Genomic DNA, 56023 nt, shown 5'->3' on the forward strand with positions numbered 1-56023 from the left:
GCCCTCGATCCGGAAATGGTCAAGGAGGTGCTGGACACCATGATCGGCCTGGCCGAAGACGGCATGACCATGCTCTGCGTGACCCACGAAATGGGCTTCGCCCGCACCGTGGCCAACCGGGTGATCTTCATGGACAAGGGCGAGATCGTCGAACAGGCGGCGCCGAACGATTTCTTCGACAACCCGCAGAACGACCGCACCAAGCTGTTCCTGAGCCAGATCCTGCACTGATCCGGGTACAGCCCTGAAAATGAACCCGGCCTGGCGCCGGGTTTATTTTTGCCCGGCGTTCAGGATGCCGCGACACGGGCCTCATGGGGTTCGCTCTCGGTCGCGGGCACCTGCTGCTCGCTGAGCGCCTGGACCTCGGCCAGCAGATGCGGGTGCCGATCCAGCAGGCGCAGCAGCACGAACAGCGGCTGGGGCGGGGCGACCTCGCCGCGCTCGTAGCGGGAGAAGGCGTTGTGCCCGCCGCCGGACAGGAGTTTCACCGCATCCTTTTGCGACAGGTGCAGCTTGCGGCGGATGCGTTTCACTTCGGCGGCCATGAACTGCCGGCAGTCTTCCAGCAACTGGTCGCCGGCGCTGGCGTAGCGTGCGGCGCTGGCCGCGTCGAACTCGATTTCCCCGCAGGCCTGGCACTCCCAGCCGGCCAGACCATGGACCGGGCGCCGCAGGTGCTTGTAGTCGATCGACTCGCTGCGATCGTTGAACGGCTGCATGCCGGTCGGGGCACCGCAGCTGACGCATTGCTTGTGTTTCATGGGTGTTTCTCCTTGAAGGAGATCACTGGGGGACCGCCACCAGGGCGGTAAGTGACTTTGATGTACAGCTCCGCGGCATCGATGTGGGTGCAATACACGTCCTGCCAGATGCGGTGATCGAGGTAGGTGGTCATCGACTTGTAGAGCATTTTGCACTGCAGCCCGGCAATCACCTGCTGCATCTCCCTGAGGCTCAGCCCCAGGTGCCGGCCGCTGACCAGGGCGGTCCGGGTGAAGGCCGCTGCTCCCAGTCGCGCGACATCCGCCTGGATCACCGACAGGTCGTAATGAGGTGTTTTCTTTTCCATAAGACACCTTGGAGTTCGAGAAAAATTACCCTTAAAGGGTTTTTTGAGCAAGCGGATTTTCCTTTCCGCTGGCTGGCCTTCGTGCATCGGGTTTGTTGTTCACCCGCGCGAAGCTGACTAATATGCCGAAAAAATTCATCCGATGATTGGATGAAAAGGCGACTGCATATGACAGAAATTTTCCCCCTGATCAAACGCTCCCTGGTCGACCAGGCCCTGGACCAACTGCGCCAGCGCATCAACGACGGGACCTGGCGCGTCGGCCAGCGCCTGCCCACCGAACCGGAGCTGGCGGCGGAACTGGGCATCAGCCGCAATACCATGCGCGAGGCGATGCGGGTCCTGGCGTTTTCCGGGCTGATCGAGATTCGCCAGGGCGACGGCAGCTACCTGCGCGCCGTGGTCGATCCGCTGGATACCCTCAAGGCCCTGTCCCGGTGTTCCCAGGACCAGGCACGGGAGACCCGGCAGATCATCGAAACCGAGGCCATCGGCCTGGCCGCCCTGCGGCGTACCGATGAGGACCTGCTGGCGTTGCGCCAGGCCCTGGCGCTCAGCGGCAGCCATTATCACGGCGACCTGGAGAGCTACATCGCCTGCGACCTGGCGTTTCACGGTCGCCTGGTGGATGCCGCGCACAACCCGACCCTCAGCGAGCTGTATCGCTATTTCTCCAGTGTGATCGGCGCGCAACTGCGCCAGAGCCTGAATATCCATCCCCGGCGCCAGGCGGTGTTCGATCTGCACATCGACCTGCTCGATGCCGTCGAGCAGCGCGACCCGGAACGGGCCAAGGCCCTTTCGCGGCAACTGATCAATGAACCCTGAGACCGAGAGCATCATGTCCAGCCATCCGGCCGATAACCCTTCACCCGCTGCCGCCCCTCGTCGCGAGGCCGAGCTCGAAGAGCTGCTGATCGACGCCGAAGCCGACGATGCCGAGGTCCAGCAGAGCCACCCGGCGCCGCGTCGCCCCTGGCTGTTGCTGCTGGGGCTGATCCTGGTGGCGCTGAACCTGCGTCCGGCGCTGTCGAGCATGGCGCCGCTGCTCAGCGAGGTGTCCGCAAGCCTCGGGCTGTCGGCATCCCAGGCCGGGTTGCTGACGACCTTGCCGGTGCTGTGCCTGGGGTTGTTCGCGCCGCTGGCCCCGGTGCTGGCGCGGCGTTTCGGCGCCGAGCGGGTGGTGCTCGGCATCCTGCTGACCCTGGCGGGCGGGATCATCCTGCGCAGCTCGCTGGGGGAAGCCGGGCTGTTCGCCGGCAGCATCCTGGCCGGCGCCAGCATTGGCGTGATCGGAGTCCTGCTGCCCGGCATCGTCAAGCGTGACTTCGCCCGGCATGCGGGCACCATGACCGGCGTCTACACCATGGCCCTGTGCCTGGGCGCGGCGATGGCCGCCGGGGCGACCGTGCCCCTGAGCCAGCACTTCGATCACCGCTGGGCGCTGGGCCTCGGCTTCTGGGTGGTGCCGGCGCTGGTGGCGGCCCTGTTCTGGCTGCCCCAGGTGGGCCCGCGCCAGGGCGCGCATCATGCGGCCTATCGTGTACGTGGCTTGCTGCGCGACCGGCTGGCCTGGCAAGTGACGCTGTACATGGGCCTGCAATCCTCGCTGGCCTACATCGTGTTCGGCTGGTTGCCGTCGATCCTCATCGGCCGTGGCCTGACCCCGACCCAGGCCGGGCTGGTGCTGTCCGGCTCGGTGATCGTCCAGCTCGCCAGTTCCCTGGCCGCGCCCTGGCTGGCGACGCGGGGCAAGGACCAGCGGCTGGCGATAGTCGTGGTCATGCTGCTCACCCTGGGCGGCCTGTTCGGCTGCCTGTACGCGCCGCTCGACGGCCTGTGGGGCTGGGCGATCCTGCTGGGCCTGGGGCAGGGCGGTACGTTCAGCCTGGCGCTGACTCTGATCGTCCTGCGCTCGAAGGACGCGCATGTGGCGGCCAACCTGTCGAGCATGGCCCAGGGCATCGGGTATACCCTGGCGTCCATGGGGCCGTTCGCGGTCGGCCTGGTGCACGACTGGACCGGCGGCTGGAACGCCCTGGGCTGGATTTTCGCGGTGATCGGCCTGGGCGCCATGATCGCCGGCCTGGGCGCCGGGCGTTCGCGCTACGTGCAGGTGGAAAGCGAACGGATCTGATCCGCGTCACTATCGGTATTTGCCTGGCGAATGCCGATAGTGTTTCGCGCTTTTGCAGACTATCGTGCAGGCATTCTTTCCCCCGAGTCGGAGCCTGTTCATGAGTGATGCCCACCGCGCCTTGATCACTGAGTTCTATAGCGCCTTCCAGCGCCTGGACGCCGAGGCCATGGCCGCCTGCTACACCGAGGATGTGCTGTTCAGTGACCCGGCGTTCGGCGAATTGCGCGGTCGCGATGCGGGTGACATGTGGCGCATGCTCACCACCCGGGCCAAGGACTTTTCCCTGACGTTCGACAGCGTGCGCGCCGATGAGCGCAACGGCGAGGCCCACTGGATCGCCACCTACCTGTTCAGCCAGACCGGCAACACCGTGGTCAATGATATCCAGGCGCGTTTCGTGTTCCGCGACGGCAAGATCTGCGAGCATCACGACCACTTCGACCTGTGGCGCTGGGCCCGTCAGGCGCTGGGCGCCAAGGGCCTGCTCCTGGGCTGGACCCCGCTGGTGAAGAACGCCGTGCGCGCCCAGGCCCGCAAGGGCCTGAAAGCTTTCCAGGCCGGCCGCTGAAGCCTCGCCTCTGATAAGATCGCGGCTTGTTTTCCACAGGCCGCGATCACCGTGACCCGCTCCAGCCCATCCTCCATCGACGACGCCGAGCCTGTTCCCGCAGCGAGCAAACCCTGGTTCGTCTACCTGGTGCGCGCCGCCAACGGCTCTTTGTACTGCGGCATCAGCGACGACCCGGTCAAGCGTTTCGCCAAGCACCAGAGCGGCAAGGGCGCACGCTTCTTCCTCTCCAGCCCGGCCGTCGCGCTGGTCTACACCGAAGCCTGCCGCGACAAGAGCGAAGCCCTGCGCCAGGAACGGCTGATCAAGAAACTCAGGAAAAGCGCCAAGGAATGCCTGGTGGCGTCGGGCCTGGCAGCTGAGTTCGTCGGAGTCACTTCTCAGCCTTGAAGCCAGCGCAGCAGGGCTTTCAGATTGTTCAGGACCGGATTGTTGCTTTGCAGCGCCTGGCTCCAGTCGATGACTATGGCCGCCAGAACAACCTGAAGCAGGGCCAGGCCGCCGACGATCCAGGAGTAGAAACGGTTGAACTTCAGGTTCTCGAATTGCACTTGATCGTTGCTAAGGGATTTGCGTTGGGCGACGCGTTTTTTCAGCAGTTCGACTTTTTCGATCAGGGTTTGCAGTCCGGCTTCCGCTTCAGCGCAAAACACTTGGCAGTAGTGCTGCTTGGTGAACGCTATCAAGGCCTCTATTTTTTCCTCGATGCGTTCAATCTGTATGTGTGCTTCCAAAAGTGTTTGCAGGGTCTCGGAAGTGTTCTGGTTTATGCGCGAAAGAATAGGGTTCACGCTGTCCCTGCATTGGTTGTAGCAGCACCAAGCCTCTTTTATCAGCGATAGATTAAGGTAGTCGGCCAGGTAGTTTTTTATCCCGTCCGGGTCAACAAAGGTATCAATGAAGAACGCATCCAGGTTCAAGACGCTCGAAAAGTCATAGACGTAATCGGCATTACTCGCTTCGGCGCTGTAATGATTGTACTGGGCGCCAGGGTAGCGACTGATCAGGGAGTAATGGTCGTAATCACTGATACCTGCATCAATGTATTGCCCACTCTGTGCGCTTTTGAGCCGAGCAGTGGTAATGCGCGTGCGGGGCTCGGTGCTGATCCCCCATATTCTGAAAAGTTTTTTCGAGGCCAGATGCGCGTCTCCGACAATCCTGTTGACCCCTTGAGCCAGTTGCTTATCTACATAGTGAGTGGAGTGAATGATGCGGAAGTTTTTCGAGAAGGGATTTATTGTCTGGAAGGCCTGATAGTCGTAGATGTGCGAAGTATCGATGTTGAACAGTTTTTTCTGATGGCTGGCGTTAAGGGAAAATTCGAGCGCGAGGTAAGTAACACTGTTGGGCAACTCAACCGTAGTGATGGTGCAGGTTCTGAAAGCGTCGGTCTTTAAAGATACTCGGCTTGGGTCATCGGGATGGGTGTCATTGAACGGGATATAGCTATGTTCCTTGACTGGATGAATGGCCGTCTCGGTGTGTGGGGTGGCGCTTTCCGGGCCCTCTCCACGATATCCATATTCCTTGTTATGGAACCACTTTCGGAGGGACATCAATTCGTCAGGCGTGATGGGCACGATGATATCGACCGATCTCCATTCCCCCGACCCTTCCAGAAGGCCTGCCCGTTGATAGACCGCCGTACTTTTCTTTCGAGCGCGCAGTTCCATTGAGTAATAGAAGAAATGGTTCCTGAACCTGTAGGTAAAAAGTTTCGGAAACTTGCAAGTGCAAAAAAACAGGAAGCGGGTGTAATACACCAATACAAGGTTCATGTTCTTAAAGGCCAAAGTCTGGATTTCCTATCATGCTCAGGCGGCAGGGCGGGTGAAGCGCGGTGCCCGATCGATGTTGGTGATGGCGGGTGATCGGACAGGTTATATAGGCTGCCCGGTCTTTGCACGCTAAGCTGGTTGCTCCTCCTCATTCAGCGGACGCCAGCATGTCAGAATTGATTCTGCACCATTACCCGACTTCTCCTTTCGCGGAAAAAGCCCGGCTGTTGCTGGGTTTCAAGGGCCTGTCCTGGCGTTCGGTGAAGATTTCGCCGGTGATGCCCAAGCCCGATCTCACTGCGCTGACCGGAGGGTATCGCAAGACGCCGGTGCTGCAGGTCGGGGCCGATATCTATTGCGACACCGCCTTGATCGCCCGGCGCCTGGAGCAGGAAAAGAGCTCGCCCGCGCTGTTCCCCGAAGGCCGGGAAATGGTCGCCGCGACCTTCGCGATCTGGGCCGATTCGGTGGTGTTCCAGCATTCGGTGAGCCTGGTGTTCCAGCCCGAGTCGGCGGCGGTGCGTTTTGGCCATCTGCCGCCGGAGGCGGTGAAGGCTTTCATGGCTGACCGTGCCGGCCTGTTCAGCGGTGGCAGCACCACGCGGGTGCCGCTGGAACTGGCCAGGCACCAATGGCCGACGCTGATGGCGCGTCTGGAGCAGCAGTTGCAGCGCGAGGAAGGCGACTTCCTGTTTGGCGAGCCGTCGATTGCCGACTTCGCCCTGGCTCACCCCTTGTGGTTCCTCAAGGCCACGCCGGTGACTGCGCCGTTGGTGGACGCGTATCCGGCGGTGTCGGCATGGCTGGCGCGGGTGCTGGGGGTCGGCCATGGCGCATCGAGTGCGATGACCTCCGAGGAGGCGCTCGAAGTGGCTCGCCAGGCCACGCCGGCGGCTTTGCCGGAGGAAGCCTTCAGCGATCCGAGCGGCTTCCGCGCCGGCCAGCGGGTGCGGATCGCCGCGACCGATTATGGCGTCGATCCGGTGGAGGGTGAGTTGCTGTTCGCCGGCGCCGAGGAACTGATCCTGCGCCGCGAGGATCCGCGTGCCGGCTTGGTGCATGTGCACTTCCCGCGCCTGGGCTTTCGCATCGAAGCGCAATAACCCCCGTAGGAGCGAAGCTTGCTCGCGATAGCAGCAACGCGGGGTGCCAGAAACACCGCGTGATCGTTCATCGCGAGCAATCGAGCATCGACCGCCTGCTTCTACAGTCGATGGGGGGATTCCAGGGCGGCGAGAATGCCGTCGGGATCGTAGTTGCGGATCAGCGTGCCATTCACATCGAGGATCGGAATCCCTCGTCCACCCAGGGCTTCATAAGCCTTGCGCGCCTCGGCGTCTTTCTCGATATCGAACTCGCGAAAGGCGATGCCTTTCTGGTCGAGAAAGCGCCGGGTCGCCTTGCAGTAGCCGCACCAGTCGGTGGCGTAGAGCACCACCCGGGCATTGGCCCGAAGAGGCTGCGCAGCCATGTCGGACGGATTGAACAGGCGCTCGATCTTGCCCCAGTGCTGGTACACCACGACCACCAGCAGGATCAGCAGGAACTTCTTCAGCACGCCTTGCAGCATCAGTTGCGGCGCTTGAGCTGGTCGGTCAGCTGGGTCGGCAGGCCCTTGATGATCAGGGTGCCGGCCTCTTCGTCATATTCGATCTTCGAGCCCAGCAAGTGCGCCTCGAAGCTGATGGACAGCCCTTCGGCCCGGCCGGTGAAGCGGCGGAACTGGTTGAGGGTGCGTTTGTCCGCCGGGATTTCCGGCGACAGGCCGTAGTCCTTGTTGCGGATGTGGTCGTAGAAGGCCTTGGGACGGTCTTCGTCGATCAGTTCCGAGAGCTCTTCAAGGCCCACCGGCTCGCCGAGCTTGGCCTGGCTGCTGGCGTAGTCCACCAGGGCCTTGGTCTTTTCCCGCGCGGAGTCTTCCGGCAGGTCTTCGCTTTCGACGAAATCACTGAATGCCTTGAGCAGGGTGCGGGTTTCGCCCGGGCCGTCGACGCCTTCCTGGCAGCCGATGAAGTCGCGGAAGTACTCCGAGACCTTCTTGCCGTTCTTGCCCTTGATGAACGAGATGTACTGCTTGGACTGCTTGTTGTTCTGCCACTCCGAGACGTTGATCCGCGCGGCCAGGTGCAACTGGCCCAGGTCCAGGTGGCGGGACGGGGTCACGTCCAGCTCGTCGGTTACCGCCACGCCTTCGCTGTGGTGCAGCAGGGCGATGGCCAGGTAGTCGGTCATGCCTTGTTGATAGTGGGCGAACAGCACATGGCCGCCGACCGACAGGTTGGATTCTTCCATCAGCTTTTGCAGATGCTCGACCGCGACACGGCTGAAAGCGGTGAAGTCCTGGCCGCCGTCGAGGTATTCCTTCAACCAGCCGCTGAAGGGAAACGCGCCGGATTCGGGGTGGAACAGGCCCCAGGCTTTGCCCTGTTTGGCGTTATAGCTTTCATTGAGGTCGGCGAGCATGTTCTCGATGGCCGCGGACTCGGCCAGCTCTGAGTCGCGGGCGTGCAGGACTGCTGGACTGCCGTCGGGTTTTTTGTCGATCAGGTGGACGATGCAATGACGGATCGGCATGGGCTTCTCGGCTGATTGGCGGGGGAGGGCGGGGCTCCCCGAAAAAGTGCCCAGTGTACCGCACCCGCTGGTTTTGGCGCTCTTTGAAGGGGGCAGAAGGCGGCGTGGGTCAAGCTTATGCATTTTTTTACGGGTTTAGAGCAATAAAGCTGACCAAATGGCTAGGTAGAGGCGGATATTTCCCCGTCTCTGTGCTAGTTTTGCCCCGTCTTACGCGATGTCTCGGCGTTAAGCGTGCATTCAGCATTTGTCGGGTCGAACCAAACCCTGATTTCGGTATCTATAACCCCGATCTTTCGTGGTTGTGACCGGGGTGCCAGGTCCACAAGATCTGGCTCGATGGCTGACACTGCACTCATGCAATCCAAATGAATTTGATAGGGAAGGAACACCATAATGGCTATTACTAAAGACCAACTGATCGCTGATATCGCTGAAGCTATCGACGCGCCGAAAACCACCGCGCGTAACGCTCTGGACCAACTGGCCCAAATCGTTGCTGATCAATTGGAAAATGGCGGCGAAATCACTCTGCCAGGTATCGGCAAACTGAAAGTGACTGAGCGTCCTGCCCGTACTGGCCGTAACCCATCGACTGGCGCCGCCATCGAAATCGCTGCCAAGAAAGTGATCAAGCTGGTTGTGGCTAAAGGCCTGACCGACTCGATCAACAAGTAAGATGCAGTAGAACCGTGCCTCGGAAACCTTCCGGGCACGGTTTGCCGGCTTCGGCCGCAACGATTTACGCAAGGTAAATCGCCGCTTTTCCCTCCAGGTTCCCCCTTCCAGCTATCCCTTGCGAACCCAGCGCTCCTGGCGCCAGGCCTGTTGCTGTGCCTTGTCCTTGAAGGTCCAGGCGACGAAACGGCTCTGTTTTTGCCCCTGGGACATTTCCACTACCTGGCTTTCCAGCGCGCCGGCCTTTTTCAGCGCAGTTTGAATGGCGGGCAGGTTCGAGGCTTTCGACACCAGGGTGCTGAACCACAGCACCTGTTGGGCCACTTGGGCGCTTTCGCCGATCAACTGGGTCACGAAGCGCGCTTCGCCGCCCTCGCACCACAACTCCGCCGCCTGGCCGCCGAAGTTCAGCACCGGCAGCTTGCGCTTGGGATCGGCCTTGCCCAGCGCCCGCCACTTGCGCTGGCTGCCGCGGGTGGCTTCTTCCAGGGAGGCATGGAACGGCGGGTTGCACAGGGTCAGGTCGAAGCGTTCATCGGCTTTCAGCAGGCCCAGCAGGATCTGCTTGCGATTGGCTTGCTGGCGCAGGTCGATGGCCTTGTTCAGGCCGTTGGCCTGGACGATCGCCTTGGCGGCGGCGAGGGCGGTGGTGTCGATATCGGAACCGAGGAACTGCCAGCGATAGTCGCTGTGGCCGATCAGCGGGTAGATGCAGTTGGCGCCGACGCCAATGTCCAGCACCCGCACCGCCGCGCCGCGGGGGATGTCGCCGTCGTTATGCGCGGCCAGCAAGTCGGCCAGGAAATGCACATAGTCGGCGCGGCCCGGGACCGGTGGGCAGAGGAAGTCGGCTGGGATGTCCCAATGGGCGATGCCGTAGAACGCCTTGAGCAAGGCCCGGTTGAACACTCGCACCGCGGCCGGGTTGGCGAAGTCGATGCTCTCCTTGCCGTAGGGATTGATGATCACGAAAGCGCCCAGCTCCGGGGTGCCCTTGATCAGCTGGGGAAAGTCGTAGCGGCCCTGGTGGCGATTGCGTGGGTGCAGGCTGGCCTTTTCCCGTGGTGCGGCGGTGTTGGCCGGAGCGGCGGGTTGGGGCTTTTTGCGCGGGGCTTTGGGAGGGCGGGGGGCGGTCATGGGGAAGTCGGTTCGGGTATGGCTCAAAGTGGCGGGCATTGTCCCATATCTGCCTGGGTGGCGCGGCTCTGTCGGAGCAGTTGGGGCGATAACGCGGTGTGTCAGGGGGGGCGTCTCGCGGGCAAGCCTCGCTCCTACGGAGGCGGTAGGGTGTTCGGCAATAAAAAAGGGAGCCCGTTGCGGGGCTCCCTTTCTGTGCTGCTCGAATCGCCGTTACAGGCTGGAGATCCGGGCGTGCTGCTCGGCCAGCTTGCCCAGGGCCTGTTCGGCCTCGGCCAGCTTGGCGCGTTCCTTGTCGATCACTTCGGCCGGGGCCTTGTCGACGAAGGACGCGTTGGACAGCTTGCCGCCGACCCGCTGTACTTCGCCCTGTAGGCGCTGGATTTCCTTGTCCAGGCGCGCCAGTTCGGCGCCCTTGTCGATCAGGCCGGCCATCGGCACCAGCACTTCCATTTCGCCGACCAGGGCGGTGGCGGACAGCGGCGCTTCTGCGCCGGCAGCCAATACGGTGATCGACTCCAGCTTCGCCAGCTTCTTGAGCAGCGCATCGTTTTCGCCGAGGCGACGCTGGTCTTCGGCACTGGCGTTCTTCACGAACACCGCCAATGGCTTGCCTGGGCCGATGTTCATCTCGGCGCGAATGTTGCGCGTGCCGAGCATCAGGGTCTTGAGCCATTCGATATCGCTTTCGGCGGCCTCATCGATGCGCGCTTCATTGGCCACCGGCCAGGGTTGCAGCATGATGGTCTTGCCCTGGATACCGGCCAGCGGCGCCAGGCGCTGCCAGATTTCTTCGGTGATGAACGGCATGAACGGATGGGCCAGGCGCAGCGCCACTTCCAGGACCCGCACCAGAGTGCGACGGGTGCCGCGCTGGCGCTCGACCGGCGCGTTCTCGTCCCATAGCACCGGCTTGGACAGTTCCAGGTACCAGTCGCAGTACTGGTTCCAGATGAACTCGTACAGCGCCTGGGCGGCCAGGTCGAAGCGGAACTGGTCCAGCTGGCGGGTCACTTCGGCTTCGGTGCGCTGCAGCTGGGAGATGATCCAGCGATCGGCCAGCGACAGCTCGTAGGCTTCGCCGTTCTGACCACAGTCTTCGCCCTTGTCCAGCACGTAGCGCGCGGCGTTCCAGATCTTGTTGCAGAAGTTGCGATAGCCTTCGACGCGGCCCATGTCGAACTTGATGTCGCGACCGGTGGACGCCAGCGAGCAGAAGGTGAAGCGCAGGGCGTCGGTGCCGTAGCTGGCGATGCCGTCGGCGAACTCCTGGCGGGTCTGCTTCTCGATCTTCTTCGCCAGTTGCGGCTGCATCATGCCGGTGGTGCGCTTCTGCACCAGGGCTTCGAGCTCGATGCCGTCGATGATGTCCAGCGGGTCCAGGACGTTGCCCTTGGACTTGGACATCTTCTGGCCCTGGCCGTCGCGTACCAGGCCGTGGACGTACACGGTCTTGAACGGAACCTGCGGCGTGCCGTCTTCGTTCTTCACCAGGTGCATGGTGAGCATGATCATCCGGGCGACCCAGAAGAAAATGATGTCGAAGCCGGTCACCAGCACGTCGGTCGGGTGGAAGGTCTTGAGGAACTCGGTCTGCTCCGGCCAGCCCAGGGTGGAGAAAGTCCACAGGCCCGAGCTGAACCAGGTGTCGAGTACATCGTTGTCCTGTTGCAGGGCGACATCGGGACCGAGGTTGTGCTTGGCGCGCACTTCGGCTTCGTCGCGGCCTACGTAGACCTTGCCCGACTCGTCATACCAGGCCGGGATGCGGTGGCCCCACCACAGCTGGCGGCTGATGCACCAGTCCTGGATATCGCGCATCCAGGAGAAGTACATGTTTTCGTACTGTTTCGGCACGAAGGCGATGCGGCCGTCTTCCACGGCGGCGATGGCCGGTTCGGCCAGCGGCTTGGTGGAGACGTACCACTGGTCGGTCAGCCACGGCTCGATGATGGTGCCGGAGCGGTCGCCTTTCGGCACTTTCAGCGCATGGTCGTCGACGCTGACCAGCAGGCCGGCGGCGTCGAACGCGGCGACGATCTGCTTGCGCGCTTCGAAACGGTCGAGGCCGGCGTACTCGGCCGGGATCTTGCCGTCGATGCTGTCATTCAGGGTGCCGTCCAGGTTGAACACCTGGGCCGCCGGCAGCACGCTGGCGTTCTTGTCGAAAATGTTCAGCAGCGGCAGGTTGTGGCGCTTGCCTACTTCATAGTCGTTGAAGTCGTGGGCCGGAGTGATCTTCACGCAGCCGGTACCGAACTCGGGGTCGCAGTAGTCGTCGGCGATGATCGGGATGCGGCGGCCCACCAGCGGCAGCTCGACGAACTTGCCGATCAGTGCCTGGTAGCGCTCGTCGTTCGGGTTAACGGCCACGGCCGAGTCGCCGAGCATGGTTTCCGGGCGAGTGGTGGCGACGATCAGGTAGTCCAGGCCTTCGGCGGTCTTGGCGCCGTCGGCCAGCGGGTAGCGCAGGTTCCACAGCGAACCTTTCTCATCGTGGTTTTCCACTTCGAGGTCGGAGATCGCGGTGTGCAGCTTGGTGTCCCAGTTGACCAGGCGCTTGCCGCGGTAGATCAGGCCGTCTTCGTGCAGGCGCACGAAGGCTTCCTTCACCGCTTCCGACAGGCCGTCGTCCATGGTGAAGCGCTCGCGGCTCCAGTCCACGGACGAGCCCAGGCGGCGGATCTGGCGGCTGATGTTGCCGCCGGACTGATCCTTCCATTCCCAGACCTTCTCGAGGAATTTTTCCCGGCCCAGATCGTGGCGATTCTGGCCCTGGGCTTCGATCTGGCGCTCCACCAGCATCTGGGTGGCGATACCGGCGTGGTCGGTACCCGGCTGCCACAGGGTGTTGCGGCCCTGCATGCGGCGGAAGCGGATCAGGGCATCCATGATCGCGTTGTTGAAGCCATGGCCCATGTGCAGGCTGCCAGTGACGTTCGGTGGCGGGATCATGATGGTGTACGAGTCGCCCGCGCCTTGCGGGGCGAAGTAATTCTCGGACTCCCAGGTCTGGTACCAGGAAGTTTCAATGGCGTGCGGCTGGTAGGTCTTATCCATGCGCGGCGGGACCCTATTGGCATTTATTCAGGAAAAGCCGGGAAGTATAGCGGGGATGAACCGATGCGCGTAGAGCGGGCTGACGGCGAGAGGGCGAAAATTGCCCGAGGAGTGCAAGTTTTGCTTGCCGCAAGGGCGTCGTCGTGGACAAGCCAGGTACCTACAGGCGGCTGATGCCCCCTAGGCGCGAGGCTCGCCCGCGAAAAAAGAGGAGGGTCAGGCGTCGTACTGGCTCAGCAGTCGATCCATGCGGGCATCGAGGCGGCGGCGGATTTCGGTTTCGATATGCGGGGCGAAGTCGTCGATCACGTCCTGCATGATCAATTGCGCGGCGGCGCGCAGTTCGCTGTCCAAGTGCAGCAGGGCGTCCTGGCTTTTCGGGGGCGGGGCGGGCGCGGCGGCAGGAGCGGCCGCCACGGGCGCCGGTTCTGCTTCGATTGCCGGCTGCGGCTGCGGCTGCGGCTGCGGCGCGGGCTCTTCGAGGGTTTCGCTGGCGGTGGTGCCACCGACCATGTCGAACAGCAGGGGAATCTGTACCTCGCTGTCGACGGTCTCGGTCAGCAGCGGCGGTTGCAGGTTGTCATCGCCGAGCAGTTGGCGGATGGATTCGAGGTCGTCCAGCAGGTGCGCGGGCTTTTGCTGCGGTTTGGGAGTGTCCATCGATGGCTCAGAGTCGCTGTAAACGGTGATCTTGCAGAGGATAGCCCTGTTCGCGGTAGAAACGGAAACTCTCACGAGCCGCCTGACGAATCGTCGGGTCTTCCACTACCACTTCGGCGATACGGGCGAAACGCGGGGCAAATGCCGGGACTTTCAGGTCCAGGTTGACCAGCAGGTCATGGTGTTCGCCCGGGTCGTCGCCCAGGCCGAGCACGATCAGGCCGTCCGGCTCGCTTTCGGCGGGGCCGTGGGGCACGAAGGTTTCGCCCTTGAAGCGCCACAGGCGGGCATCGAGCTCGTCGCGCTGGGCGGCGTCGCTGCAATGCAGGTAGATGCGGTGCCCCATGCGCCAGGCTTTTTCGCTGAGCTTGCAGGCAAAGTCCAGGCGTGCCGAAGGGTCCGCGCTGGGAAGGATATAGAAGTCGACTTTGGTCATTGCGATTCCTGGACCGGGAGCGCGCCGCGCAGGAGCGGCGCGCCTCAGGTCATGGGTTTCAGGCCTTGGCGCGATCCAGCAGGTACTGGGTCAGCAGGGGCACCGGACGACCGGTGGCGCCCTTGTCCTTGCCACCGCTGGTCCAGGCGGTGCCGGCGATATCCAGGTGCGCCCAGTTGTACTGCTTGGCGAAGCGCGACAAGAAGCAGGCGGCGGTGATGGTGCCGGCTTTCGGGCCGCCGATGTTGGCGATGTCGGCGAACGGGCTGTCCAGCTGTTCCTGGTACTCGTCGAACAGCGGCAGTTGCCAGGCGCGGTCGTCCGCCTGGACACCGGCACTGAGCAATTGGCCGATCAGCTCATCGTTGTTGCCCAGCAGGCCCGAGGTATGGGCGCCCAGGGCGACCACGCAGGCACCGGTCAGGGTGGCGATGTCGATCACCGCCTGCGGCTTGAAGCGCTCGGCGTAGGTCAGCGCATCGCACAGCACCAGGCGGCCTTCGGCGTCGGTGTTGAGGATTTCCACGGTCTGGCCGCTCATGGTGGTGACGATGTCGCCCGGACGCGAGGCGGTGCCGCTCGGCATGTTCTCGGCACAGGCCAGGATGCACACCAGGTTGATCGGCAGCTTGAGTTCCAGCACCGCGCGCAGAGTGCCGAACACGCTGGCCGCGCCACCCATGTCGTACTTCATTTCATCCATGCCGGCGCCCGGCTTGAGGCTGATGCCGCCGGTGTCGAAGGTGATGCCCTTGCCGACCAGGGTGTAAGGCTTCTCGGATTTCTTGCCGCCGTTGTACTGCATGACGATCAGGCGCGGCGGCTGGGCGCTGCCCTGGCCGACGGCATAGAACGAGCCCATGCCCAGTTCCTTGATCTTCTTCTCGTCGAACACTTCGACTTTCAGGCCCTTGAACTCCTTGCCCAGGGTCTTGGCCTGCTCGCCGAGGAAGCTCGGATGGCAGATGTTCGGTGGCAGGTTGCCCAGGTTGCGGGTGAAGGCCATGCCGTTGGCGATCGCCCTGGCATGGGCCACGGCGCGCTCGACCTCGGCCTGCGCGGCCTTGATGGTCAGCAGGGTGACTTTCTTCAGGGCGCGGGGTTCGGCTTTCTGGCTCTTGAACTGCTCGAAGCTGTATTCGCCGTCCAGCAGGGTCTCGGCCAGCAGGCGGGTCTTGCCGTAGCTGTCGCGGCCCTTGACCACGACTTCGTCCAGTGCCAGCACGGCGTCGCTGCCGCCCAGGCCCTTGAGGGTGTTGAGGACGCCACTGACAATCTTGCGGAACGGGCGGTCGCCCAGTTCGGCATCCTTGCCGGTGCCGACCAGCAGCACGCGCTCGGCCTTCAGGTTCGGCAGCGTGTGCAGCAGCAGGCTCTGGCCGACCTTGCCGGCCAGGTCGCCGCGCTTGAGCACTGCGCTGATGGCGCCGCCGCTGAGCTCGTCGAGTTGTTTGGCAACGGTGCCGAGCTTGCGGCCTTCGCCGACGGCGACCACCAGGGTGGCGGTCTTCAACGTTTCCGGGCTAACGCTTTTTACAACCAGTTCCATGTCCGGGTCCCTGAATTAATGGTCAATGAGCGCAGGGCCTGTGCCATGCGCCGGGCTTGTCGTGTCTGTTGCTTTATTGAAGGAGGCGCCGGCAGCGGGCCGGCGACAGGGCCGCCAGTTTGAACCCCGGCAGCGGAGGCTGACAACCCTCGCCTGTGCGAACTTCGCCGCTTTAGAGGCCTGCGTGAGCGTGCGCAGTGACAGGCGCATGCATTCACAGGATAATGCGCCATCTTTTTTCCGCGGCTCGGCTTCATGGGCCGGATTCGCTTGTTTGGCCGCCTTAGCCTGACAACCCTGGAGTGTCTGGTTTGATCGTCTTCCGTTACCTATCCCGCGAAGTGTTGATGACCCTGAGCGCCGTGAGCGCTGTGCTGCTGGTCATCATCATGAGCGGACGTTTCGTCAAATACCTTGCGCAAGCGGCCTCGGGGGCACTGGACCCGGGTTCGCTGTTCCTGATCATGGGCGTCCGCATGCCGGGCTTCCTGCAATTGATCCTGCCCCTGGGCCTGTTTCTCGGCATTCTGCTGGCCTACGGCCGTCTCTATCTCGAAAGCGAGATGACCGTGCTGTCGGCGACCGGCATGAGCCAGCAGCGCCTGCTGGGCATGACCATGATTCCGGCGACCCTGGTCGCGCTGATCGTCGCCTGGCTGAGCCTGAGCCTGGCGCCCCAGGGGGCCAACCAGTTCCAGCTGATTCTCAACAAGCAGGACGCGCTGACCGAGTTCGACACCCTGGTGCCGGGGCGCTTCCAGGCGCTCAACGACGGTTCGCGGGTGACCTACACCGAGCAGCTCTCCGATGACCGGACCAATCTCGGCGGCGTGTTCATCTCGGAAAAACGCCTCAACCAGGAGAAGAAGGACCAGGGTATTTCGGTGCTGGTGGCGGAGAAGGGGCACCAGGACATCCGTCCGGACGGCAACCGCTACCTGATCCTGGAAAACGGTTATCGCTACGACGGCAACCCGGGCCAGGCCGACTACCGCGTCATCAAGTACGACACCTATGGCGTGCTGCTGGCCAAGCCGGATGTCAGCGACGAAGTCACCGATCGCGACGCCATGCCGACCCGCGACCTGATCGGCAACCCGGACCTGCGCGCGCATGCCGAGTTGCAATGGCGTATTTCCCTGCCGTTGCTGGTGTTCGTCGTGACCCTGATGGCGGTGCCGCTGTCCCGGGTGAACCCGCGCCAGGGCCGCTTCCTCAAGCTGCTGCCGGCGATTCTCCTTTATATGGCCTACCTGACCATCCTGATCGCGGCCCGTGGCTCGCTGGAAAAAGGCAAGCTGCCGCAGGCGCTGGGCCTGTGGTGGGTGCATGGGCTGTTTCTGCTCATTGGCCTCGGATTGCTGTACTGGGAGCCGTTGCGCCTGAAGCTGGCGAGTCGCCGCGCTGTGAAGGAGGTGGCTCGTGGTTAAGCTCGATCGCTACATCGGCAGCAGTGTGCTGCTGGCCATCCTGGCGGTGCTGGGCATCATTCTCGGCCTGGCCTCGCTGTTCGCCTTCATCGATGAGATGGGCAGCGTCAGCGACAGCTACACCGTGATGGACGTGCTGAGCTTCGTCGCCCTGACCGCGCCGCGCCGGCTCTATGAAATGCTGCCGATGGCCGCGCTGATCGGCTGCCTGATCGGCCTGGGCAGCCTGGCCAGCAACAGTGAGCTGACCATCATGCGCGCCGCCGGGGTGTCCATCGGGCGGATCGTCTGGGCGGTGATGAAACCCATGCTGTTCCTGATGGTGGCCGGTGTGCTGATCGGCGAATACGTCGCCCCCGTCACGGAAAGCCAGGCGCAGGCCAGCCGGGCACTGGCCCAGGGCTCGGGCGATGCGCAAAGCTCCAAGCACGGCCTGTGGCACCGCCAGGGCGAGGAGTTCATCCACATCAACGCCGTGCAGCCCAACGGGCTGTTGTATGGCGTGACCCGCTACCACTTCGACGACCAGCGGCACATGCTGTCCTCGAGCTTTGCCCGCCAGGCGCGCTTCGAGGAGAACTACTGGCAACTGACCGACGTGACCACCACCTACTTCCGCGAAGGCCGCACCGAAGTCATCAACGTTCCCCAGGAGCGCTGGGACGTGGCCTTGAGCCCGCAATTGCTGAATACCGTGGTTATGGCGCCGGAATCGCTGTCGATCAGCGGCCTGTGGGGTTACATCCACTACCTGGCCGACCAAGGCCTGAACAACGGGCGTTACTGGCTGGCGTTCTGGGTCAAGGTCTTGCAGCCGTTGGTCACTGCGGCGCTGGTGCTGATGGCGATCTCGTTCATTTTCGGCCCGTTGCGCTCCGTGACCCTCGGCCAGCGGGTCTTCACCGGCGTGCTGGTGGGCTTCACCTTCCGCATCGCCCAGGACCTGCTGGGGCCGTCGAGCCTGGTGTTCGGCTTCTCGCCGCTGTTCGCGGTGCTGGTACCCGCCGGGTTCTGTGCCCTGGCGGGCGTCTGGCTGCTGCGTCGGGCCGGCTGACCAGGCGCCAATGGCCTGTGTCTTGGCAGCAACGCCCCGGTCGCAAGACCGGGGCGTTTTCATTTGTGCGGCACTGACAGGCGAACGTGACGCTTGCGTCGTCTATCAGGTACAATTCCCGGCTATTTTTCGGCGGGCTATGCCTGCAGCCTTTTTGAGTGTTGACCCGTGAGTGATTTGAGTCATATCCGCAATTTCTCCATCATCGCCCACATTGACCATGGCAAGTCGACTCTGGCCGATCGCTTCATTCAGATATGTGGCGGCCTGGCCGAGCGCGAAATGGAAGCCCAGGTCCTGGACTCGATGGACCTCGAGCGTGAACGCGGGATCACCATCAAGGCCCACAGCGTTACCCTCTATTACAAGGCCCGCGACGGCGTCACCTACCAGCTGAACTTCATCGATACCCCCGGCCACGTGGACTTCACCTATGAAGTCAGCCGGTCGCTGGCGGCCTGCGAAGGCGCCTTGCTGGTGGTCGACGCCGGCCAGGGCGTGGAGGCGCAGTCGGTCGCCAACTGCTACACCGCCATCGAGCAGGGCCTGGAGGTCATGCCGGTGCTGAACAAGATCGACCTGCCGCAGGCCGAGCCGGAGCGGGTCAAGGAAGAGATCGAGAAGGTCATCGGCATCGATGCCACCGACGCCGTGACCTGCAGCGCCAAGACCGGCCTGGGCGTCGACGAGGTGCTGGAGCGCCTGGTCGCGACCATCCCGGCGCCGACCGGCAACATCGAGGATCCGCTGCAGGCGCTGATCATCGACTCCTGGTTCGACAACTACCTGGGCGTCGTGTCCCTGGTCCGTGTGCGCCATGGCCGCGTGAAGAAGGGCGACAAGATCCTGGTGAAATCCACCGGCAAGGTCCACCTGGTGGACAGTGTCGGCGTCTTCAACCCGAAACACACCGCTACCGCCGACCTGAAGGCTGGCGAAGTGGGTTTCATCATCGCCGGCATCAAGGACATCCATGGTGCGCCAGTCGGTGACACCCTGACCCTGAGCTCGACCCCCGACGTCGAAGTGCTGCCAGGTTTCAAACGCATCCAGCCGCAGGTCTACGCGGGCCTGTTCCCGGTCAGCTCCGACGACTTCGAAGACTTCCGCGAAGCCCTGCAGAAGCTCACGCTGAACGACTCGTCGCTGCAATACACCCCGGAAAGCTCCGATGCCCTGGGCTTCGGCTTCCGTTGCGGCTTCCTCGGCATGCTGCACATGGAAATCATCCAGGAGCGCCTGGAGCGCGAATACGACCTGGACCTGATCACCACGGCACCGACGGTGATCTTCGAGCTGCTGCTCAAGAACGGTGAGACGATCTACGTCGATAACCCGTCGAAACTGCCTGATCTGTCGTCGATCGAAGATATGCGCGAGCCGATCGTGCGGGCGAATATTCTTGTGCCGCAGGAGCACCTGGGGAACGTCATTACCCTGTGCATCGAAAAGCGCGGCGTGCAGCGCGACATGCTGTTCCTCGGTAGCCAGGTCCAGGTGACCTACGACCTGCCGATGAACGAAGTGGTGCTGGACTTCTTCGATCGCCTGAAATCCACCAGTCGTGGCTATGCTTCGCTGGATTATCATTTCGATCGTTACCAATCGGCTAATCTGGTCAAGCTGGATGTGCTGATCAACGGTGAGAAAGTCGACGCCCTGGCATTGATCGTGCACCGTGACAACGCGCACTTCAAAGGGCGTGCGTTGACCGAGAAGATGAAAGAACTGATTCCTCGGCAGATGTTCGACGTGGCAATCCAGGCCGCCATTGGCGGGCAGATTGTGGCGCGGACAACCGTCAAGGCGCTCAGAAAGAACGTACTGGCCAAATGCTACGGCGGTGACGTCAGCCGTAAGCGCAAGCTGTTGGAAAAGCAGAAAGCCGGTAAGAAACGCATGAAGCAAGTGGGTAACGTGGAAATTCCACAAGAAGCCTTCCTTGCTGTGCTCAGGTTGGATAGTTAGGTCCTATGTCGCTAAATTTCCCGCTGTTGCTGGTCATCGCCGTCGCCGTCTGCGGCCTGTTGGCGTTGCTCGATCTGGTCTTTCTGGCGCCGCGCCGGCGTGCCGCCATTACCAACTATCAGGGCAGCGTCAGCCAGCCGGATGGGCTGGTCATCGAGAAACTGAACAAGGAGCCGATGCTGGTCGAGTACGGCAAGTCGTTCTTTCCGGTGCTGTTCATCGTGCTGGTGCTGCGCTCGTTTCTGGTGGAGCCGTTCCAGATTCCTTCCGGGTCGATGAAACCGACCCTGGATGTGGGCGACTTCATCCTGGTGAACAAGTTCTCCTATGGGATCCGCCTGCCGGTGATCGACAAGAAGATCATCGAGGTCGGTGACCCGCAGCGCGGCGATGTGATGGTGTTCCGCTACCCGAGCGATCCGAACGTCAACTACATCAAGCGGGTGGTCGGCCTGCCGGGCGACGAAGTGCGCTATACCAGCGACAAGCGCCTGCTGGTCAACGGCCAGTCGGTCGCCGAGCAACTGGTCGGCACCGAGCCAGGCACCCTGGGCAGCGCTGAGCTCTACAAGGAAAAACTCGGCGCCGCCGAGCACCTGATCCGCAAGGAAATGAGCCGCTACCGGGCGACCCCGGACCGCCAGTGGACCGTGCCTGCCGGGCACTACTTCATGATGGGCGACAACCGCGACAACTCGAACGACAGTCGCTACTGGGATGACCCGAGCATTCCCAAGGACCTGCTGGGCATGGTTCCCGACAAGAATATCGTCGGCAAGGCCTTCGCTGTCTGGATGAGCTGGCCCGAACCGAAACTCAGCCACCTGCCGAACTTCTCGCGGGTTGGCCTGATCAAGTAATCACACACGGCGCTGTTGAACACAGCGCCGAATGCTTTTCTGGATCTTGCACAACAGGCCGGGCGAATGCCTGGCCCGGGTTCCGGCCCCACCGGCGCCACCAGAAGCAGCAGTCACCGATATTCAGGATGTGGATTTGAACACAGCGTTAATGGCCACCGGCACCGGGTGCCTCGTTTCCAAGGTGGTGAAACTCAACCACGAACTCAGCGTGGGTAAACCGTGAGCGTTTCTTTGAGCCGTCTCGAGCGCCAGCTCGGTTACACCTTCAAGGACCAGGAACTGATGGTCCTGGCCCTCACTCACCGCAGTTTTGCCGGGCGCAACAACGAACGCCTGGAATTCCTCGGTGACGCCATCCTCAACTTCGTCGCCGGCGAGGCGCTGTTCGAGCGTTTTCCCCAGGCCCGCGAAGGCCAGTTGTCGCGCCTGCGGGCGCGCCTGGTGAAAGGCGAGACCCTGGCCGTGCTGGCTCGCGGTTTCGACCTGGGCGAATACCTGCGCCTGGGCTCCGGCGAATTGAAGAGCGGTGGCTTTCGCCGCGAATCGATCCTGGCCGATGCCCTGGAAGCCCTGATCGGTGCGATCTACCTGGACGCCGGCATGGAAACCGCACGCGAGCGCGTGCTGTCCTGGCTGACCTCCGAGTTCGACAGCCTGACGCTGGTCGACACCAACAAGGATCCCAAGACCCGCCTGCAGGAATTCCTGCAGTCGCGCGCCTGTGAACTGCCCCGCTACGAAGTGGTGGATATCCAGGGTGAGCCCCATTGCCGGACGTTCTTCGTCGAATGCGAAATCACCCTATTGAACGAAAAAAGCCGGGGCCAGGGCGTGAGCCGTCGCATCGCCGAACAGGTGGCGGCCGCCGCGGCACTGATTGCCCTGGGCGTGGAGAATGGCCATGACTGATACAACTGCAACACGCTGTGGCTATGTCGCCATCGTCGGCCGTCCGAACGTGGGCAAGTCCACGCTGCTGAACCATATCCTGGGGCAGAAGCTGGCCATCACCTCGCGCAAGCCGCAGACCACCCGGCACAACATGCTGGGCATCAAGACCGAGGGCGACGTGCAGGCGATCTACGTCGATACCCCCGGCATGCACAAGAGCAACGAGAAGGCGCTCAACCGCTACATGAACAAGACCGCGTCGGCGGCGCTGAAAGACGTCGACGTGGTGATCTTCGTGGTCGATCGCACCAAATGGACCGACGAGGACCAGCTGGTGCTCGAGCGCGTCCAGTACGTGCAGGGCCCGGTGATCCTGGCGATCAACAAGACCGACCGCATCGAGGACAAGGCCGAGCTGATGCCGCACCTGACCTGGTTGCAGGAGCAGTTGCCGAACGCCGAGATCGTGCCGGTGTCGGCCCAGCAGGGCCACAACCTGGATGCCCTGGAAGGCCTGATCGCCAAGCACCTGCCGGAAAACGATCACTTCTTCCCGGAAGACCAGATCACCGACCGCAGCAGCCGCTTCCTCGCCGCCGAACTGGTACGCGAGAAGATCATGCGCCAGCTGGGCGCCGAGCTGCCCTACCAGATCACCGTGGAAATTGAAGAGTTCAAGCAGCAGGGCAAGACCCTGCACATTCATGCCTTGATCCTCGTTGAGCGCGACGGTCAGAAGAAAATCATCATTGGCGACAAGGGTGAGCGCATCAAGCGCATCGGCATGGAAGCGCGCAAGGACATGGAGCTGCTGTTCGACTCCAAGGTCATGCTCAACCTGTGGGTCAAGGTCAAGGGCGGTTGGTCCGACGACGAGCGGGCCCTGCGTTCGCTGGGGTACGGCGACCTGTAATCCCCTGCGCCCACGCTCGCTCCTGCATGAACTGTAGGAGCGAAGCTTGCTCGCGATAAAGGCTCAAAGAGCCTTGCCGTGTCATCTTCTCAAGCCCTGAGATCCTGCCGACACCCATGTCCAGTCAAGCGCCCATCGGCCAGCCCGCTTATGTCCTGCACAGCCGCGCCTACCGCGAGAGCAGCGCGTTGGTGGATTTCCTCACCCCGCAAGGACGGCTGCGCGCGGTATTGCGCGGCGCGCGGGGCAAGGCCGGGACCCTGGCGCGACCCTTCGTGCCGCTGGAGGTCGAGTTCCGCGGGCGTGGCGAGCTGAAAAACGTCGGCCGCATGGAGAGTGCCGGCACGGCCACCTGGCTCAACGGCGAGGCGCTGTTCAGCGGTCTCTACCTCAATGAATTGCTGATCCGCCTGCTGCCCGCCGAAGACCCGCACCCGGCGATCTTCGAGCACTATGCGGCAACCCTGCTGGCCCTGGCCGAAGGCCGTGCCCTCGAGCCGTTGCTACGGGCTTTCGAGTGGCGGTTGCTGGACGACCTGGGTTACGGCTTCGCCCTGGACAGCGATATCCATGGCGCGCCAGTCCTGGCCGAGGGCCTGTATCGCCTGCAAGTGGACGCGGGCCTGGAGCAGGTTCACCTGTTGCAACCCGGCCTGTTCAACGGCACCGAGTTGCTGGCCATGGCCCAGGCCGACTGGAGCGCCCCCGGCGCGCTGGCGGCGGCCAAGCGCCTGATGCGCCAGGCGCTGGCGGTGCACCTGGGCGGTCGGCCACTGGTCAGCCGCGAGCTGTTCCGCAAGCCCTGAACGGCCGATTTGCCCGGGCACGGACGGGCCCATCCGGGGCCTGCCCTGGGCGCGGTCAAAGCCGGCAGTTATTTTCGCGGGCGGACACTATATGCTGTGCACCGAATCTCTAACTCCTCAGGAGCGCTTCCGTGACCACCAGCAACCGCATTCTTCTTGGCGTGAACATCGACCACGTAGCCACCCTGCGTCAGGCCCGGGGCACCCGTTACCCCGACCCGGTCAAGGCGGCGCTGGATGCGGAAGAGGCGGGCGCCGACGGCATTACCGTGCACCTGCGCGAGGATCGCCGGCATATCCAGGAGCGCGATGTGCTGCTGCTCAAGGATGTGCTGCAGACCCGCATGAACTTCGAGATGGGCGTCACCGAGGAAATGATGGCGTTCGCCGAGCGGATCCGCCCGGCGCATATCTGCCTGGTGCCGGAAACCCGCCAGGAACTGACCACCGAAGGCGGCCTCGATGTTGCCGGGCAGGAAGCGCGGATCAAGGCGGCGGTGGAGCGGCTGTCGAAGATCGGCGCCGAAGTGTCGCTGTTCATCGATGCCGACGAGCGGCAGATCGCCGCCTCGCGGCGCGTGGGGGCGCCAGCCATCGAACTGCACACCGGGCGTTATGCCGATGCCGAAACCCCGGGCGAGGTGGCCGAGGAGCTGCGGCGCGTGGCCGACGGCGTGGCGTTCGGCCTCGGCCAGGGCCTGATCGTCAATGCCGGTCATGGCCTGCATTACCACAACGTCGAGGCGGTCGCGGCAATCAAGGGCATCAACGAATTGAATATCGGCCATGCGCTGGTGGCCCATGCGCTGTTCGTCGGCTTCAAGGGGGCGGTGGCGGAGATGAAGGCGCTGATCCTGGCTGCTGCGGCCAAGGCCTGACCGCAGCGCGGTAGCCGCGGTTTTCGGCGGCGGCTACCGATTGCTCAAAGTGGCGGGGTTTCCTGGGCCGGCTTGGTCTTGTCCACGCCCGGCACATGCAGGTTGCCTTCGGCCACCTGGTCGCCTTCGAGCTGGGGCTGCGTGACCCAGGTCAGGATGTCGTAGTAACGACGGATGTTGGCGACGAAATGCACCGGCTCGCCGCCCCGGGCGTAGCCATAGCGGGTCTTGCTGTACCACTGCTTCTGCGACAGGCGCGGCAGCATTTTCTTCACGTCCAGCCATTTGTTCGGATTCAGGCCTTCGCGCTGCGCCAGCTTGCGGGCGTCGTCCAGGTGGCCGCTGCCGACGTTGTAGGCGGCGAGGGCGAACCAGGTGCGGTCCGGCTCTTCGATCTTGTCGTCCAGCTGATCCTTCATGTACGCCAGGTACTTGGCGCCACCCTGGATGCTCTGCCTGGCGTCCAGGCGGTTGGACACGCCCATGGCCTGGGCGGTGTTCTGGGTCAGCATCATCAGGCCGCGCACGCCGGTCTTGGAGGTGACGCTCGGCTGCCACAGCGATTCCTGGTAGCCGATGGCCGCCAGCAGCCGCCAGTCGATCTTCTCTTCCTTGGCCGAGGCCTTGAAGTGCTTCTCGTATTTGGGCAGGCGCTGCTGCAGGTGCTGGGCAAAGGTGTAGGCGCCGACATAGCCGAGGACGTCCACATGCCCGTAGTAGCGGTCCTTGAGGCGCTGCAGGGTGCCGTTCTTCTGCACCTTGTCGAGGAAGGCGTTGATTTCGTTGAGCAGGCTGTTGTCTTCGCCGGCGGCCACGGCCCAGCTCTGGTTGCTCCCCTCGCCCAGGTCGAAGGCGACGCGGATGTTGGCGAAATACACCTGGTTCATCGCCACTTCATTGGAGTCCACCAGGGTCAGGTCGATCTGGCCTTCGTCGACCATGCGCAGCAGGTCGACCACTTCGACTTCGTCGGACTCTTCATATTGGATGCCGGGGTATTTCAGCTTGAGTTCGGCCAGTTGTTCGGCGTGGGTGCTGCCCTTGAGCACCATGATTTTCTTGCCGACCAGATCGCCGGCATCGGTGGGGCGGGATTGGCCGTTGCGGTAGATGATCTGCGGGGTGACTTCCAGATATGTGTGGGAAAATCTGACTTGCTGCTTGCGTTTCTCGCTGCTGACCAGACCGGCAGCAGCCAGCACGGGGCCGTTGGGCTTGCCCAACTGGTCGAAGAGATCGTCGAGGTTGTCCGCGGTCTCGATCTTCAGGGTGACCCCCAGATCGTCGGCGAAACGCTTCACCAGCTCGTACTCGAAGCCGGTTTCACCGTTGCGGTCCTGGAAGTAGGTGGCCGGGCTGTTACGGGTGACCACCCGCAGCACGCCATCCTCCTTTACGCGCTCCAGTGTGCTGGGTTTCTCAACGCAGGCACTGAGCATCAGGAAGAGTCCGGTTGCGATGAGCCATCGGGCACAGCGCGGACGTAAAGCCATTGGGGAAAACATCTGCGCAGTATACGCAAAGGACAACGGCCGCCATATCTCGACAGCGAAGGGCTTGTCTGCTAGAGGTCCGGGCCCCCCGGCAGGGCCCTTGGGAATGGGCCTCGGGGCCCGGTGCGGCGGCTTGCAACCGCCCTGGCGGGGGAGGCTGGCGAGCCGTTGCCGCAAGGGGCGCCGGCCGGGCCGACATTCGGCCGCGTTCGGGCGTAGCGTTTCGGGTGCCGTCGCGGGCGGTTTAGGCTAGAATGCACGGCCTCAAAGCACACCCCCTTCCCGAGGCTGTCCCGAAGATGTTGATCCTGCGCGGCGCTCCTGCCCTTTCTGCCTTTCGCCACAGCAAACTCCTTGAGCAACTGAGCCAGAAGGTTCCAGCTGTCAGTGGCCTGTATGCTGAATTCGCTCACTTCGCCGAAGTTACCGGCGTCCTGACCGGCGACGAACAGCAGGTGCTTGCGCGCCTTCTGAAGTACGGCCCCAGCGTACCGGTGCAAGAACCTGCCGGTCGTCTGTTCCTGGTGCTGCCGCGTTTCGGCACCATCTCGCCCTGGTCGAGCAAGGCCAGCGACATCGCGCGCAATTGCGGCCTGAGCAAGATCCAGCGCCTGGAACGCGGTATCGCCTTCTACGTGTCCGGTGAACTCAGCGACGCCGAGGCCCAGCTGGTCGCCGACACCCTGCACGACCGCATGACCCAGATCGTGCTGGGCAACCTCGAACAGGCGGCCGGCCTGTTCAGCCATGCCACGCCGAAGCCGCTGACCGCCGTCGACATCCTCGGTGGCGGCCGTGCCGCGCTGGAGAAGGCCAACAGCGACCTGGGCCTGGCCCTGGCCGAAGACGAGATCGACTACCTGGTCAACGCCTTCCAGGGGCTCAAGCGCAACCCCCACGACATCGAACTGATGATGTTCGCCCAGGCCAACTCCGAGCACTGTCGCCACAAGATCTTCAACGCCAGTTGGGATATCGACGGCCAGAGCCAGGAAAAAAGCCTGTTCGGCATGATCAAGAACACCTACCAGATGCACAGCGAAGGCGTGCTGTCCGCCTACAAGGACAACGCTTCGGTGATCGTCGGTTCCGTGGCCGGGCGCTTCTTCCCGAATCCTGATACCCGCCAGTACGGCGCGGTGCAGGAGCCGGTGCACATCCTGATGAAGGTCGAGACCCACAACCACCCGACCGCCATCTCGCCGTTCTCCGGCGCCTCCACCGGTTCCGGTGGCGAAATCCGCGACGAAGGCGCGACCGGCCGCGGCGCCAAGCCCAAGGCTGGCCTGACCGGCTTCACCGTCTCCAACCTGAACATCCCGGGCTTCGAACAGCCATGGGAAAAGGCCTATGGCAAGCCGGACCGGATCGTCAACGCCCTCGACATCATGGTCGACGGCCCGCTGGGCGGTGCCGCGTTCAACAACGAATTCGGCCGTCCGGCGCTGACCGGCTACTTCCGTACCTTCGAGCAGTCGATCAATACCCCGCACGGCGAAGAAGTGCGCGGCTATCACAAGCCGATCATGCTCGCCGGTGGCCTGGGCAACATCCGTGAAGACCATGTGCAGAAAGGCGAGATCACCGTCGGCGCCAAGCTGATCGTGCTCGGCGGCCCGGCCATGCTGATCGGCCTGGGCGGCGGCGCGGCCTCGTCGGTCGATACCGGCGCCAGCTCCGCCGACCTGGATTTCGCCTCGGTGCAGCGCGAGAACCCGGAAATGGAGCGCCGCTGCCAGGAGGTCATCGACCGCTGCTGGCAGTTGGGCGACAAGAACCCGATCGCCTTCATCCATGACGTCGGCGCGGGCGGCATTTCCAACGCCTTCCCCGAGCTGGTCAACGACGGTGGCCGCGGTGGCCGCTTCGAGCTGCGCAACGTGCCCAACGACGAGCCGGGCATGGCCCCGCACGAGATCTGGAGCAACGAATCCCAGGAGCGTTACGTGCTGGCGGTGAGCGCTGGCGACTTCGAGCGCTTCCAGGCCATCTGCGAGCGCGAGCGTTGCCCGTTCGCGGTGGTCGGCGAGGCGACCGCCGAGCCGCACCTGACCGTGACCGACAGCCACTTCGGCAACACCCCGGTGGACATGCCGCTCGACGTGCTGCTGGGCAAGCCGCCACGCATGCACCGTTCGGTGACCCGCGAAGCGGAGCTGGGCGACGATTTCGATCCAAGCAGCCTGGAGCTGGGCGACTCGGTCGAGCGCGTCCTGCGTCACCCGGCCGTGGCCAGCAAGAGCTTCCTGATCACCATCGGCGACCGCACCATCACCGGCCTGGTTGCCCGCGACCAGATGGTCGGTCCGTGGCAGGTCCCGGTGGCCGACTGCGCCGTCACCGCCACCAGCTTCGATGTCTATACCGGTGAAGCCATGGCCATGGGCGAGCGTACCCCGCTGGCCCTGCTCGACGCCCCGGCGTCCGGGCGCATGGCGATTGGCGAGACCCTGACCAACCTGGCGGCCGCGCATATCGGCAAGCTGTCCGACATCAAGCTGTCGGCCAACTGGATGTCCGCTGCCGGCCACCCGGGTGAAGACGCCCGCCTGTACGACACCGTCAAGGCCGTCGGCATGGAGTTGTGCCCGGAACTGGGCCTGACCATCCCGGTGGGCAAGGACTCCATGTCGATGAAGACCAAGTGGAGCGAAGAGGGCGCGGAGAAGAGCGTGACCTCGCCGATGTCGCTGATCGTCAGCGGCTTCGCCCCGGTGCTCGACGTACGCAAGACCCTGACCCCGCAACTGCGCATGGACAAGGGCGAGACCGACCTGATCCTGATCGACCTGGGCCGCGGCAAGAACCGCATGGGCGCCTCGATCCTGGCCCAGACCCACGGCAAGCTGGCCGCCGTGGCCCCGGACGTCGACGACGCCGAGGACCTCAAGGCCTTCTTCGCGGTGATCCAGGGCCTGAACGCCGACGGCCACCTGCTGGCCTACCACGACCGTTCCGACGGTGGCTTGATGACCACCGTGCTGGAAATGGCCTTTGCCGGCCACTGCGGCCTGGACCTGGAGCTGGACACCCTGACCAGCAAGCGTGAGAAAGCGGCGGCCATCCTCTTCAACGAAGAGCTGGGCGCGGTGCTCCAGGTGCGCCAGGACGCCACGCCGGACGTACTGGCCCAGTTCAGCGCCGCCGGCCTGGGCGAAGACTGCGTCGCGGTGATCGGCAAGCCGATCAACAATGGCGAAGTGCTGATCAAGCTGGCGGGCGAAACCCTGTTCAAGGGCGAGCGCCGCCTGCTGCAGCGCCAGTGGGCCGAGACCAGCTACCAGATCCAGCGCCTGCGGGACAACGCCGACTGCGCCGAGCAGGAATTCGACGTCCTGCTGGAAGAAGACAACCCGGGCCTGAGCGTCAAGCTGAGCTTCGACGTCAACCAGGACATCGCCGCGCCTTACATCAAGAAAGGCGTGCGTCCCCAGGTGGCGGTCCTGCGTGAGCAGGGCGTCAACGGCCAGGTGGAAATGGCCGCGGCCTTCGACCGTGCCGGCTTCAACGCGATCGACGTGCACATGAGCGACATCCTGGCCGGTCGTGTCGACCTGAACGACTTCAAGGGCATGGTCGCCTGCGGCGGCTTCTCCTACGGCGACGTGCTCGGCGCCGGTGAGGGCTGGGCCAAGTCGGCGCTGTTCAACAGCCGTGCCCGCGATGCCTTCCAGGGTTTCTTCGAGCGCAGCGACACCTTCACCCTCGGCGTGTGCAACGGTTGCCAGATGATGTCCAACCTGCACGAGCTGATTCCTGGCAGCGAGTTCTGGCCGCACTTCGTGCGCAACCGCTCCGAGCAGTTCGAAGCCCGCGTGGCGATGGTCCAGGTTCAGGAGTCGAACTCGATCTTCCTGCAAGGCATGGCCGGTTCGCGCATGCCGATCGCCATCGCCCACGGCGAAGGCCATGCCGAGTTCGAAAGCGCCGAGGCGCTGCTCGAAGCCGACCTGTCCGGTTGCGTGGCCCTGCGCTTCGTCGATAACCACGGCAAGGTCACCGAGCGTTACCCGGCCAACCCGAACGGCTCGCCGCGCGGGATCACCGGCCTGACCAGCCGCGACGGTCGCGTCACCATCATGATGCCGCACCCTGAGCGGGTATTCCGTGCCGTGCAGAACTCCTGGCGTCCGGAAGAGTGGAACGAAGATGCGGCGTGGATGCGCATGTTCCGTAACGCTCGCGTCTGGGTGAACTGAGACCGTGTACAAGCTCGGCTTTTTCGTCCCGCCCAGCCATGTGGATGAGGTCAAGAGCGCTGTATTCGCCGCCGGTGGCGGACGGATCGGCGCCTACGACCAGTGCGCCTGGCAAGTGCTGGGCCTCGGTCAGTTTCGCCCGCTGGACGGCAGCCAGCCGTTTCTCGGGCAGGCCGGCGAGGTCGAGCAGGTGCAGGAATGGAGGGTCGAGCTGGTGGTGGCCGACGAGTTGATTCGCGACGTGGTGGCGGCTCTCAAGCAGAGCCATCCCTACGAAACGCCGGCTTACGAAGTCTGGCGCCTGGAAGACTTCTAAGGCCCCACCCATGAAAAAGCCCGCTGAACCGTTAACGGTCAGCGGGCTTTTTTGTGCCGGTTCGCTACCCACCCCGTAGGAGCGAAGCTTGCTCGCGATGAACGATAACGCGGTGTGCCAGGCATACAGCGTCGTCCTTATCGCGGGCAAGCCTCGCTCCTACAGCCTGCAGGACAGTCGTTATCAGACCTTGGCGCTGACCTCGCTGCGGTTGATCAGGGTATCCAGCGCCTTACCCAGGCCGGCGGCCTTTTCCCCGATCAGCAGGTGCCAGACGCCATCGTCGAGCTGGCTTGAACCCTGGCAGCCGAGGTTTTTCAACTGGCATTCCGACAGCGCCTTGTTGTCGCCGAGCTGCACCCGCAGGCGAGTCAGGGCGACGCAGTCCAGTTGCAGCACGTTGTCGCTGCCACCGAAGGCGGCCAGCCATTTCTGCGCTTCCTGGGGCGCGATGGGCACCGCGACCGGCGCTTCGTCGGCCGCCACCGCGGCTGGGCTGGTGGCCTCCAGCAGCTTGCCGGCGGTGGGCATGGCCAGGCGGATTTCGTCGGCGATGCTGTCGGCCAGCGGGCCGACCACCACCTGCAGGCTGCCGCCCTTGCCGGGGCGCACCACGGCCATCGCGCCCAGGGCCTTGAGTTCGCTGTCCAAGGCCTTGTTGCGATCGGCCAGTTCCAGGCGCAGGCGGGTGGTACAGGCGCCGACCGTTATCAGGTTGTCCGCGCCGCCCAGGGCCTGGATATAGGCGCCGGCCCGCTGGTTGTCGGTCATGCTGGCCTTTTCGCTACTCGGGGTGTCTTCGCGGCCCGGGGTTTTCAGGTTGAAGCGCTTGATGCAGAAGTCGAACACCAGGTAGTAGATCACCGCGTACAGCAGGCCGACCGGGAATACCAGCCAGCCATTGGTCGAGCGGCCCCAGCCGAGGGCCATGTCGATGGCGCCGCCGGAAAAGGTGAAGCCCAGGTGAATGTTCAGCAGGTTGGTGAGGGCCATGGACAGGCCGGTCAGCAGGGCGTGCGCCAGGTACAACAGCGGGGCGAGGAACATGAAGGCAAATTCGATCGGCTCGGTGACCCCGGTGAGAAACGAGGTCAGGGCCATCGACAGGAAAATCCCGCCCATCACCTTGCGCCGTTCCGGCAAGGCATTGCGGTACATGGCCAGGCACGCCGCCGGCAGGCCGAACAGCATCATCGGGAACATGCCGGTCATGAACTGGCCGCCCTTGGGGTCGCCGGCGAAGTAGCGGGTCAGGTCGCCGGTGACCACGGCGCCGGTCGCCGGATCGGTGAAACTGCCGAAAATGAACCAGGCCATGTTGTTCAGGATGTGATGCAGGCCGGTGATGATCAGCAGGCGGTTGAACACCCCGAACACGAAGGCGCCGAAGCTGCCGCTTTCCATCAGCAACTGGCCGAAGCCGTTGATGCCGTGCTGGATCGGAGGCCAGATCAGGCCGAACACCACCCCCAGGCCGACGGCGCTGAACCCGGTGACGATCGGCACGAAGCGCCGGCCGCCGAAGAACGCCAGGTATTCCGGCAGCTTGATGTCCTTGAAGCGGTTGTACAGCGCGCCGGCCAGCAGGCCGCTGATGATCCCGGCGAGCATGCCCATGTTGATGCTGGCATCGAGCACCTTGAGGGTCGCCACCATCACCAGGTAGCCGATGGCCCCGGCCAGGCCGGCGGTGCCGTTGTTGTCCTTGGCGAAGCCCACGGCGATGCCGATGGCGAAGATCAGCGCCAGGTTGGCGAAAATGGTCTGGCCGGCATCGTGGATGATCGCGATGTTCAGCAGGTCGGTGTCGCCCAGGCGCAGCAGCAGGCCGGCGATCGGCAGGATCGCGATCGGCAGCATCAGGGCCCGACCCAGGCGCTGCAGGCCTTCGATGAATAATTGGTACATGGCGTGTCTCCCGGTGTTCTTGTCGTTCTTCAGCTCAGGGGCCAGTGCTGGTGGCAGGCATGACGCACCGCCGAGGCGCTGCTCAGGTTCAGCAGGTCATGGCTGAGGCGTCGGCATTCGGCGGCGTCCAGCTGGCGGACCCGCTCCTTGATCTCGCCCACTTGCGGCGGGCTCACCGACAGTTCGCTGACCCCCAGGCCGACCAGTACCGGCGTCGCCAGCGGATCGGAGGCCAGGGCGCCGCACACGCCGACCCAGCGACCATGCCTGGCCGCGCCGGCGCAGGTCTGGGCGATCAGGCGCAACAGCGCCGGGTGCAGGGCATCGACGCGGGCGGCCAGGCCTGCGTGGTCACGGTCCATGGCCAGGGTGTACTGCGACAGGTCGTTGGTGCCGATGGAGAGGAAATCCGCGTATTCGGCCAGTTGCTCGGCGAGCAGGGCGGCCGCCGGGACTTCGATCATCACCCCCAGCTGCGGGCGCTGGTCGATGCCCAGCCCGGCGCACAGGCAATCGATGCGCTCGCGGATATGCAGCAACTCGTCGAGTTCGCTGACCATCGGCAGCAGGATGCGGCAGCGTTGCAGAGGGCTGACCTGTAGCAGCGCGCGCAGTTGCTGGTCCAGCAGTTCCGGGCGGGCCTGGGCCAGGCGAATGCCGCGCAGGCCCAGCACCGGGTTGGCTTCCACCGGCAGCGGCAGGTAGTCCAATTGCTTGTCGCCACCGACATCGATGGTGCGGATGATCACCGACTTGTCGCCCATGGCGTCCAGCACGCCCTGATAGGCCTGGCGCTGTTCCTGCTCATCGGGAGCGGTCTGGCGGTCGACGAAGAGAAACTCGGTGCGCAACAGGCCGACGCCATCGGCGCCATCGGCGTGGGCACGCTGGGCTTCCTGGCTGGACGCGACATTGGCGGCGACCTCGATTGCCAGGCCGTCGAGGGTCCGGGCCGGCAACCGGGCCTGTTGCTGTTGTTGTGCACGGCGCTGCTGACGGGCCAGATGGGCCAGGCGCACCTGCTCGATGCGCGCATCGTCCGGGGTCAGTTCCAGGCGGCCGTGATCGGCATCCAGCACCACCTGCCGTTCCTGAGGCAGGTCGAGGATTTCCGGGCCCAGGGCCACCAGGCAAGGCAGGCCCTTGCCGCGCGCGAGGATCGCCACGTGCGAGGTAGCGCCGCCGGCGGCCATGCACAGGCCGGCCACGCCCTGTTCGCTCAGTTGCAGCAGGTCGGACGGGGTCAGCTCGTGGGCCGCGACTATGGCGCCGGCCGGCAGTTGGTACTGCCAGGCTTCGCCGAGCAGGGCGCGCAGGACCCGCTGTTGCAGGTCACGCAGGTCGTTGGCGCGTTCGGCGAGCAGGGCGCTGCCCAGTTGCAGCAGTATTTCGCACTGTTCGGCGATAGCGTCGCGCCAGGCGTGGGTAGCGGCGCGTCCCTGCTCGATGCTCTGCCGGGCGGCATCCAGCAGCGTGGGGTCTTCCAGCAATGCCAGGTGCGCGGCGAAGATTGCTTCTTCCTGGGCATCCTTGCGCTGCCGGGCGTGATTCAGGGTGGTGCGAATGTCGTCGCGCACCTTTTCCAGGGCCAGCTCCAGCGCATGCTGTTCTTCCTGAGGGTGGTTATCACCACTGTCGTCGGGCAGGGTCATGGCGGTCAGGTGAAACAGCGGCCCGCAGACCAGCCCCGGCGCGGCGCAGACCCCCTGGATCACCCCCGCTTCGGCCGAACGCTGCGCGGCGGTGGCCTTGCTGACAGGCGCCGCGGCGTGGGCATCTTCGGCCAGGGGCGTGGTGAGCGCGTCCAGCAGCGCCAGCAGGGCGGCCTTGCAGTCCTTGCCCTGGCAACTGACCCGTACTTCGTCCTGCTCGCCGACGCCCAGCCCCATCAGGCTGACCAGGCTGTCGCAGGAGGCCGACTTGCCGTTGAAATGCAGTTGCGCCTTGCTGCTGAACCCCTGCGCGGTCTGGCGTATCAGCGCCGCCGGCCGGGCATGCAGGCCTCCGTGGTGATGGACCCGGGTCTGGCCTTCGGCTTCCTCGGTCGAGCTGTCCTCTGCCTGCGCCTGGGCGCCGTTGCTCGCGCGGGGGACGATATGCAGCAGCGGCTCGCCGACCTTCACCGATTTCAGGGTGATGGGCAGCGTCTGGAACTGGTCGCCGTTGGTCAGGATCATCAGGCTGATCAGGCTCTTGCTGCGTTGCGCGACCTGGTCGAGATCGAAGCGCAGCAGGGCCTGCCCGCTGCTGACCCGGGCGCCTTCCTGCACCAGCATGGAAAACCCCTCGCCCTGCAGCTGGACGGTGTCCAGGCCCAGGTGCAGCAGCAGTTCGGCGCCGTTGTCGGCGCGCAGGGTCACCGCGTGGCCGGTGCGCGCGGCATGCACCACCACCCCGGCGCAGGGCGCGTGCAGGATGTTGTTCAGTGGGTCTATGGCAATCCCGTCGCCCATCGCGCCGCTGGAAAACACCAGGTCGGGCACTCTGGCCAGGGTGAGCACCGGGCCGCTCAAGGGAGCGCCGAGCGTCAGGTCTTTATTGTTGTTGTGCATGGCGCAGTACTCGTCCGTGGAAGGAAGGGCTCAGTGAGTGCGGGTCACTTTGCTGAGGTGGCGTGGCTGGTCCGGGTCCATGCCGCGGGCCTCGGCGAGGTCGGCGGCCATGCGGTAGAAGCTCTGGATCGCGAGGATCGGATCGAGCGCCGGGTGTTCGGCCCGGGTCAGCGTCAGGTCGCGTTCGTCGATATCGTCCGGCGCTGCCAGCAGTACCCGGGCGCCGCGCTGGCGCATGTCCGCGGCAAGGCTGAGCAGGCCGCCCTGTTCGGCGCCCCGCGGGGCGAACACCAGCAGCGGGTAGTTGTCGCCGATCAGCGCCATCGGGCCGTGGCGCACCTCCGCGCTGCTGAAGGCCTCGGCCTGGATGGACGAGGTTTCCTTGAGCTTCAGCGCCGCCTCCTGGGCGATGGCGAACCCGGCGCCGCGGCCGATCACCATCAGCCGCTGGCTGTCGCGCAGGGCTTCGACGGCCAGGCGCCAGTCCTGGGTGGCCGCCTCGCGCAGTCCCTGGGGCAGGGCGAGGCCGGCGTCGAGCAACTGCGCATCCTGCTTCCAATGGGCGATCAGGCGCGCGCTGGCGCTGAGGGTGGCGATGAAACTCTTGGTTGCCGCCACGCTGCGTTCGGCGCCGGCGTGCAGGGGCAGGCAGAACTCGCTGGCGGCTTCCAGCGGGGTCTCCAGGGCGTTGACCATGGCCACGCTGAGGGCGCCGCGCTTGCGCAGCAGGCGCACGCTGTTGACCAGGTCGGGGCTCTGTCCGGACTGGGAAAAGGCGAACACCGCCTGGCCGCTGACCCGCAGCGGCGCCTGCTGCATGGTCACCACCGACATCGGCAGCGAGGCCACCGGGATGCCCAGTTGTTGCATGGTCAGGTAGGCGAAGTAACTGGCGGCATGGTCGGAACTGCCGCGGGCGACAGTCATCACCACTTGCGGCGGCTGGCGGTTCAGGCGCCCGGCCACTTCGATCAGCTGTGGATCGAGCTGTTGCAACTGACCTTCGACGGCCGTGGCAGAGGACAGCGCCTCTTCAAGCATTTTTGAAGTCAATGTCTTCTCCTTCGACCATGACGGCGGTCAGTGTGAGTGAGCGGTCCAGGCACACGCAGTCGGCCCAGCTGCCGACTTGCAGGCGCCCGCGTTCGGCCAGGCCGAGGTAATCGGCGGGAAATTGCGACAGGCGTTGCGAGGCTTCGGCCAGGGGCAGGCCGATCTTCACCAGGTTGCGCAGGGCCTGGTCCATGGTCAGGGTGCTGCCGGCCAGGGTGCCGTCCGGCAGGCGCACGCCGCCCAGGCATTTGGTCACGGTGTGGCTGCCGAGCTTGTATTCGCCGTCGGGCATGCCGGCGGCCGCGGTGGAGTCGGTCACGCAATACAGGCAGGGAATCGAGCGCAGGGCCACGCGCATCGCGCCGGGGTGGACGTGCAGCAGGTCGGGGATCAGTTCCGCGTAGCGGGCGTGGGCCAGGGCCGCGCCGACGATACCCGGCTCGCGGTGATGCAGCGGGCTCATGGCGTTGTACAGGTGGGTGAAGCTGGTGGCGCCGGCGTCGAGCGCGGCCACGCCTTCCTCGTAGCTGCCCAGGGTGTGGCCGATCTGCATGCGGATGCCGCGGGCACTGAGGGCGCGGATCAGCCCGTCATGGCCGGCGATTTCCGGGGCGATGGTGATCACCCGGATCGGCGCCAGGCGCAGGTAGGCCTCGACTTCGGCCAGCAGTGCGGTATGGGCGAAGTTGGGCTGGGCGCCGAGCTTGCCGGGGTTGATGTACGGGCCTTCCAGGTGCACGCCCAGGACCCGCGCGCTGCCGTCCGGGCGCTGTTCGCAGTAGTGGCCGAGCTCGCTCAGGACCCGGGTGATGTCCTCGGTCGGCGCGGTCATGGTGGTGGCCAGCAGCGAGGTGGTGCCGAAGCGCACGTGGGTGCGGGCGATGGTCTCGAACGCCGGGGTGCCTTCCATGATGTCCTTGCCACCGCCGCCGTGCACGTGCAGGTCGATGAAACCCGGCAGCAGGTAGGGCAGGTCGTTGTCCGCCGGGTCGCAGGGGCTGCCGTCGATACCGGTGACCTTGCCGTCCCGGTGGCTCAGGCGACCGCGAATCCAGCCGTGCGGGGTGAGGATGTTGTGTTCGGACATGGGCAGCTCTCTGGGGCTCGTTCTGACTCGGCGGCCTGGCTCAGCGGCGCAGCTCGGCGACGAAGTCGTAGTAGTCGTTGCGGCAATAGGTGTCGGTGACTTCGATGGGGGTGTTGTCCTCGAGGTAGCCGACGCGGGTCATCAGCAGCATCGCGGTGCCGGGGGCGATGCCCACCAGGGCGGCGAATTCGTCGGAGGCGTTGATCGCCTGGATATGCTGCAGGGCCCGGACCACCGGGCGGCCGATACCGTCGAGGTAGGCATAGAGCGAGTCGCCCACGGCGTCCGGCCGGGCAATGATCGAGGCGGGCAGGGTGCTCATTTCGATCGCCATCACCGTGTCGTCGGCTTTGCGCAGGCGCTTCAAGCGCGCGACCTTGTCGTTCGGCGACAGCCCCAGGCGGATCAGTTCTTCATGGGTTGGCGTGGTGATCTCGCGCTCCAGCCACTGCGAGCCGGGCACGAAGCCCTTGAGCCGGAGCATTTCGCTGAAGCCGGACAAGCGCGACAGCGGCTGTTCCAGGCGCGGTGTGATGAAGGTGCCGGAGCCTTGGCTGCGGCGGATCAGGCCTTGTTCGAACAGCACTTCCAGCGCCTTGCGGGCGGTCACCCGGGAGATGTTCAGCAGCTCGCTCAGGTTGCGCTCCGAGGGCAGCGCCTGTTCGGCTTTCCACTGGCCGGCATGGATCGCGGCTTCGAGGTTGCGCGCCAGTTGCAGGTACAGCGGGGTCGGCTGGGTGTCGTCGGGGCGCAGGGCCAGGATGTGGTTCATCTGTGGGGTTCCGATGCGTTATTGGAGTGTTGTCGCCCGGTAATGAGGCGAAAAACTAATACCACTTAAATACCATGTCAACGCTGGCAATGGCTGCTTTAGCCAGCAAATAGGGGGCTATTTGGGGTGGTGGAAGGCGTTTTTGAGTAAGTGGTATTAGAGCGGTCTGAATGCAGGCGCGAAAACCCCAGGCGCGGCGGTTCTTCGGCGGCGAATTGGTATTCACCTGCCGAAGCCGGCGCGGCCGGCGATTTTTTTTGTAACGGGGAGGTTTGGCGGGTGCCGCGAGGGCTCAGGGACGGATTTCGATCATCGTGCCGTCCGGGACCAGGCCCCAGACTTCGCGCATGTCGACGTTGCGCATGGCGATGCAGCCGTCGGTCCAGTCCAGGGTGTGGAAGTACTGCTCGGGGTAGTCTTCGCTGTCCGGGGTGCCGTGGATCATGATCATGCCGCCGGGCTCCACGCCCTCGCGGCGCGAGCGCGCGGAATCGCTGATGTTCGGGTAGGAGATGTGCATGGCCAGGTTGAAGCGCTCGCTGGTCTTGCGCCAGTCGAGCCAGTAGAAGCCTTCCGGCGTGCGCTTGTCGCCTTCCATGAGCTTCGCGCCCTTGGGCTGCTTGCCCAGGGAAATGCGGTAGGTCTTGATGGGCTTGCCATCGTTGATCAGTTGCAACTGATGGGCCGACTTGAGGACCAGGACTTTTTCGATGACTTTGCCGTTCAGGGTGTCCATGGCCGAGGCATGGGAAACGGCGACCAACGACCAGCAGAAAAGGGCGAGCAACCAGCGCATTGAAACGATATCCCTAACGAGTACACAGGTGCCGCGTACGTTGTGTTGTTTAAGTGATGGCAGGCTGAGCCAGGGGCGGAATGGACTCGGAACGCACGGGGAACCGCTGGTCCCGCCGGTCAGCGAAGAAGCATTCTAAGGTACGCCCGACCGTGCGAAAAGCCAGCTCGGACCAAGGGATATCGGCTTCTTCGAAAAGCCGCACTTCCAGGCTCTCGGCGCCGGCGGCGAAGTCCGCGTCCGCCAGCTCGGCGCGAAAGAACACATGCACCTGGCTGATGTGCGGGACATCGATCAGGGTATAGATGCTCAGGTTGCGCACCCGCGCGCAGGCTTCCTCGAAGGTCTCGCGAATGGCCGCCTGCTCGACGGTTTCGCCGTTCTCCATGAAGCCCGCCGGCAGCGTCCAGTAACCCCGGCGCGGCTCGATGGCGCGTCGACACAGCAGCACCTGGGTGCCCCAGGTGGGCAGGCAGCCGGCGACGATATTCGGGTTCTGGTAGTGGATGGTCTGGCAGTGGTCGCAGACGAAACGCAGGCGCGAATCGCCTTCGGGAATGCGCTGGGTGACCGGGTGACCGCACTGGCTGCAGAATTTCATGCTGGGTATCCGAAAAGGCTGGGCCTATCTTGGCGTGCACGGGGCTTTGTCGGCAAGTTGTCGTTACGCGACATGGCGTGGATCGGGGCTTGGGCGGTCGGTTTGTTTGGTGCATGATGCGTAGGGTCTGTCGACCTTTGTGGCGATCGTCAGCAAAGGCCGGCCGGCCTTACTAGCGCACAGACCGAGAAGACTCATGCTGGACGAGCTACTGCACCGGGTAAGCAACCATACGCCGCGAACGCTGGAGACGGATCGTCGTTTCCCGGAAGCCGCCGTGCTGGTGCCGATTACCCGCAGTGACGAGCCCGAGCTGGTGCTGACCCTGCGGGCCAGCGGGTTGTCCACCCATGGCGGCGAAGTGGCCTTTCCCGGCGGCCGCCGCGACCCCGAGGACCCCGACCTGGTGTTTACCGCCCTGCGCGAGGCCGAAGAGGAAATCGGCCTGCCCCCGGGCCTGGTGGAAGTGATCGGCCCCCTGAGCCCGCTGATTTCCCTGCACGGGATCAAGGTCACGCCTTACGTCGGGGTGATTCCCGATTACGTCGAATACCGGCCCAACGACGCCGAGATCGCCGCGGTGTTCAGCGTGCCGCTGGAGTTTTTCCGCCAGGACCCGCGCGAACATACCCACCGCATCGATTACCAGGGCCGCAGCTGGTACGTGCCGAGCTATCGCTTCGGCGAGTACAAGATCTGGGGCCTGACGGCGATCATGATCGTCGAGCTGATCAACCTGCTGTACGACGCCAGGATCAGCCTGCACCAACCACCGAAAAGCTTTATCAATATTTGAAGCCATCGCTCGTATGGCCCGGACCCTGCCGTATACCTGAGCCTGCCTGGCCCTGAGGATGACACTATGAAATACCGCCTGGGCGATGCCCGCGTCGAAACCCACCCGCAAAGCTGGGTTGCACCCAATGCCACGCTGGTGGGCAAGGTCAAGCTGGAGGAGGGGGCCAGCGTCTGGTTCAACGCGGTGCTGCGCGGCGACAACGAGCTGATCCTGATCGGGCGGAACAGCAACGTGCAGGACGGCACCGTGATGCACACCGACATGGGCTTTCCGTTGACCATCGGCACCGGCGTGACCATCGGCCACAACGCCATGCTGCATGGCTGCACCGTCGGCGACTACAGCCTGATCGGCATCAACGCAGTGATTCTCAATGGCGCGAAGATCGGCAAGAACTGCATCATCGGCGCCAACTCGCTGATCGGCGAGGGCAAGGAAATCCCCGACGGTTCGCTGGTAATGGGCTCGCCGGGCAAGGTGGTGCGCGAACTGACCGAGCAGCAGAAGAAGATGCTCGAGGCCAGCGCCGCGCACTATGTGCACAACGCCCAGCGCTATGCCCGCGACCTGGCCGAGCAGGAATGATGGACGCTCCCGAAAAGCCCGTTCCATCGCCCTGCGTGAGCATCTGCGCGCTGGACGATGACGATATCTGCACCGGCTGCCAGCGCACGGTCGAGGAGATCACTCGCTGGAGCCGCATGGACAATGCCGAGCGCCGCGAGGTGCTGGCGCTGTGTCACGAGCGCGCCAAATCCAGCGGGCTGCTGTGGATGCTGGGCGGCAAATCCACCACTTGACGGTCTGTATCCACCTGTAGCCGCTGCCGAGCCCCCGAGGCTGCGATCGCCATGCCCGCGCCGCGACTACAGGGTTTTGCGTGCTCTCTGCCGCTCAAGTACCCTGTCTGCCTCATCCAGAGGTACACCCCGGCCCATGTTCTTCCTGATTGCCTATATCGGCAGCGTCGTGCTGATCAACTATGCCTTCTCCACAGCGCCGCACCTGGACATCATCTGGTCCGCCTGGGGCGGGCTGGTGTTCGTCCTGCGCGACATGGTGCAGACCCGTTTCGGTCATGGCGCGATCGTCGCCATGCTGGTGGCGCTGGTGCTGTCCTATGTGACTTCCGAGCCGGCCATCGCCTTGGCCAGCGCCACGGCGTTCGCCGTTTCCGAGTGCATCGACTGGCTGGTGTTCAGCATCACCAAGCGCCCGTTGCACGACCGCCTGTGGATAAGTTCGGCGCTGAGCATTCCCTTGGACACCTTTATCTTCTTCGGCCTGATCGACGCCCTGACCCCGGGCGTGATCCTCACGGCGCTGGGCTCGAAGTTCGCCGGCGTGACCGTGGTCTGGCTCGCCATGGCCTGGCGTTTGCGCAAGGCGGCGTGCGCGAGCTGAGGCCAACGGGCGCGGTTCATGTAAAATGCCGCGCTTTCTTCCCCATGGGCCGCCCGCCTGACGCACGGCCCTCGATGATCCGCTCCTTTTTGAGGACCTTCAGATGACCCGTATCGGAACTCCATTGTCGCCAACCGCGACCCGCGTTTTGCTGTGTGGCTGTGGTGAATTGGGCAAGGAGGTGGTGATCGAGCTGCAACGCCTGGGCGTTGAAGTGATTGCCGTGGATCGCTACGCCAACGCGCCGGCCATGCAGGTCGCCCATCGCAGCCATGTGATCAACATGCTCGACGGCGCTGCGCTGCGGGCGGTGATCGAGGCGGAGAAGCCGCATTTCATCGTGCCGGAAATCGAAGCCATCGCCACCGCCACCCTGGTGGAACTGGAATCCGAAGGTTTCACCGTGATCCCGACCGCCCGGGCAGCGCAACTGACCATGAACCGCGAAGGCATCCGTCGCCTGGCCGCCGAGGAGCTGGACCTGCCGACTTCGCCTTACCACTTCGCCGATACCTTCGAGGACTACCGCAAGGCGGTGGAAGACCTGGGCTTCCCGTGCGTGGTCAAGCCGGTGATGAGTTCCTCGGGCAAGGGCCAGAGCCTGCTGCGCAGCGCCGACGACGTGCAGAAGGCCTGGGACTACGCCCAGGAAGGCGGACGCGCGGGCAAGGGCCGGGTGATCATCGAAGGCTTCATCGATTTCGACTACGAAATCACCCTGCTGACCGTGCGTCACGTCGGCGGCACCACCTTCTGCGCGCCGGTCGGCCACCGCCAGGAGAAGGGCGACTACCAGGAGTCCTGGCAGCCGCAGGCCATGAGCCCCAAAGCCCTGGCCGAGTCCGAGCGCGTGGCCAAGGCCGTGACCGAAGCCCTGGGCGGGCGTGGCCTGTTCGGCGTCGAACTGTTCATCAAGGGCGATCAGGTGTGGTTCAGCGAAGTGTCGCCGCGCCCTCACGACACTGGCCTGGTGACCCTGATTTCCCAGGACCTGTCGCAGTTCGCGCTGCATGCGCGGGCGATTCTCGGCCTGCCGGTGCCGCTGATCCGTCAGTTCGGCCCATCGGCCTCGGCGGTGATCCTGGTGGAAGGCCAGTCCACCCAGACCGCGTTCGCCAACCTGGGCGCGGCCCTGAGCGAGCCGGACACCGCCCTGCGCCTGTTCGGCAAGCCTGAAGTCAACGGCCAGCGCCGCATGGGCGTGGCCCTGGCGCGCGACGAGTCGATCGAGGCCGCCCGGGCCAAGGCGACCCGCGCTTCCCAGGCGGTGGTTGTAGAACTGTAAAAGCATCGCGGGCAAGCCTCGCTCCTACAGAAGAGCGCGATCTTCTTCTCTAGGAGCGAGGCTTGCCCGCGATTGACGTCCCGTCAGCCGACCCGATTCAGGTCGTTGTTACGCGTTTCCTTCAGGCACAGCACAGCGATCAGGCTGAGCAACGCTGCCGCCGACACATAGCCGCCGACCCAGCTCAATCCTCCCATCGCCACCAGCTTCTGGGCGAAGAAGGGCGCCGCCGAGGCGCCGACGATGCCACCCAGGTTGTAGGCCGCCGACGCGCCGGTATAGCGCACGTGGGTCGGAAACAGCTCGGGCAACAGCGCCCCCATTGGCGCGAATGTCACACCCATCAGGAACAGCTCGATGCACAGGAACAGCGCCACGCCTGCGGTCGAGCCCTGGGTCAGCAGGGGTTCCATGGTGAAGCCGGAAACAATCGCCAACAGGCCGCCGACGATCAGCACCGGCTTGCGCCCATAACGATCGCTGGCCCAGGCCGACAGCGGCGTGGCCGCGGCCATGAACAGCACCGCGAAGCACAGCAGGCCGAGGAAGGTTTCGCGGCTGTAGCCGAGGGTGGCGACGCCATAACTCAGCGAAAACACCGTCGAGATGTAAAACAGCGCATAGCACACCACCATCGCCGCGGCGCCCAGCAGCACCGGTTGCCAGTACTGGCTGAACAGCTCGACCAGCGGCATCCTGACCCGCTCCTGGCGGGCGATGGCGTTGGCGAACACCGGGGTTTCATGCAGTTTCAGGCGTACATAGAGGCCCACCAGCACCAGCGCGGCGCTGAGCAGGAACGGAATCCGCCAGCCCCAGGCACGGAACTGTTCGTCGCTCAGGCTCATGGCCAGGGTCAGGAACAGGCCGTTGGCGGCGAGAAAGCCGATCGAGGGGCCCAACTGCGGGAACATGCCGAACCAGGCGCGTTTGCCCGCCGGCGCGTTTTCGGTGGCGAGCAGCGCGGCGCCGCCCCATTCGCCACCCAGCCCCAGGCCCTGGCCGAAGCGCAGCAGGCACAGCAGGATCGGCGCCCAGGCGCCAATGCTGTCGTAGCCGGGGAGTACGCCGATTAAGGTGGTGCACACGCCCATCAGCAGCAGCGAGGCCACCAGGGTCGACTTGCGGCCGATGCGGTCGCCGAAGTGGCCGAACAGCGCCGAGCCCAGCGGGCGGGCGAGGAAGGCAATACCGAAGGTCAGGAAGGCCGAGAGCATCTGGGCGGTGCCGGACGTCTGCGGGAAGAACACCGGGCCGATCACCAGCGCGGCGGCGGTGGCGTACACGTAGAAGTCGTAGAACTCGATGGCGGTGCCGATAAAGCTGGCGGTGGCCACGCGGCGGGCGGAATTGGTCGGCTGGGCAGGCGCGGAAGCGCTGTAGGTCGTGCTGGTCGTCATGCGGTTATCCCTGACAGTCATAGGCTCCATGGGAGCGAATTATTATGGTCGAGCACCCAGGGATGTGGGTTTGGCGCGGGCGTGGCTCGGGGTGCAAGCGAACGCCGGACAAAAGCGAATGCAACGGGACAGAAGCCGCCGGGTGCGGGTAGCACGCGGATCCTGCGGGGCTTGGGTAAGCGAAGCGATTATAGGAAGGCCCCTAACGATCCAACAAGCGACACTTGCAACCTGTAGCCCCGTAGCCGCTGCCGAGCCCCGGCGAGGCTGCGATCGACGGCGCAGCCGTCGCAATCCAAGCGGCGCGGTATTTCAGTCGCAATACCTTGTCCCTACCCGCGCCCGCTTCGCCGGTATGCCGCCTAGCTCAATCACAGTCTGCGGCAACGGTTACAGGGTCAGTGGGGCACCCGGCTTGGTATGCCAGATCAGCACGCGGCTGACGCGGTTTTCCTCGGTTTCGAGGATTTCCAGGCGGTAGCGGCCGATCTTCAGGCAGACGGCGCTGTCGGGAATGGTTTCCAGCGCTTCGGTGACCAGCCCGTTGAGGGTTTTCGGGCCGTCGCTGGGCAGGTGCCAGCCCAGGCTCTTGTTCAGTTCGCGGATCGAGGCGGCGCCTTCGATCACGTAGCGTCCATCGGCCTGGGGATGGATATGCGGGTTGTCGAGGCTGTGTTCGCTTTCGAATTCACCGACGATTTCTTCGAGGATGTCTTCCAGGGTGACGATGCCCAGCACTTCGCCGTACTCGTCCACCACCATGCCCAGGCGGCGCTGCTGCTTGTGGAAGTTCAGCAGCTGCAATTGCAGCGGGGTGCTTTCCGGGACGAAGTAGGGTTCATGGCAGGCCGCCAGCAGGGCTTCCTGGGTCAGGCTGGCATCCGGCAGCAGGTGGCGGACCTGGCGGGTGTTGAGCACCGCCTCGACCTGGTTGATGTCGCTGTGGAACACCGGCAAGCGGGTGCGCTTGGACAGGCGCAGTTGCTCGATGATGTCGCCGATCGGGTCGTCCAGGTTGATCCCGTCGACTTCGCTGCGCGGCACCAGGATGTCGTTGACGGTGATGTTGTCCAGGGCGTGGATGCCCGACACCGGGTGCGGGCGACCGTTGGCATGCTCCTCGATGTCGTCCGGGTCGGCAGCCTGTTCATCCTCGCTCTGTTTGACCACGCCGGCCTTGCGGCCGAAGGGGCGCAGCAGCAACTGGCTGATGCCGTCGAGCAGCCAGGCCGCGGGATAGATGATCTTCAGCGGCACGCCCAGCAGGGTGTTGCCCAGGCTGAGAAGGGCTTCCGGATAACGCGTGGCCAGGGTTCGGGGCAGATAGTCGGCCAGGACCAGCAAGGCGCTGGTCGCGAGCAGGCACGCCAGCCAGGGACCGTTCTGCGCCCACTGCGCCAGCGCCAGCAAGGTGGTGATGATGACCGCCAGCACCCTACACAGGGTGTTGCACAGGATCAGGCTTTCACGCGGGAAGCTCAGGCGCGCCAGCGGCTTGTCGCCGGAGCGTGTGGCGGTGCGCAGGGTCAGCAGGTGCTGTTGGGCGGACTCGATGGCGGTGAACAGTCCCGACCACAGCACCAGCAGGGCCAGGACCACGAGCATCGGCTCGGTGGGCAGGTTGTCCATTATCGCCGCTCGTCAGATATGCAGGATGTATTCACGGACCAGCTTGCTGCCGAAATACGCCAGCATCAGCAGGCAGAAGCCGGCCAGGGTCCAGCGAATCGCCTTGTGCCCGCGCCAGCCGAGGCGGTTGCGGCCCCACAGCAGCACGCTGAACACCACCCAGGCCAGGCAGGCCAGCAGGGTTTTGTGCACCAGGTGCTGGGCGAACAGGTTCTCGACGAACAGCCAGCCGGAGACCAGCGACAGCGACAGCAGCGTCCAGCCGGCCCAGAGGAAGCCGAACAGCAGGCTTTCCATGGTTTGCAGCGGCGGGAAATTCTTGATCAGCCCGGAGGGGTGCTTGTGCTTGAGCTGGTGGTCCTGCACCAGCAGCAACAAGGCCTGGAACACGGCGATGGTGAACATGCCGTAGGCGAGGATCGACAGCAGGATATGCGCCAGGATGCCGGGTTCTTCGTCGATCACCGGCACCGTGCCGGTGGGTACGAACTGCGCCAGCAGCACGGTCAGCGCTCCCAGCGGGAACAGCAGCACCAGCAGGTTTTCCACCGGAATGCGCGCGCAGGCCAGCAGGGTCAGGGCGATCACCGCGGCGGCGATCAGGCTGGCGGCGCTGAAGAAGTCCAGGCCAAGGCCCACGGGCGTCAACAGGTGGGTCAGGAGGCTGGCGCCATGGGCGAGCAGGGCAAGGATGCCGAGCGAGACCAGCAGGCGCTTGTCCGTCTTGGCGGCCTGGGCCAGACGAGTGCCTTGATAGAGAGTCGCAGCGGCATAGAGAAAGGCGGCGGCGAGGGTGGTTAGCAAGCTGGGTGACAAGGGGAGCATAAATCCTGTTAGGCAAGCCCGAAAGTCGTTGAGTTTGGCATAGAACCGCCATCGCACGAAAGACCGCGCCAGCAGACGGCGGCTGTGCGCCGCGCGCAGTCTTCGCTATAATCCGCGACCTGCCTATGCCCCGACTCACCGAGCACCTCTTCATATATAGGGTCTGGGCCGCCATTACCTCGGTCTACTTAGGGCCTGAAAGGATCGCGCATGTTTGAAAACCTAACCGACCGTCTCTCGCAGACGCTGCGCCATGTCACCGGCAAGGCCAAGCTGACCGAGGACAACATCAAAGACACCCTGCGCGAAGTGCGCATGGCGTTGCTCGAAGCCGACGTCGCCCTGCCGGTGGTCAAGGATTTCGTCAACTCGGTGAAGGAACGCGCGGTCGGCACCGAAGTGTCGCGCAGCCTGACCCCAGGCCAGGCATTCGTGAAGATCGTCCAGGCAGAGCTTGAAAGCCTGATGGGCGCGGCCAACGAAGACCTCAACCTGAGCGCCGTGCCGCCTGCCGTTGTGCTGATGGCCGGTTTGCAGGGTGCCGGTAAGACCACCACCGCCGGCAAGCTCGCGCGCTTCCTCAAAGAGCGCAAGAAGAAGAGCGTGATGGTGGTGTCCGCCGACGTTTATCGTCCGGCGGCGATCAAGCAGCTCGAAACCCTGGCCAACGATATTGGCGTCACCTTCTTCTCGTCCGACCTGAGCCAGAAGCCGGTCGCGATCGCCGAAGCGGCTATTAGAGAAGCCCGTCTCAAGTACATCGACGTGGTCATCGTCGACACCGCCGGTCGCCTGCACGTCGATGCCGACATGATGCAAGAGATTCAGGCGCTGCACGCGGCGGTCAAGCCGGTGGAAACCCTGTTCGTGGTCGACGCCATGACCGGCCAGGACGCGGCCAACACGGCCAAGGCCTTTGGCGACGCGCTGCCGCTGACCGGCGTGGTGCTGACCAAGGTCGACGGCGACGCCCGTGGCGGTGCGGCGCTGTCGGTTCGGGCGATTACCGGCAAGCCGATCAAGTTCATCGGCATGGGCGAGAAGACCGAAGCCCTCGAGCCGTTCCACCCCGAGCGTATCGCTTCGCGAATCCTGGGCATGGGCGACGTGCTCAGCCTGATCGAGCAGGCCGAACAGACCCTCGACAAGGAAAAGGCCGACAAGCTGGCCAAGAAGCTGAAGAAGGGCAAGGGCTTCGACCTCGAAGACTTCCGCGATCAGCTGCAACAGATGAAGAACATGGGCGGCCTCGGCGGCCTGATGGACAAGCTGCCGAACATCGGCGGGGTGAACCTGGCGCAAATGGGCAATGCCCAGGGCGCGGCCGAGAAGCAGTTCAAGCAGATGGAAGCCATCATCAACTCCATGACCCCGGCCGAGCGTCGCGATCCCGAGCTGATCAGCGGTTCGCGCAAGCGCCGGATCGCCATGGGGTCCGGCACCCAGGTGCAGGACATCGGTCGTTTGATCAAGCAGCACAAGCAGATGCAGAAGATGATGAAGAAATTCTCCGCCAAGGGCGGAATGGCGAAAATGATGCGCGGCCTGGGCGGCATGATGCCCGGCGGCGGCATGCCGAAGATCTGAAGAATCCGCGCCGGCAGCCATGCCGGCGTTTTTTCCACGGGGACGTGGAATCCCGGGCAGACCCTCGATTGGGGCGCGCCCACTGGCTGTCGCTTGCGACGGCTCCATGGCAAATCTGAGTGGCGGCCGATGGGCGCCGGAAAAAGTCATTTGCAAAAGTCCGGATATTCCTTAGAATATGCGGCCTTTCGGGCACCCATGCCCGCTGTGCATTTAGATTTGCAGCACCGACTACAGGAACGATGTTCACATGCTAACAATCCGTCTTGCCCTTGGCGGCTCCAAAAAGCGCCCGTTTTACCACTTGACCGTGACCGACAGCCGCAACCCACGCGACGGTTCGCACAAGGAACAAGTTGGCTTCTTCAACCCGATCGCTCGTGGTCAAGAAGTCCGTCTGTCCGTGAACCAAGAGCGCGTAGCCTACTGGCTGAGCGTTGGTGCACAACCATCTGAGCGTGTTGCTCAGCTGTTGAAGGAATCGGCTAAGGCTGCAGCCTGAACCCTATGAACGCGACGCCTGCTCCTGCTGATGATTTGATCGTCATTGGCAAAATCTACTCTGTTCATGGCGTTCGCGGCGAAGTGAAGGTTTATTCCTTTACTGATCCGATTAAAAACCTGTTGGACTACAAAACCTGGACGCTCAAGCGCGAAGGTAGCGTGAAACAGGTTGAGCTGGTCAGCGGACGCGGGAACGAAAAGTTCCTGGTCGCAAAGCTCAAGGGTCTCGATGATCGTGAAGAAGCGCGTCTTCTGGCCGGTTATGAGATCTGCGTGCCGCGCAACCTGTTCCCTGAACTGACCGACGGCGAGTACTACTGGTACCAGCTGCAAGGTCTCAAGGTCATCGACACTCAAGGGCAACTGCTCGGGAAGATCGATCACCTGCTGGAGACCGGCTCGAACGATGTAATGGTGGTCAAGCCTTGCGCTGGCAGCCTGGATGATCGCGAACGCCTGTTGCCCTATACCGAGCACTGCGTGTTGGCCGTCGACCTGGCAGCGGGCGAGATGAAGGTGGATTGGGACGCGGATTTCTGAACGTGGCTAGCCTGCGCGTAGAAGTGATCAGTCTGTTTCCCGAGATGTTTTCCGCCATCAGCGACTACGGCATAACCAGCCGCGCGGTGAAACAGGGGCTCTTGCAACTGACCTGTTGGAATCCGCGAGACTACACCACGGATCGACATCACACTGTGGACGATCGCCCATTTGGCGGTGGCCCGGGCATGGTGATGAAGATCAAGCCCCTGGAAGATGCGCTGGTTCAGGCCAGGCAGGCCGCCGGGGAGGGTGCGAAGGTGATCTACCTGTCGCCCCAAGGCCGCAGACTGACTCAGTCGGCGGTACGCGAATTGGCGAATGAGGATGCATTGATCCTGATTGCTGGTCGTTATGAAGGCATCGACGAGCGTTTTATCGAGGCTCATGTCGATGAAGAGTGGTCGATTGGCGACTATGTACTCTCCGGTGGCGAGCTGCCGGCGATGGTCCTGATCGATGCGGTTACGCGACTGCTGCCTGGAGCTTTAGGGCATGTGGATTCCGCGGAGGAAGATTCCTTCACGGATGGTCTGCTGGATTGCCCGCATTACACCCGACCGGAGGTGTATGCGGATCAGCGTGTTCCCGACGTGTTGCTGAGTGGCAATCACGCACACATCCGGCGTTGGCGTTTGCAGCAGTCCCTTGGTCGGACCTACGAACGACGCGCCGATCTTCTGGAAAGCCGCTCGCTTTCTGGAGAAGAGAAGAAGCTGCTCGAGGAATACATCCGCGAGCGGGACGATAGTTAACAACGTATCGATGGTAGATCCGACGATTTACCTTAGGAGCACAGCATGACCAACAAAATCATCCTTGCACTCGAAGCAGAGCAGATGACCAAAGAGATCCCAGCCTTTGCCCCGGGCGACACCATTGTCGTTCAGGTGAAAGTGAAGGAAGGCGATCGTTCCCGTCTGCAAGCGTTCGAAGGCGTTGTCATCGCCAAGCGTAACCGCGGCGTGAACAGTGCATTCACCGTTCGTAAAATCTCCAACGGTGTTGGCGTAGAGCGTACTTTCCAGACCTACAGCCCGCAGATCGACAGCATGGCTGTCAAGCGTCGCGGCGACGTACGCAAAGCCAAGCTGTACTACCTGCGCGACCTGTCGGGTAAAGCAGCTCGCATCAAGGAAAAACTGGCCTGAGTCCAGCTTCCGATGCAGAAAAAAGCAGCCTACGGGCTGCTTTTTTGTTGCCGGTCATTTATCCCCGAATTGTGTTTCAGGCAGTAGAACCATGAGCCCCCGCGAGCAAGAAATCCAACGCCGGACCGAGCTGTCGGTCACCCGCGTGACCAAGGCGGTGTTCCCGTCGACCACCAATCACCACAACACCCTGTTCGGCGGCACGGCGCTGGCTTGGATGGACGAAGTGTCGTTCATCGCCGCGACCCGCTTCTGCCGGCTGCCGCTGGTCACCGTGTCCACCGACCGGATCGATTTCAATCACCCGATTGCCGCGGGCTCCATCGTCGAGCTGGTCGGACGGGTGGTGAAGGTCGGCAACACCAGCCTCAAGGTCGAGGTCGAGGTGTTTGTCGAGAGCATGAGCTGCGACGGGCGGGAAAAGGCCATTCACGGCCTGTTCAGCTTTGTCGCCATCGATGACGACAAGCGTCCGGTGCCGGTATTGCCGGGCTTCGCCGACTGATAGCGAGCAGCCCGCTCGTAGGGGCGAGCCTGCTCGCGATACCCTTCAACCCGCCGCCGTCTCCTTCTGGATCAACGCCACCAGGGTCCAGCCCGCCGTGGGCTTGAGGGTGCCGTCCGGCGTCACGACATGCACCCAGCCGCTGTTGTCGCGGGCGAACAGCAGGGTCGCCCGCTCGCCATGCAGGGCCTGGTAATCCTCCCAGCCAAAACCCTCGGTCAGGTTGGTGCTGTACAGCTCCGCGCCCTGGCCCAGCAGGCTGGCCAGCTTGCTGTAGGACAGGGCGTCGCTGCCCAGCAGTTGCCCGCGGTGTTCATGGCTGGCGCGATGCTTGTCGGTGCGGCGGCTTTCCTGGCTGTTGGCCAGGGCGAACAGGCGCTGATGGCTGAAGTCGTGACGAAAGCGCATGGCCGCCAAGGTGTTCAGCTCGCCCGAGGGCGACAGCGCCAGCAGATGGCCAAGCCCTACCAGGTCCAGATGAGCGTCGGCATGTTGTGAGGCGGGGTTGCCGAAATAGGTCGGCAGGCCGTCCATGCGCGCGGCGCGGATGTTTTCCCAGCTCGAATCGGTCAGCAGCACGCGGCTGCCCAATTGTTGCAGTGCCTTGCCGATGGCCCGCGCCGGGGCATTGGCGCCGACGATCAGGAAGCCGCTCGGCGCCGGCTCCGCGACCTTCAGCAGGCGCGCCAGCGGTCGTGCGGTGGCGCTTTGCAGGACCACGGTGCCGATGATCACGGCAAAGGTCAGCGGCACCAGCAGCAGCGCGCCTTCATGGCCGGCCTGGTCCAGGCGGATGGCGAAGATCGCCGAGACCGCCGCCGCGACAATGCCCCGTGGCGCGATCCAGGCCAGCAGGGCCCGTTCGCGCCAACTCAGGTTCGAGCCGGCGGTGGACAGCAGCACATTCAATGGCCGGGCGATGAACTGGATCACCAGCAGCAGGATCAGCACCAGCGGCCCCAGGGCGATCAGGGCGTTGAGGTCCAGGCGCGCCGCCAGCAGGATGAACAGGCCGGAAATCAGCAGCACGCTGAGGTTTTCCTTGAAATGCAGGATGTGCCGCACATCGACATCCTTCATGTTGGCCATCCACATGCCCATCAAGGTCACGGCCAGCAGCCCGGACTCATGCATCACCTGGTTGGCGCCGATGAAAATGCCCAGTACCGAGGCCAGCGTGGCCAGGTTGTGCAGGTACTCTGGCAGCCACTGGCGGCGCATGACGTTGCCCAGCACCCAGCCGCCGACGACGCCGAACAGGCTGCCGCAGAGGATCACGCCGCCGAAGGTCAGCAGGCTGTGCTGCAAGCCCTGGCCTTCGGCGCTGGCGATGATGAAGCTGTAGACCACCACCGCCAGCAGGGCGCCGATCGGGTCGATGACGATGCCTTCCCAGCGCAGGATGTTGGCGATCGAGGCCTTGGGCCGGACCACCCGCAGCATCGGCACGATCACGGTGGGGCCGGTGACCAGGGTCAGGGTGCCGAACAGCAGCGCCAGCAGCCAGTCGAACCCCAGCAGCCAGTGCGTGGCCAGGGTGATCACCGCCCAGGTCGAGAGTGCGCCGACGGTCACCAGGCGATGCACCACCTTGCCGATCTCGCGCCATTCCGAGAGGTGCAGGGTCAGGCTGCCCTCGAACAGGATCAGCGCCACCGCCAGGGATACCAGGGGCATCAGCAGCGGGCCGAACAGCTCCTGCGGGTCGAGCCAGCCCAGGACCGGGCCGGCGAGAATGCCGCTCAACAGCAGGAACAGAATGGCCGGCAGTTTCAGGCGCCAGGCCAGCCACTGGCAGCCCACCGCCGCCACGCCGATGCCGCCAAAGGCCAACAGAATCTGTTGTTCGTTCATTGAAGCTCCCTGTTCCTTGAAATGGCTGGCTATGAAAGACTAGCGACCCCGCCCACAGTTCACTATTTTTTTGGCCCGCTCCAGGGCCGTGCCTTTCGAGTTTTTATGCCTGCCATCGACCATCCCCTGATTGACCGTTTCCTTGATGCGCTGTGGCTGGAAAAGGGCCTTTCGGACAACACCCGGGAGGCCTATCGCAGCGACCTGGCGCTGTTCAACGGCTGGTTGCAGGAGCGCGGGCTGGAACTGTCGGGGGTGGGGCGCGAGCCGATTCTCGACCACCTCGCCTGGCGGGTGGAGCAGGCCTACAAACCGCGTTCGACGGCGCGTTTTCTGTCTGGCGTGCGTGGCTTCTATCGCTACCTGCTGCGGGAAAAGCTGATCGCCGTGGACCCCACTCTGCAAGTCGACATGCCGCAACTGGGGCGGCCGTTGCCCAAGTCCCTGTCGGAAGCGGATGTCGAGGCCCTGCTGGCCGCCCCGGACCTGAGCGAGGCCATCGGCCAGCGCGATCGGGCGATGCTCGAAGTCCTGTATGCCTGCGGTTTGCGCGTCACCGAGCTGATCAGCCTGACTCTGGAGCAGGTCAATCTGCGCCAGGGCGTATTGCGGGTGATGGGCAAGGGCAGCAAGGAGCGCCTGGTGCCGATGGGGGAGGAGGCGATCGTCTGGGTCGAGCGCTACCTGCGCGATGGCCGTGGCGAGCTGCTCGGCGGGCGCCCCAGCGATGTGCTGTTCCCCAGCCAGCGCGGCGAGCAGATGACCCGCCAGACCTTCTGGCATCGGATCAAGCACCAGGCGAAGGTCGCCGGGATCGGCAAGTCGTTGTCGCCACATACCCTGCGACACGCCTTCGCCACCCACCTGCTGAACCATGGCGCCGACCTGCGGGTGGTGCAGATGCTGCTCGGCCATAGCGACCTGTCGACCACGCAGATCTATACCCATGTCGCCCGCGCCCGCCTGCAGGACCTGCACGCCAAGCACCATCCGCGCGGCTGAAACCTCGTCGGCCCCCGCAATTACAGGACACGACGCCCCCGTAGCCGCTGCCGAGCCCCAGCGAGGCTGCGATCGGCCACGCAGTGGCCGCAAAGCCTTAATCCCCGATCCCTCAGGAAAAAAAACGCTGGCCGATCCAACGCCTGCTTCCGCGAAATTCCACCCAAGCCGGTCGCCGCCTCGCCGGCCCCCGGCTCAGCGGGAGCCCGCCAGGCGGGCCTTATGTGATAGGCTTTGCCGGTTCACAAAGTGGGCCGTTATGACCCGGTGTTCCATACGGGCGTTCTGACCGTCCATTTGTCCGCCTTCAGGAGTTCCCATGCGCGTGACCCAGATTTTCGCCGCCGCAGCCATTGCGTTGGTCAGTACCTTTGCCGTGGCCGATGACGCCGCCGAAAAAGCGATTCGTAAAAGCCTCCAGGGCCTGCAACTCGAAGTGCCGGTGGAAAGCATCAGCGCCAGCCCGTTGCCCGGCCTGTATGAAGTCAAGCTCAAGGGCAGCCGCGTGCTCTACGCCAGCGCCGACGGCCAGTTCGTGATGCAGGGCTACCTGTTCCAGCTCAAGGACGGCAAGCCGGTCAACCTGACCGAGAAGACCGAGCGCCTGGGCATCGCCAAGCTGATCAACGGCATTCCGGTCGCTGAGACCGTGGTTTACCCGGCCGTTGGCGAAACCAAGACCCACATCACCGTCTTCACCGACACCACGTGCCCGTACTGCCACAAGCTGCACGCCGAAGTGCCCGAGCTGAACAAGATGGGCGTGGAAGTGCGGTATGTCGCCTTCCCGCGCCAGGGCCTGGGTTCGCCGGGCGATGAGCAGTTGCAGGCGGTCTGGTGTTCGACCGACAAGAAAGCGGCCATGGACAAGATGGTCGACGGCAAGGAAATCAAGGCGGCCAAGTGCGCCAACCCGGTTTCCAAGCAATTCGCCCTGGGCCAGTCGATCGGGGTGAACGGTACGCCGGCCATCGTTTTGGCCGACGGCCAAGTTATTCCGGGCTACCAGCCTGCGCCACAAGTCGCCAAACTGGCGCTGGGCGCGAAATAATCCTGCGTCGTCGAGACTTTGACGACCATGGCGCGGCGGTTGTGGCCGGCGCGTCATTAATAGAGAGCCGCGTGGTTGGCGGCTGTTTTCCACGGCCGACCTAGTGTCGGCCGTTTCATGGGGAGTTCAGAGTGAATCCGGTCAAAGTGGGCATCTGTGGGCTGGGTACCGTCGGTGGCGGTACCTTCAATGTACTTCAGCGTAACGCCGAGGAAATTGCTCGTCGTGCCGGGCGTGGAATCGAAGTGGCACAAATTGCCATGCGCACGCCAAAGCCTCAGTTCCAAACGACCGGTATTGCGATTACCAACGATGTGTTCGAAGTGGCCACGAACCCTGAGATCGACATCGTCATAGAGCTGATGGGCGGCTATACCGTTGCCCGCGAGCTGGTACTCAAGGCCATCGAACATGGCAAGCATGTGGTCACCGCCAACAAGGCGCTCATCGCGGTACACGGTAACGAAATTTTCGCCAAGGCTCGTGAGAAGGGCGTGATCGTCGCGTTCGAAGCCGCCGTGGCCGGCGGCATTCCTGTCATCAAGGCGATCCGCGAAGGCCTGTCGGCCAACCGCATCAACTGGGTGGCCGGGATCATCAACGGTACGGGCAACTTCATCCTCACCGAAATGCGCGAGAAGGGTCGCACCTTCGAGGACGTGCTGGTCGAGGCCCAGGCCCTGGGTTACGCCGAGGCCGACCCGACCTTCGACGTCGAAGGCATCGACGCCGCGCACAAGCTGACCATCCTGGCGTCCATCGCCTTTGGCATCCCGCTGCAGTTCGACAAGGCCTACACCGAAGGCATCACCAAGCTGACCACCGCCGACGTGAACTATGCCGAGGCCCTGGGCTATCGGATCAAGCACCTAGGCGTGGCCCGCCGCACCGAGGCCGGCATCGAGCTGCGCGTGCACCCGACGCTGATCCCGGCCGATCGCCTGATCGCCAACGTCAACGGCGTGTTCAACGCGGTGATGGTCAACGGCGACGCCGTCGGCTCCACCCTGTACTACGGCGCCGGCGCCGGCATGGAGCCGACCGCTTCGTCGGTGATCGCCGACCTGGTGGATGTGGTGCGCGCCATGACCAGCGACCCGGAAAACCGCGTGCCGCACCTGGCCTTCCAGCCGGACTCGCTGTCGGCCCATCCGATCCTGCCGATCGATGCCTGCGAAAGCGCCTACTACCTGCGGATCCAGGCCAAGGATCATCCGGGTGTGCTGGCCCAGGTGGCGAGCATCCTGTCGGA

53 protein-coding genes (2 of these 53 only partly in view) are annotated in these 56023 nt (G+C 64.0%); 31 read left to right on the top strand and 22 right to left on the bottom strand.

Annotation, left to right across the window (positions count from 1 at the left end; translation table 11 throughout):
- On the top strand, positions 1–231 hold the 3' end of the coding sequence (locus tag TO66_RS05300) for an amino acid ABC transporter ATP-binding protein (protein WP_044461337.1). 534 nt of this gene lie to the left of the window's left edge; the window shows 231 of its 765 coding nt (coding positions 535–765); its start codon lies beyond the left edge, outside the window; its stop codon occupies positions 229–231.
- A gap of 59 nt (positions 232–290) precedes the next feature.
- Here the strand turns inward: TO66_RS05300 and TO66_RS05305 are convergent, their stop codons facing one another.
- Both TO66_RS05305 and TO66_RS05310 read right to left on the bottom strand, forming a co-directional pair.
- Positions 291–764, bottom strand: a complete 474-nt coding sequence (locus TO66_RS05305) for a type II toxin-antitoxin system MqsA family antitoxin (protein ID WP_044461338.1) — start codon at positions 762–764, stop codon at positions 291–293.
- Positions 761–1072, bottom strand: coding sequence for a type II toxin-antitoxin system MqsR family toxin (locus TO66_RS05310; protein WP_044461339.1), 312 nt, complete (start codon positions 1070–1072; stop codon positions 761–763). The genes TO66_RS05305 and TO66_RS05310 overlap by 4 nt, the downstream gene beginning before the upstream one ends.
- A 168-nt stretch (positions 1073–1240) precedes the next feature.
- Between TO66_RS05310 and TO66_RS05315 the strand changes: the two genes are divergently transcribed.
- The 4 genes from TO66_RS05315 to TO66_RS05330 all read left to right on the top strand — a co-directional run bounded on the left by TO66_RS05315 (position 1241) and on the right by TO66_RS05330 (position 4170).
- Complete coding sequence (locus TO66_RS05315; protein ID WP_044461340.1) at positions 1241–1900, top strand: FadR/GntR family transcriptional regulator; 660 nt, start codon at positions 1241–1243, stop codon at positions 1898–1900.
- On the top strand, positions 1890–3209 hold the full coding sequence (locus tag TO66_RS05320) for a CynX/NimT family MFS transporter (RefSeq protein WP_044461341.1): 1320 nt from the start codon (positions 1890–1892) through the stop codon (positions 3207–3209). Before TO66_RS05315 ends, TO66_RS05320 begins: the two co-directional genes overlap by 11 nt.
- 100 nt (positions 3210–3309) lie before the next feature.
- Positions 3310–3780 (top strand): nuclear transport factor 2 family protein, encoded by a 471-nt coding sequence (locus TO66_RS05325; protein WP_044461342.1) that lies wholly within the window; start codon positions 3310–3312, stop codon positions 3778–3780.
- Positions 3781–3831: 51 nt separating this feature from the next.
- Positions 3832–4170, top strand: a complete 339-nt coding sequence (locus TO66_RS05330; protein ID WP_044461343.1) for a GIY-YIG nuclease family protein — start codon at positions 3832–3834, stop codon at positions 4168–4170.
- Here the strand turns inward: TO66_RS05330 and TO66_RS05335 are convergent.
- Complete coding sequence (locus tag TO66_RS05335) at positions 4161–5576, bottom strand: hypothetical protein (protein WP_044461344.1); 1416 nt, start codon at positions 5574–5576, stop codon at positions 4161–4163. The genes TO66_RS05330 and TO66_RS05335 overlap by 10 nt on opposite strands.
- 152 nt (positions 5577–5728) lie before the next feature.
- Between TO66_RS05335 and TO66_RS05340 the strand changes: the two genes are divergently transcribed.
- Complete coding sequence (locus TO66_RS05340) at positions 5729–6664, top strand: glutathione S-transferase family protein (protein WP_044461345.1); 936 nt, start codon at positions 5729–5731, stop codon at positions 6662–6664.
- A gap of 101 nt (positions 6665–6765) precedes the next feature.
- On the opposite strand, the gene TO66_RS05345 is transcribed toward TO66_RS05340, so the two are convergent.
- Positions 6766–7131, bottom strand: a complete 366-nt coding sequence (locus TO66_RS05345; RefSeq protein WP_044461346.1) for a glutaredoxin family protein — start codon at positions 7129–7131, stop codon at positions 6766–6768.
- Positions 7131–8135 carry a nucleoid-associated protein YejK gene (gene yejK / locus TO66_RS05350; RefSeq protein WP_044461347.1) on the bottom strand — a complete coding sequence of 335 codons (1005 nt, stop codon included), beginning with the start codon at positions 8133–8135 and terminating at the stop codon, positions 7131–7133. The genes TO66_RS05345 and yejK overlap by 1 nt, the downstream gene beginning before the upstream one ends.
- A 396-nt stretch (positions 8136–8531) precedes the next feature.
- On the opposite strand from yejK, the gene TO66_RS05355 reads away from it, so the two are divergent.
- The gene (locus tag TO66_RS05355; protein ID WP_007932138.1) at positions 8532–8813 is read left to right on the top strand and encodes an HU family DNA-binding protein; all 282 of its coding nucleotides are present in this window, start codon (positions 8532–8534) and stop codon (positions 8811–8813) included.
- Between the two features lie 111 nt (positions 8814–8924).
- On the opposite strand, the gene rlmF is transcribed toward TO66_RS05355, so the two are convergent.
- From rlmF to TO66_RS05380, 5 genes are all read right to left on the bottom strand, one after another.
- The gene (gene rlmF, locus TO66_RS05360; RefSeq protein WP_044461348.1) at positions 8925–9950 is read right to left on the bottom strand and encodes a 23S rRNA (adenine(1618)-N(6))-methyltransferase RlmF; all 1026 of its coding nucleotides are present in this window, start codon (positions 9948–9950) and stop codon (positions 8925–8927) included.
- Between the two features lie 213 nt (positions 9951–10163).
- Positions 10164–13010, bottom strand: coding sequence for a valine--tRNA ligase (locus tag TO66_RS05365; RefSeq protein ID WP_044461349.1), 2847 nt, complete (start codon positions 13008–13010; stop codon positions 10164–10166).
- A gap of 216 nt (positions 13011–13226) precedes the next feature.
- Positions 13227–13670: a hypothetical protein gene (locus TO66_RS05370; protein ID WP_044461350.1), complete on the bottom strand. Its 444-nt coding sequence runs from the start codon at positions 13668–13670 to the stop codon at positions 13227–13229.
- Positions 13671–13677: 7 nt separating this feature from the next.
- A complete protein-coding gene (locus TO66_RS05375; RefSeq protein ID WP_044461351.1) occupies positions 13678–14106 on the bottom strand; it encodes a DNA polymerase III subunit chi in 429 nt (142 codons plus the stop codon).
- Positions 14107–14164: 58 nt separating this feature from the next.
- Positions 14165–15655: a leucyl aminopeptidase gene (locus TO66_RS05380; RefSeq protein WP_044461352.1), complete on the bottom strand. Its 1491-nt coding sequence runs from the start codon at positions 15653–15655 to the stop codon at positions 14165–14167.
- A 311-nt stretch (positions 15656–15966) separates the two neighbouring features.
- Between TO66_RS05380 and lptF the strand changes: the two genes are divergently transcribed.
- The 8 genes from lptF to pdxJ all read left to right on the top strand — a co-directional run bounded on the left by lptF (position 15967) and on the right by pdxJ (position 24458).
- The gene (gene lptF, locus TO66_RS05385; protein WP_044461353.1) at positions 15967–17085 is read left to right on the top strand and encodes an LPS export ABC transporter permease LptF; all 1119 of its coding nucleotides are present in this window, start codon (positions 15967–15969) and stop codon (positions 17083–17085) included.
- The gene (gene lptG / locus TO66_RS05390) at positions 17078–18139 is read left to right on the top strand and encodes an LPS export ABC transporter permease LptG (RefSeq protein WP_044461354.1); all 1062 of its coding nucleotides are present in this window, start codon (positions 17078–17080) and stop codon (positions 18137–18139) included. Before lptF ends, lptG begins: the two co-directional genes overlap by 8 nt.
- Before the next feature lie 168 nt (positions 18140–18307).
- Positions 18308–20107 (top strand): translation elongation factor 4, encoded by a 1800-nt coding sequence (gene lepA / locus TO66_RS05395; RefSeq protein ID WP_044461355.1) that lies wholly within the window; start codon positions 18308–18310, stop codon positions 20105–20107.
- Between the two features lie 5 nt (positions 20108–20112).
- Complete coding sequence (gene lepB, locus TO66_RS05400) at positions 20113–20967, top strand: signal peptidase I (RefSeq protein ID WP_044461356.1); 855 nt, start codon at positions 20113–20115, stop codon at positions 20965–20967.
- Positions 20968–21189: 222 nt separating this feature from the next.
- Positions 21190–21879 carry a ribonuclease III gene (gene rnc / locus TO66_RS05405; protein ID WP_044461357.1) on the top strand — a complete coding sequence of 230 codons (690 nt, stop codon included), beginning with the start codon at positions 21190–21192 and terminating at the stop codon, positions 21877–21879.
- Positions 21872–22774 carry a GTPase Era gene (gene era, locus TO66_RS05410; protein WP_044461358.1) on the top strand — a complete coding sequence of 301 codons (903 nt, stop codon included), beginning with the start codon at positions 21872–21874 and terminating at the stop codon, positions 22772–22774. Before rnc ends, era begins: the two co-directional genes overlap by 8 nt.
- A 116-nt stretch (positions 22775–22890) precedes the next feature.
- Complete coding sequence (gene recO / locus TO66_RS05415) at positions 22891–23580, top strand: DNA repair protein RecO (protein WP_044461359.1); 690 nt, start codon at positions 22891–22893, stop codon at positions 23578–23580.
- Between the two features lie 131 nt (positions 23581–23711).
- Positions 23712–24458 (top strand): pyridoxine 5'-phosphate synthase, encoded by a 747-nt coding sequence (gene pdxJ, locus TO66_RS05420; protein WP_044461360.1) that lies wholly within the window; start codon positions 23712–23714, stop codon positions 24456–24458.
- A gap of 44 nt (positions 24459–24502) precedes the next feature.
- On the opposite strand, the gene mltF is transcribed toward pdxJ, so the two are convergent.
- Positions 24503–25963, bottom strand: a complete 1461-nt coding sequence (mltF, locus tag TO66_RS05425) for a membrane-bound lytic murein transglycosylase MltF (protein ID WP_044461361.1) — start codon at positions 25961–25963, stop codon at positions 24503–24505.
- 287 nt (positions 25964–26250) lie between these two features.
- Between mltF and purL the strand changes: the two genes are divergently transcribed.
- Both purL and cutA read left to right on the top strand, forming a co-directional pair.
- Positions 26251–30150, top strand: coding sequence for a phosphoribosylformylglycinamidine synthase (gene purL, locus TO66_RS05430; RefSeq protein ID WP_044461362.1), 3900 nt, complete (start codon positions 26251–26253; stop codon positions 30148–30150).
- A gap of 4 nt (positions 30151–30154) precedes the next feature.
- A complete protein-coding gene (gene cutA / locus TO66_RS05435; RefSeq protein WP_044461363.1) occupies positions 30155–30466 on the top strand; it encodes a YqfO family protein in 312 nt (103 codons plus the stop codon).
- Positions 30467–30649: 183 nt separating this feature from the next.
- Here cutA and nagE read toward each other — a convergent pair whose 3' ends face one another.
- From nagE to TO66_RS05470, 7 genes are all read right to left on the bottom strand, one after another.
- Positions 30650–32374, bottom strand: a complete 1725-nt coding sequence (nagE, locus tag TO66_RS05440; RefSeq protein WP_044461364.1) for an N-acetylglucosamine-specific PTS transporter subunit IIBC — start codon at positions 32372–32374, stop codon at positions 30650–30652.
- 29 nt (positions 32375–32403) lie between these two features.
- Positions 32404–34926 (bottom strand): phosphoenolpyruvate--protein phosphotransferase, encoded by a 2523-nt coding sequence (gene ptsP, locus TO66_RS05445; protein WP_044461365.1) that lies wholly within the window; start codon positions 34924–34926, stop codon positions 32404–32406.
- 30 nt (positions 34927–34956) lie between these two features.
- Complete coding sequence (locus TO66_RS05450) at positions 34957–35979, bottom strand: SIS domain-containing protein (protein ID WP_156162039.1); 1023 nt, start codon at positions 35977–35979, stop codon at positions 34957–34959.
- Positions 35960–37066 (bottom strand): N-acetylglucosamine-6-phosphate deacetylase, encoded by a 1107-nt coding sequence (nagA, locus tag TO66_RS05455; RefSeq protein WP_044461367.1) that lies wholly within the window; start codon positions 37064–37066, stop codon positions 35960–35962. Before nagA ends, TO66_RS05450 begins: the two co-directional genes overlap by 20 nt.
- A gap of 40 nt (positions 37067–37106) precedes the next feature.
- A complete protein-coding gene (locus tag TO66_RS05460; RefSeq protein WP_044461368.1) occupies positions 37107–37838 on the bottom strand; it encodes a GntR family transcriptional regulator in 732 nt (243 codons plus the stop codon).
- Positions 37839–38130: 292 nt separating this feature from the next.
- Complete coding sequence (locus TO66_RS05465; RefSeq protein ID WP_044461369.1) at positions 38131–38634, bottom strand: murein L,D-transpeptidase family protein; 504 nt, start codon at positions 38632–38634, stop codon at positions 38131–38133.
- A 49-nt stretch (positions 38635–38683) separates the two neighbouring features.
- Positions 38684–39235, bottom strand: coding sequence for an NUDIX hydrolase (locus TO66_RS05470; protein WP_044461370.1), 552 nt, complete (start codon positions 39233–39235; stop codon positions 38684–38686).
- A gap of 196 nt (positions 39236–39431) precedes the next feature.
- Between TO66_RS05470 and TO66_RS05475 the strand changes: the two genes are divergently transcribed.
- From TO66_RS05475 to purT, 5 genes are all read left to right on the top strand, one after another.
- Complete coding sequence (locus TO66_RS05475) at positions 39432–40031, top strand: CoA pyrophosphatase (protein WP_044461371.1); 600 nt, start codon at positions 39432–39434, stop codon at positions 40029–40031.
- A gap of 66 nt (positions 40032–40097) precedes the next feature.
- The gene (locus TO66_RS05480; protein WP_044461372.1) at positions 40098–40619 is read left to right on the top strand and encodes a gamma carbonic anhydrase family protein; all 522 of its coding nucleotides are present in this window, start codon (positions 40098–40100) and stop codon (positions 40617–40619) included.
- Positions 40619–40834 carry a DUF1289 domain-containing protein gene (locus TO66_RS05485; protein WP_044461373.1) on the top strand — a complete coding sequence of 72 codons (216 nt, stop codon included), beginning with the start codon at positions 40619–40621 and terminating at the stop codon, positions 40832–40834. Before TO66_RS05480 ends, TO66_RS05485 begins: the two co-directional genes overlap by 1 nt.
- Positions 40835–40970: 136 nt before the next feature.
- Complete coding sequence (locus TO66_RS05490) at positions 40971–41438, top strand: preQ0 transporter (RefSeq protein ID WP_044461374.1); 468 nt, start codon at positions 40971–40973, stop codon at positions 41436–41438.
- Between the two features lie 103 nt (positions 41439–41541).
- Positions 41542–42723, top strand: coding sequence for a formate-dependent phosphoribosylglycinamide formyltransferase (purT, locus tag TO66_RS05495; RefSeq protein ID WP_044461375.1), 1182 nt, complete (start codon positions 41542–41544; stop codon positions 42721–42723).
- Between the two features lie 83 nt (positions 42724–42806).
- On the opposite strand, the gene TO66_RS05500 is transcribed toward purT, so the two are convergent.
- From TO66_RS05500 to TO66_RS05510, 3 genes are all read right to left on the bottom strand, one after another.
- The gene (locus tag TO66_RS05500; RefSeq protein ID WP_044461376.1) at positions 42807–44123 is read right to left on the bottom strand and encodes an MFS transporter; all 1317 of its coding nucleotides are present in this window, start codon (positions 44121–44123) and stop codon (positions 42807–42809) included.
- A gap of 390 nt (positions 44124–44513) precedes the next feature.
- The gene (locus TO66_RS05505; protein WP_044461377.1) at positions 44514–45752 is read right to left on the bottom strand and encodes a CNNM domain-containing protein; all 1239 of its coding nucleotides are present in this window, start codon (positions 45750–45752) and stop codon (positions 44514–44516) included.
- 12 nt (positions 45753–45764) lie between these two features.
- Positions 45765–46577 (bottom strand): inner membrane protein YpjD, encoded by an 813-nt coding sequence (locus TO66_RS05510; protein ID WP_044461378.1) that lies wholly within the window; start codon positions 46575–46577, stop codon positions 45765–45767.
- A gap of 210 nt (positions 46578–46787) precedes the next feature.
- On the opposite strand from TO66_RS05510, the gene ffh reads away from it, so the two are divergent.
- The 6 genes from ffh (at position 46788) to TO66_RS05540 (ending at position 50864) form a co-directional block, all read left to right on the top strand.
- Entirely contained in the window at positions 46788–48164 is a 1377-nt protein-coding gene (gene ffh, locus TO66_RS05515; RefSeq protein ID WP_044461379.1) for a signal recognition particle protein, read from the top strand.
- A gap of 250 nt (positions 48165–48414) precedes the next feature.
- Positions 48415–48666 carry a 30S ribosomal protein S16 gene (rpsP, locus tag TO66_RS05520; RefSeq protein WP_007927680.1) on the top strand — a complete coding sequence of 84 codons (252 nt, stop codon included), beginning with the start codon at positions 48415–48417 and terminating at the stop codon, positions 48664–48666.
- Between the two features lie 5 nt (positions 48667–48671).
- The gene (gene rimM / locus TO66_RS05525) at positions 48672–49208 is read left to right on the top strand and encodes a ribosome maturation factor RimM (protein ID WP_044461380.1); all 537 of its coding nucleotides are present in this window, start codon (positions 48672–48674) and stop codon (positions 49206–49208) included.
- 2 nt (positions 49209–49210) lie between these two features.
- Complete coding sequence (trmD, locus tag TO66_RS05530; RefSeq protein ID WP_044461381.1) at positions 49211–49963, top strand: tRNA (guanosine(37)-N1)-methyltransferase TrmD; 753 nt, start codon at positions 49211–49213, stop codon at positions 49961–49963.
- 45 nt (positions 49964–50008) lie between these two features.
- Complete coding sequence (rplS, locus tag TO66_RS05535) at positions 50009–50359, top strand: 50S ribosomal protein L19 (RefSeq protein WP_009047143.1); 351 nt, start codon at positions 50009–50011, stop codon at positions 50357–50359.
- A 91-nt stretch (positions 50360–50450) separates the two neighbouring features.
- Positions 50451–50864 (top strand): acyl-CoA thioesterase, encoded by a 414-nt coding sequence (locus TO66_RS05540; RefSeq protein WP_025806556.1) that lies wholly within the window; start codon positions 50451–50453, stop codon positions 50862–50864.
- Positions 50865–50909: 45 nt separating this feature from the next.
- On the opposite strand, the gene TO66_RS05545 is transcribed toward TO66_RS05540, so the two are convergent.
- A complete protein-coding gene (locus TO66_RS05545; RefSeq protein WP_044461382.1) occupies positions 50910–52718 on the bottom strand; it encodes a sodium:proton antiporter in 1809 nt (602 codons plus the stop codon).
- Positions 52719–52823: 105 nt separating this feature from the next.
- On the opposite strand from TO66_RS05545, the gene xerD reads away from it, so the two are divergent.
- The 3 genes from xerD to TO66_RS05560 form a co-directional block, all read left to right on the top strand.
- Entirely contained in the window at positions 52824–53720 is an 897-nt protein-coding gene (gene xerD, locus TO66_RS05550) for a site-specific tyrosine recombinase XerD (protein ID WP_044461383.1), read from the top strand.
- Between the two features lie 319 nt (positions 53721–54039).
- Positions 54040–54771, top strand: a complete 732-nt coding sequence (locus TO66_RS05555; RefSeq protein ID WP_044461384.1) for a thioredoxin fold domain-containing protein — start codon at positions 54040–54042, stop codon at positions 54769–54771.
- Between the two features lie 131 nt (positions 54772–54902).
- A protein-coding gene (locus TO66_RS05560; protein ID WP_044461385.1) for a homoserine dehydrogenase crosses the window boundary here: on the top strand, positions 54903–56023 show its 5' portion. Its footprint extends 184 nt past the window's final position; 1121 of the gene's 1305 nt are visible here — the first part of the coding sequence; its start codon is at positions 54903–54905; its stop codon lies beyond the right edge, outside the window.

The sequence above is a fragment of the Pseudomonas sp. MRSN 12121 genome (assembly GCF_000931465.1).
Lineage (GTDB): Bacteria > Pseudomonadota > Gammaproteobacteria > Pseudomonadales > Pseudomonadaceae > Aquipseudomonas.

What these genes read in the sequence shown, in the direction of transcription:
- TO66_RS05305 (WP_044461338.1), bottom strand. Translation starts at nt 764, where the DNA reads ATGAAACACAAGCAATGCGTCAGCTGCGGTGCCCCGACCGGCATGCAG.
- TO66_RS05310 (WP_044461339.1), bottom strand. Translation starts at nt 1,072, where the DNA reads ATGGAAAAGAAAACACCTCATTACGACCTGTCGGTGATCCAGGCGGAT.
- TO66_RS05315 (WP_044461340.1), top strand. Translation starts at nt 1,241, where the DNA reads ATGACAGAAATTTTCCCCCTGATCAAACGCTCCCTGGTCGACCAGGCC.
- TO66_RS05320 (WP_044461341.1), top strand. Translation starts at nt 1,890, where the DNA reads ATGAACCCTGAGACCGAGAGCATCATGTCCAGCCATCCGGCCGATAAC.
- TO66_RS05325 (WP_044461342.1), top strand. Translation starts at nt 3,310, where the DNA reads ATGAGTGATGCCCACCGCGCCTTGATCACTGAGTTCTATAGCGCCTTC.
- TO66_RS05340 (WP_044461345.1), top strand. Translation starts at nt 5,729, where the DNA reads ATGTCAGAATTGATTCTGCACCATTACCCGACTTCTCCTTTCGCGGAA.
- TO66_RS05345 (WP_044461346.1), bottom strand. Translation starts at nt 7,131, where the DNA reads ATGCTGCAAGGCGTGCTGAAGAAGTTCCTGCTGATCCTGCTGGTGGTC.
- yejK (WP_044461347.1), bottom strand. Translation starts at nt 8,135, where the DNA reads ATGCCGATCCGTCATTGCATCGTCCACCTGATCGACAAAAAACCCGAC.
- TO66_RS05355 (WP_007932138.1), top strand. Translation starts at nt 8,532, where the DNA reads ATGGCTATTACTAAAGACCAACTGATCGCTGATATCGCTGAAGCTATC.
- rlmF (WP_044461348.1), bottom strand. Translation starts at nt 9,950, where the DNA reads ATGACCGCCCCCCGCCCTCCCAAAGCCCCGCGCAAAAAGCCCCAACCC.
- TO66_RS05365 (WP_044461349.1), bottom strand. Translation starts at nt 13,010, where the DNA reads ATGGATAAGACCTACCAGCCGCACGCCATTGAAACTTCCTGGTACCAG.
- TO66_RS05370 (WP_044461350.1), bottom strand. Translation starts at nt 13,670, where the DNA reads ATGGACACTCCCAAACCGCAGCAAAAGCCCGCGCACCTGCTGGACGAC.
- TO66_RS05375 (WP_044461351.1), bottom strand. Translation starts at nt 14,106, where the DNA reads ATGACCAAAGTCGACTTCTATATCCTTCCCAGCGCGGACCCTTCGGCA.
- TO66_RS05380 (WP_044461352.1), bottom strand. Translation starts at nt 15,655, where the DNA reads ATGGAACTGGTTGTAAAAAGCGTTAGCCCGGAAACGTTGAAGACCGCC.
- lepB (WP_044461356.1), top strand. Translation starts at nt 20,113, where the DNA reads ATGTCGCTAAATTTCCCGCTGTTGCTGGTCATCGCCGTCGCCGTCTGC.
- era (WP_044461358.1), top strand. Translation starts at nt 21,872, where the DNA reads ATGACTGATACAACTGCAACACGCTGTGGCTATGTCGCCATCGTCGGC.
- recO (WP_044461359.1), top strand. Translation starts at nt 22,891, where the DNA reads ATGTCCAGTCAAGCGCCCATCGGCCAGCCCGCTTATGTCCTGCACAGC.
- mltF (WP_044461361.1), bottom strand. Translation starts at nt 25,963, where the DNA reads ATGTTTTCCCCAATGGCTTTACGTCCGCGCTGTGCCCGATGGCTCATC.
- purL (WP_044461362.1), top strand. Translation starts at nt 26,251, where the DNA reads ATGTTGATCCTGCGCGGCGCTCCTGCCCTTTCTGCCTTTCGCCACAGC.
- nagE (WP_044461364.1), bottom strand. Translation starts at nt 32,374, where the DNA reads ATGTACCAATTATTCATCGAAGGCCTGCAGCGCCTGGGTCGGGCCCTG.
- ptsP (WP_044461365.1), bottom strand. Translation starts at nt 34,926, where the DNA reads ATGCACAACAACAATAAAGACCTGACGCTCGGCGCTCCCTTGAGCGGC.
- nagA (WP_044461367.1), bottom strand. Translation starts at nt 37,066, where the DNA reads ATGTCCGAACACAACATCCTCACCCCGCACGGCTGGATTCGCGGTCGC.
- TO66_RS05460 (WP_044461368.1), bottom strand. Translation starts at nt 37,838, where the DNA reads ATGAACCACATCCTGGCCCTGCGCCCCGACGACACCCAGCCGACCCCG.
- TO66_RS05465 (WP_044461369.1), bottom strand. Translation starts at nt 38,634, where the DNA reads ATGCGCTGGTTGCTCGCCCTTTTCTGCTGGTCGTTGGTCGCCGTTTCC.
- TO66_RS05470 (WP_044461370.1), bottom strand. Translation starts at nt 39,235, where the DNA reads ATGAAATTCTGCAGCCAGTGCGGTCACCCGGTCACCCAGCGCATTCCC.
- TO66_RS05475 (WP_044461371.1), top strand. Translation starts at nt 39,432, where the DNA reads ATGCTGGACGAGCTACTGCACCGGGTAAGCAACCATACGCCGCGAACG.
- TO66_RS05480 (WP_044461372.1), top strand. Translation starts at nt 40,098, where the DNA reads ATGAAATACCGCCTGGGCGATGCCCGCGTCGAAACCCACCCGCAAAGC.
- TO66_RS05485 (WP_044461373.1), top strand. Translation starts at nt 40,619, where the DNA reads ATGGACGCTCCCGAAAAGCCCGTTCCATCGCCCTGCGTGAGCATCTGC.
- TO66_RS05490 (WP_044461374.1), top strand. Translation starts at nt 40,971, where the DNA reads ATGTTCTTCCTGATTGCCTATATCGGCAGCGTCGTGCTGATCAACTAT.
- purT (WP_044461375.1), top strand. Translation starts at nt 41,542, where the DNA reads ATGACCCGTATCGGAACTCCATTGTCGCCAACCGCGACCCGCGTTTTG.
- TO66_RS05500 (WP_044461376.1), bottom strand. Translation starts at nt 44,123, where the DNA reads ATGACGACCAGCACGACCTACAGCGCTTCCGCGCCTGCCCAGCCGACC.
- TO66_RS05505 (WP_044461377.1), bottom strand. Translation starts at nt 45,752, where the DNA reads ATGGACAACCTGCCCACCGAGCCGATGCTCGTGGTCCTGGCCCTGCTG.
- TO66_RS05510 (WP_044461378.1), bottom strand. Translation starts at nt 46,577, where the DNA reads ATGCTCCCCTTGTCACCCAGCTTGCTAACCACCCTCGCCGCCGCCTTT.
- ffh (WP_044461379.1), top strand. Translation starts at nt 46,788, where the DNA reads ATGTTTGAAAACCTAACCGACCGTCTCTCGCAGACGCTGCGCCATGTC.
- rpsP (WP_007927680.1), top strand. Translation starts at nt 48,415, where the DNA reads ATGCTAACAATCCGTCTTGCCCTTGGCGGCTCCAAAAAGCGCCCGTTT.
- rimM (WP_044461380.1), top strand. Translation starts at nt 48,672, where the DNA reads ATGAACGCGACGCCTGCTCCTGCTGATGATTTGATCGTCATTGGCAAA.
- rplS (WP_009047143.1), top strand. Translation starts at nt 50,009, where the DNA reads ATGACCAACAAAATCATCCTTGCACTCGAAGCAGAGCAGATGACCAAA.
- TO66_RS05540 (WP_025806556.1), top strand. Translation starts at nt 50,451, where the DNA reads ATGAGCCCCCGCGAGCAAGAAATCCAACGCCGGACCGAGCTGTCGGTC.
- TO66_RS05545 (WP_044461382.1), bottom strand. Translation starts at nt 52,718, where the DNA reads ATGAACGAACAACAGATTCTGTTGGCCTTTGGCGGCATCGGCGTGGCG.
- xerD (WP_044461383.1), top strand. Translation starts at nt 52,824, where the DNA reads ATGCCTGCCATCGACCATCCCCTGATTGACCGTTTCCTTGATGCGCTG.
- TO66_RS05555 (WP_044461384.1), top strand. Translation starts at nt 54,040, where the DNA reads ATGCGCGTGACCCAGATTTTCGCCGCCGCAGCCATTGCGTTGGTCAGT.